The organism is Niastella soli (assembly GCF_017742245.1).
Classification (GTDB): Bacteria; Bacteroidota; Bacteroidia; order Chitinophagales; family Chitinophagaceae; genus Niastella; species Niastella soli.
In genome coordinates, this window is record NZ_JAGHKO010000004.1 from 115343 (window position 1) to 173013 (window position 57671).

General features: G+C 44.4%; 47 protein-coding genes (2 of these 47 running past the window's edge). 31 read left to right on the forward strand and 16 right to left on the reverse strand.

Features of this window, described 5'->3' with window-relative positions; genetic code table 11:
• The 7 genes from hutH to J7I42_RS15300 all read left to right on the forward strand — a co-directional run.
• A protein-coding gene (gene hutH / locus J7I42_RS15270) for a histidine ammonia-lyase (RefSeq protein WP_209139694.1) crosses the window boundary here: on the forward strand, positions 1–668 show its end. Its footprint begins 895 nt before the window's first position; only the last 668 of its 1563 coding nucleotides appear in the window; its start codon lies off the left edge, out of view; the stop codon is at positions 666–668.
• A gap of 65 nt (positions 669–733) precedes the next feature.
• Entirely contained in the window at positions 734–2416 is a 1683-nt protein-coding gene (gene hutU / locus J7I42_RS15275; protein WP_209139695.1) for a urocanate hydratase, read from the forward strand.
• Positions 2417–2551: 135 nt separating this feature from the next.
• Positions 2552–3130 carry a hypothetical protein gene (locus J7I42_RS15280; RefSeq protein WP_209139696.1) on the forward strand — a complete coding sequence of 193 codons (579 nt, stop codon included), beginning with the start codon at positions 2552–2554 and terminating at the stop codon, positions 3128–3130.
• 413 nt (positions 3131–3543) lie between these two features.
• On the forward strand, positions 3544–5808 hold the full coding sequence (locus tag J7I42_RS15285; protein ID WP_209139697.1) for a bifunctional alpha,alpha-trehalose-phosphate synthase (UDP-forming)/trehalose-phosphatase: 2265 nt from the start codon (positions 3544–3546) through the stop codon (positions 5806–5808).
• A 142-nt stretch (positions 5809–5950) separates the two neighbouring features.
• On the forward strand, positions 5951–7195 hold the full coding sequence (gene hutI / locus J7I42_RS15290) for an imidazolonepropionase (RefSeq protein WP_209139698.1): 1245 nt from the start codon (positions 5951–5953) through the stop codon (positions 7193–7195).
• Positions 7196–7400: 205 nt separating this feature from the next.
• On the forward strand, positions 7401–9437 hold the full coding sequence (locus tag J7I42_RS15295; RefSeq protein WP_209139699.1) for a site-specific recombinase: 2037 nt from the start codon (positions 7401–7403) through the stop codon (positions 9435–9437).
• Positions 9438–9457: 20 nt separating this feature from the next.
• Complete coding sequence (locus tag J7I42_RS15300) at positions 9458–10528, forward strand: formimidoylglutamase (RefSeq protein ID WP_209139700.1); 1071 nt, start codon at positions 9458–9460, stop codon at positions 10526–10528.
• Between the two features lie 10 nt (positions 10529–10538).
• On the opposite strand, the gene J7I42_RS15305 is transcribed toward J7I42_RS15300, so the two are convergent.
• From J7I42_RS15305 to J7I42_RS15315, 3 genes are all read right to left on the reverse strand, one after another.
• Positions 10539–12791, reverse strand: coding sequence for a patatin-like phospholipase family protein (locus tag J7I42_RS15305; protein ID WP_209139701.1), 2253 nt, complete (start codon positions 12789–12791; stop codon positions 10539–10541).
• 69 nt (positions 12792–12860) lie between these two features.
• Positions 12861–13307 (reverse strand): GNAT family N-acetyltransferase, encoded by a 447-nt coding sequence (locus J7I42_RS15310; protein WP_209139702.1) that lies wholly within the window; start codon positions 13305–13307, stop codon positions 12861–12863.
• A gap of 7 nt (positions 13308–13314) precedes the next feature.
• Entirely contained in the window at positions 13315–15327 is a 2013-nt protein-coding gene (locus tag J7I42_RS15315; protein ID WP_209139703.1) for an ABC-F family ATP-binding cassette domain-containing protein, read from the reverse strand.
• Positions 15328–15581: 254 nt separating this feature from the next.
• Between J7I42_RS15315 and J7I42_RS15320 the strand changes: the two genes are divergently transcribed.
• A complete protein-coding gene (locus tag J7I42_RS15320; RefSeq protein WP_209139704.1) occupies positions 15582–16193 on the forward strand; it encodes a DUF3347 domain-containing protein in 612 nt (203 codons plus the stop codon).
• Between the two features lie 51 nt (positions 16194–16244).
• On the forward strand, positions 16245–18596 hold the full coding sequence (locus J7I42_RS15325; RefSeq protein WP_209139705.1) for a TonB-dependent receptor: 2352 nt from the start codon (positions 16245–16247) through the stop codon (positions 18594–18596).
• Here J7I42_RS15325 and J7I42_RS15330 read toward each other — a convergent pair whose 3' ends face one another.
• The 4 genes from J7I42_RS15330 to J7I42_RS15345 all read right to left on the reverse strand — a co-directional run bounded on the left by J7I42_RS15330 (position 18597) and on the right by J7I42_RS15345 (position 21892).
• A complete protein-coding gene (locus J7I42_RS15330) occupies positions 18597–19526 on the reverse strand; it encodes a phytanoyl-CoA dioxygenase family protein (RefSeq protein WP_209139706.1) in 930 nt (309 codons plus the stop codon).
• A complete protein-coding gene (locus tag J7I42_RS15335) occupies positions 19507–19707 on the reverse strand; it encodes a hypothetical protein (protein WP_209139707.1) in 201 nt (66 codons plus the stop codon). Before J7I42_RS15335 ends, J7I42_RS15330 begins: the two co-directional genes overlap by 20 nt.
• A gap of 24 nt (positions 19708–19731) precedes the next feature.
• Positions 19732–20580, reverse strand: coding sequence for a hypothetical protein (locus J7I42_RS15340; protein ID WP_209139708.1), 849 nt, complete (start codon positions 20578–20580; stop codon positions 19732–19734).
• A gap of 172 nt (positions 20581–20752) precedes the next feature.
• A complete protein-coding gene (locus J7I42_RS15345; protein WP_209139709.1) occupies positions 20753–21892 on the reverse strand; it encodes a hypothetical protein in 1140 nt (379 codons plus the stop codon).
• 253 nt (positions 21893–22145) lie between these two features.
• Between J7I42_RS15345 and thrS the strand changes: the two genes are divergently transcribed.
• The 6 genes from thrS to J7I42_RS15375 all read left to right on the forward strand — a co-directional run bounded on the left by thrS (position 22146) and on the right by J7I42_RS15375 (position 28294).
• Positions 22146–24086 carry a threonine--tRNA ligase gene (gene thrS / locus J7I42_RS15350; protein WP_209139710.1) on the forward strand — a complete coding sequence of 647 codons (1941 nt, stop codon included), beginning with the start codon at positions 22146–22148 and terminating at the stop codon, positions 24084–24086.
• Between the two features lie 151 nt (positions 24087–24237).
• The gene (gene infC / locus J7I42_RS15355; protein ID WP_209139711.1) at positions 24238–24825 is read left to right on the forward strand and encodes a translation initiation factor IF-3; all 588 of its coding nucleotides are present in this window, start codon (positions 24238–24240) and stop codon (positions 24823–24825) included.
• 545 nt (positions 24826–25370) lie between these two features.
• Positions 25371–25568, forward strand: a complete 198-nt coding sequence (gene rpmI, locus J7I42_RS15360; protein ID WP_081204013.1) for a 50S ribosomal protein L35 — start codon at positions 25371–25373, stop codon at positions 25566–25568.
• A 44-nt stretch (positions 25569–25612) separates the two neighbouring features.
• Positions 25613–25957: a 50S ribosomal protein L20 gene (gene rplT / locus J7I42_RS15365; protein ID WP_209139712.1), complete on the forward strand. Its 345-nt coding sequence runs from the start codon at positions 25613–25615 to the stop codon at positions 25955–25957.
• Between the two features lie 463 nt (positions 25958–26420).
• The gene (locus J7I42_RS15370) at positions 26421–27815 is read left to right on the forward strand and encodes a type III PLP-dependent enzyme domain-containing protein (RefSeq protein ID WP_209139713.1); all 1395 of its coding nucleotides are present in this window, start codon (positions 26421–26423) and stop codon (positions 27813–27815) included.
• Between the two features lie 11 nt (positions 27816–27826).
• Positions 27827–28294 (forward strand): nuclear transport factor 2 family protein, encoded by a 468-nt coding sequence (locus J7I42_RS15375; protein ID WP_209139714.1) that lies wholly within the window; start codon positions 27827–27829, stop codon positions 28292–28294.
• A 92-nt stretch (positions 28295–28386) separates the two neighbouring features.
• On the opposite strand, the gene J7I42_RS15380 is transcribed toward J7I42_RS15375, so the two are convergent.
• Positions 28387–29694, reverse strand: a complete 1308-nt coding sequence (locus J7I42_RS15380; protein ID WP_209139715.1) for a hypothetical protein — start codon at positions 29692–29694, stop codon at positions 28387–28389.
• A gap of 115 nt (positions 29695–29809) precedes the next feature.
• Complete coding sequence (locus tag J7I42_RS15385; protein WP_209139716.1) at positions 29810–30241, reverse strand: Hsp20/alpha crystallin family protein; 432 nt, start codon at positions 30239–30241, stop codon at positions 29810–29812.
• 222 nt (positions 30242–30463) lie between these two features.
• On the opposite strand from J7I42_RS15385, the gene J7I42_RS15390 reads away from it, so the two are divergent.
• Entirely contained in the window at positions 30464–30877 is a 414-nt protein-coding gene (locus J7I42_RS15390; RefSeq protein ID WP_209139717.1) for a BrxA/BrxB family bacilliredoxin, read from the forward strand.
• A 212-nt stretch (positions 30878–31089) separates the two neighbouring features.
• Entirely contained in the window at positions 31090–32394 is a 1305-nt protein-coding gene (locus tag J7I42_RS15395; protein ID WP_209139718.1) for a prolipoprotein diacylglyceryl transferase, read from the forward strand.
• Positions 32395–32478: 84 nt separating this feature from the next.
• Here J7I42_RS15395 and J7I42_RS15400 read toward each other — a convergent pair whose 3' ends face one another.
• Positions 32479–32988 (reverse strand): hypothetical protein, encoded by a 510-nt coding sequence (locus J7I42_RS15400; RefSeq protein WP_209139719.1) that lies wholly within the window; start codon positions 32986–32988, stop codon positions 32479–32481.
• Between the two features lie 400 nt (positions 32989–33388).
• Between J7I42_RS15400 and J7I42_RS15405 the strand changes: the two genes are divergently transcribed.
• The 7 genes from J7I42_RS15405 to J7I42_RS15435 all read left to right on the forward strand — a co-directional run bounded on the left by J7I42_RS15405 (position 33389) and on the right by J7I42_RS15435 (position 43537).
• The gene (locus J7I42_RS15405) at positions 33389–35848 is read left to right on the forward strand and encodes a TonB-dependent receptor (RefSeq protein ID WP_209139720.1); all 2460 of its coding nucleotides are present in this window, start codon (positions 33389–33391) and stop codon (positions 35846–35848) included.
• Between the two features lie 734 nt (positions 35849–36582).
• Complete coding sequence (locus tag J7I42_RS15410) at positions 36583–39072, forward strand: outer membrane beta-barrel family protein (RefSeq protein ID WP_209139721.1); 2490 nt, start codon at positions 36583–36585, stop codon at positions 39070–39072.
• Positions 39073–39267: 195 nt separating this feature from the next.
• On the forward strand, positions 39268–39759 hold the full coding sequence (locus tag J7I42_RS15415) for a YajQ family cyclic di-GMP-binding protein (RefSeq protein ID WP_209139722.1): 492 nt from the start codon (positions 39268–39270) through the stop codon (positions 39757–39759).
• Between the two features lie 515 nt (positions 39760–40274).
• Positions 40275–40526 carry a type B 50S ribosomal protein L31 gene (locus J7I42_RS15420; RefSeq protein WP_209139723.1) on the forward strand — a complete coding sequence of 84 codons (252 nt, stop codon included), beginning with the start codon at positions 40275–40277 and terminating at the stop codon, positions 40524–40526.
• Between the two features lie 483 nt (positions 40527–41009).
• A complete protein-coding gene (locus J7I42_RS15425) occupies positions 41010–42071 on the forward strand; it encodes a putative sugar nucleotidyl transferase (RefSeq protein WP_209139724.1) in 1062 nt (353 codons plus the stop codon).
• A 31-nt stretch (positions 42072–42102) separates the two neighbouring features.
• Positions 42103–42864, forward strand: coding sequence for a triose-phosphate isomerase (gene tpiA / locus J7I42_RS15430; RefSeq protein WP_209139725.1), 762 nt, complete (start codon positions 42103–42105; stop codon positions 42862–42864).
• Positions 42865–43102: 238 nt separating this feature from the next.
• Positions 43103–43537 carry a hemerythrin domain-containing protein gene (locus J7I42_RS15435; RefSeq protein WP_209139726.1) on the forward strand — a complete coding sequence of 145 codons (435 nt, stop codon included), beginning with the start codon at positions 43103–43105 and terminating at the stop codon, positions 43535–43537.
• A gap of 109 nt (positions 43538–43646) precedes the next feature.
• Here J7I42_RS15435 and J7I42_RS15440 read toward each other — a convergent pair whose 3' ends face one another.
• Complete coding sequence (locus tag J7I42_RS15440; protein WP_209139727.1) at positions 43647–44777, reverse strand: glycosyltransferase family protein; 1131 nt, start codon at positions 44775–44777, stop codon at positions 43647–43649.
• Between the two features lie 99 nt (positions 44778–44876).
• Between J7I42_RS15440 and J7I42_RS15445 the strand changes: the two genes are divergently transcribed.
• Together J7I42_RS15445 and J7I42_RS15450 are read left to right on the forward strand one after the other, a co-directional pair.
• On the forward strand, positions 44877–46331 hold the full coding sequence (locus J7I42_RS15445) for a flippase (RefSeq protein WP_209139728.1): 1455 nt from the start codon (positions 44877–44879) through the stop codon (positions 46329–46331).
• An 8-nt stretch (positions 46332–46339) separates the two neighbouring features.
• Positions 46340–47356, forward strand: a complete 1017-nt coding sequence (locus J7I42_RS15450; protein WP_209139729.1) for a hypothetical protein — start codon at positions 46340–46342, stop codon at positions 47354–47356.
• Positions 47357–47461: 105 nt separating this feature from the next.
• On the opposite strand, the gene J7I42_RS15455 is transcribed toward J7I42_RS15450, so the two are convergent.
• The gene (locus J7I42_RS15455; protein WP_209139730.1) at positions 47462–47716 is read right to left on the reverse strand and encodes an acyl-CoA-binding protein; all 255 of its coding nucleotides are present in this window, start codon (positions 47714–47716) and stop codon (positions 47462–47464) included.
• 249 nt (positions 47717–47965) lie between these two features.
• Here J7I42_RS15455 and J7I42_RS15460 point away from each other — a divergent pair, with 249 nt between their 5' ends.
• Positions 47966–48424 (forward strand): CBS domain-containing protein, encoded by a 459-nt coding sequence (locus tag J7I42_RS15460; RefSeq protein WP_209139731.1) that lies wholly within the window; start codon positions 47966–47968, stop codon positions 48422–48424.
• Positions 48425–48491: 67 nt separating this feature from the next.
• On the opposite strand, the gene J7I42_RS15465 is transcribed toward J7I42_RS15460, so the two are convergent.
• A complete protein-coding gene (locus tag J7I42_RS15465; RefSeq protein ID WP_209139732.1) occupies positions 48492–49883 on the reverse strand; it encodes a sialate O-acetylesterase in 1392 nt (463 codons plus the stop codon).
• 176 nt (positions 49884–50059) lie between these two features.
• Complete coding sequence (locus J7I42_RS15470) at positions 50060–50485, reverse strand: OsmC family protein (RefSeq protein WP_209139733.1); 426 nt, start codon at positions 50483–50485, stop codon at positions 50060–50062.
• 49 nt (positions 50486–50534) lie between these two features.
• Between J7I42_RS15470 and J7I42_RS15475 the strand changes: the two genes are divergently transcribed.
• The 3 genes from J7I42_RS15475 (at position 50535) to J7I42_RS15485 (ending at position 53785) form a co-directional block, all read left to right on the forward strand.
• Positions 50535–51335: a hypothetical protein gene (locus tag J7I42_RS15475; protein WP_209139734.1), complete on the forward strand. Its 801-nt coding sequence runs from the start codon at positions 50535–50537 to the stop codon at positions 51333–51335.
• Positions 51336–51758: 423 nt separating this feature from the next.
• Complete coding sequence (gene lipA, locus J7I42_RS15480) at positions 51759–52694, forward strand: lipoyl synthase (RefSeq protein WP_209139735.1); 936 nt, start codon at positions 51759–51761, stop codon at positions 52692–52694.
• A gap of 167 nt (positions 52695–52861) precedes the next feature.
• Entirely contained in the window at positions 52862–53785 is a 924-nt protein-coding gene (locus J7I42_RS15485) for a phosphodiester glycosidase family protein (RefSeq protein ID WP_209139736.1), read from the forward strand.
• A 225-nt stretch (positions 53786–54010) separates the two neighbouring features.
• Here the strand turns inward: J7I42_RS15485 and J7I42_RS15490 are convergent, their stop codons facing one another.
• Both J7I42_RS15490 and J7I42_RS15495 read right to left on the reverse strand, forming a co-directional pair.
• Complete coding sequence (locus J7I42_RS15490; protein WP_209139737.1) at positions 54011–54991, reverse strand: ROK family protein; 981 nt, start codon at positions 54989–54991, stop codon at positions 54011–54013.
• Between the two features lie 80 nt (positions 54992–55071).
• The gene (locus J7I42_RS15495) at positions 55072–56571 is read right to left on the reverse strand and encodes an MFS transporter (protein ID WP_209139738.1); all 1500 of its coding nucleotides are present in this window, start codon (positions 56569–56571) and stop codon (positions 55072–55074) included.
• 309 nt (positions 56572–56880) lie between these two features.
• Between J7I42_RS15495 and J7I42_RS15500 the strand changes: the two genes are divergently transcribed.
• Positions 56881–57671, forward strand: the 5' portion of a protein-coding gene (locus tag J7I42_RS15500; RefSeq protein ID WP_209139739.1) for a glycogen synthase. It continues 628 nt past the right edge of the window; 791 of the gene's 1419 nt are visible here — the first part of the coding sequence; the start codon lies at positions 56881–56883; its stop codon lies off the right edge, out of view.

The window sequence follows — 57671 nt, forward strand, 5'->3', positions numbered from 1 at the left end:
ACCTGAAACAATTGACCGAAGTTGAATTGAATTCAGTAACAGACAATCCCATAATACTAAGTGCCGATGATACCATCAGTGGCGGTAATTTTCACGGGCAGCCATTGGCAATGCCACTTGACTACGCCTGTATAGCCGCTGCTGAAGCTGGTAATATCTCTGACCGCCGTTGTTACCTGTTACTGGAAGGAAAATGGGGATTACCCATGCTGTTGATGAAAAATGTGGGGTTGAACAGTGGGTTTATGATCCCGCAGTATACTACTGCCGCCCTGGTAACTGAAAATAAAACCATGTGCTTTCCGGCCAGTGCCGACAGTATACCTACTTCGTTAGGGCAGGAAGACCATGTAAGCATGGGCAGCATCAGTGGCCGTAAATTGAACCAGGTATTAGATAACCTGGAATTCATTTTAGCCATTGAGTTATTAAGTGCCTGTCAGGCCATTGAGTTCAGACGGCCCCTGAAAAGCAGCGGGATCCTGGAATCGGCCCATGACTATGTGCGGCAATTTGTAAGCTTTGCCGAGGAAGACAGGATCTTCGCCGATGACATTGACCAAATAAAACAACTCATTAGTAATTTTTCGTTTGTGGAACATTGTAATGAATTCGCCGGATTGAAAAAGATCGATCTAAATGAAGGATTTGGAGCGTTTGGCGTGTAACAACAGGAATTGGTAACTTTAAAGACGCTTCACAAAAACTACAAATTGTAACAAAACTGCTCAAAATGATTACACCTGCAACAAAACACTACGATCCTATTAAATACAAAACCCCAACGGGTTCACAGCTTACCTGCAAAGGCTGGATACAGGAAGCAGCACTGCGTATGTTGTTAAATAACCTTGATCCCGCAGTGGCAGAACGCCCCGATGACCTGATCGTTTATGGCGGAAGGGGAAAAGCAGCCCGTAATTTTGAAGCGCTCGACCTGATCATTCAGTCGTTAAAAAGCCTGAATAACAACGAGACCCTGCTGATACAAAGCGGTAAACCGGTGGGTATTTTGCAAACACATGAAAATGCGCCCCGGGTACTGATCTCCAATTCACAATTGGTGCCTAAATGGGCCACCTGGCAGCATTTTGATGAACTGGAAAGAAAAGGCCTGATGATGTATGGACAAATGACCGCTGGTTCGTGGATCTACATCGGCAGTCAGGGTATTGTGCAGGGAACGTATGAAACGTATGCGGCAGCAGCCAATAAACATTTTGGCGGCACCTTAAAAGGTACATTGAACATTACAGCCGGTTTAGGGGGTATGGGTGGCGCGCAGCCGTTGGCCATTACCATGAATGAAGGCGTGGCATTGATCGCAGAAGTAGAGGAGTGGCGAATTGATAAACGCATTGAAACAAAGTACCTCGACGTCAAAATGACAAGTATTGATGCGGCAATTGACAGAGCGGTGGAGGCAAAAGAAAAAGGAGAAACACTTTCAATTGGGGTGTTATGCAATGCAGTGGAGTTATTAGAACGCCTGGTTGAAAGAAATATTGTGCCCGATACCTTAACCGATCAAACATCAGCACATGACCCGTTAATTGGTTATTGGCCACATGAAATTTCCCATGAACAGGCGAAGATCTTACGAGCCGAAAATCCCGATCAATATATTAATTATGCCTACAACAGCATGTATCGTCACGTGCAATTGATGCTGGCCCTGCAACAAAAAGGTGCCATCACTTTTGATTATGGCAACAACATTCGCGCCCGGGCGCAGGAAAAAGGACTGGTCAATGCCTTTGATTTTCCGGGTTTTGTACCAGCCTATATACGTCCATTGTTTTGCGAAGGAAAAGGGCCCTTCCGCTGGGCGGCATTGAGCGGCGACCCAAACGACATTTCCGTCACAGATGAAGTGATAGGAAATTTGTTCCCGGAAAACAAATCACTGCAACGCTGGCTGAAACTGGCAAAAGAAAAAATTGCTTTCCAGGGTTTACCTGCACGAATTTGCTGGCTGGGCCAGGGGGAAAGAGAGAAAGCGGGACTGGCTTTTAATGAACTGGTTAGGACCGGAAAAGTAAAAGCACCCATTGTTATTGGCCGCGATCACCTGGATACCGGTTCGGTAGCATCCCCCAATCGGGAAACAGAATCGATGCTCGACGGTAGTGATGCCGTAGCAGACTGGCCGATCTTAAATGCCCTGGTGAATACGGCAGGGGGCGCCAGTTGGGTAAGTTTGCATCATGGAGGTGGAGTAGGGATGGGCTACAGTATTCATGCTGGAATGGTGATCGTTGCAGATGGCACAGCCGATGCTGAACAACGACTAGCAAGGGTTTTAAGAAACGATCCGGGTATGGGAGTTATACGACATGCCGATGCCGGATATGACATTGCAAAAGAAACTTCAAATAAATTTGATCTTGATTTGAAAAAACGCTTTCATAGATAATAATTATTTTCTATTTTGCTGACGATACCACCGACCCCGACCGGAAAAACTGGTATTTATACTATGACAAAATATCTTGCGTAATCTGTACGTTGTAGCAGTTATGAAGATTAATATGCATGAAAAATCCGCAATATGAAAACAACCATTTCCTTGTTCTTTTTTGCCCTGGTGACCAGCAGCGTGTTTTCTCAAGCTAAAGTTAGCCTGAAGATCATTCAAAACGGCGCAGCTGTTGCACCCGTTAATGGCGAGTATGAGTTAAAGAAAGCCCCCTTTTCAGTAGAGTTCACATTTGACGTTAACACCGTTGATGGTGTTTTTGTTAATGCCGATTTCACCGATGCGGTTTACAAAATCGGTGACAAAGCCCCTTTAGCCGACCTACAAGACATTCCGTTCAAAATTGTTAAAGAAGACAACTTTAACCCCAACAAACAAATTGCGATCAACTCTGACAACTGGTCGTTCTGGTTTTACAACAAAGGTACCAATGAGTACCGGTGGGACAGAGATATCAAAACGGTAGATGCCAATACAGTGACAGCTACCCGTACAATTGAACAGGTATTTTTCCCTGTAAAAGAAAAAGCCCTTAAAATGGCTGAAGTAACTGAACCCCTCTATTTATTCTTCCTGGTTACCAACCCCTACAACCAGCGTGGTGTAGTTAGAGAGTTTTACCGTCAGCGCATGAAGTTGAATTTTAAATAAGGAAAAAGGAATATACAACATTGAAAGAGATGAAGATGAAAGTCTTTGTCTCTTTTCATTTTTAGCGCTTTCCGGAAAATAATTTTTGAAGCAGGAGATAAGAAGTATGAAGTACGATCCGGCTTTTCTTACTCTTACTTCGAATGGCGCAAGCGTCCGCTTGTGCCAAACAACACTATCCTGGTGCTGTCAACCTGTTAAGTGGACAACTTCCTACATCCTACCTCTTACTTCCTGGCTCTGAACTTAAATTCGTATTAAAATCAAACTACAAGGCCTTTAACTCAGGCAGTTAATCGTACTCCACCTCGCTATTGGCACCATAATTTCATTGATAATAAACCATGTAACAAGGCCTGGCACATTTGTACGTGGCAGAAGCCTTTATTTTTAATTGGTTTACTGTTTATTTTATGGGACGATTGATTATTATATCTAACAGGTTACCTTTTTCTATTGATCATGAAGGAGATCAGCTTACACTTCGGCAAAGCTCAGGTGGATTAGTATCGGCAATTAAAAGTTATTTTGAAAGTGATAGTTCTAAAAACAGAGGGTTTACAGAGAAGTTTTGGCTAGGTGTGGCAGATTTTCCCCAAAATGAATGGAGCGTGGTCAAGGAAAAACTATCTGGCCGTGACATTCAAATTATTCCGCTCTTTCTGAATAAGCTGCTGTACAAGGACTATTATAATGGTTTTTCCAATTCGGTGTTGTGGCCATTATTCCATTACTTTCCTAATCTGGTTGAATCGAATGTACATTACTTTGAGGCTTATGTAAAAGTGAACAGGGCATTTGCCGACAAGTTAATTCCACTTTTACAACCGGATGATACCATTTGGATACACGATTATCAGCTGTTGTTACTACCGGAAATGATCAGGGCAGAAAAGCCAGCTGCCACTATCGGATTCTTTTTACATATCCCTTTCCCGTCATACGAATTGTTCAGGACACTACCTGCTGAATGGAAAACTTCTTTATTGCGGGGTGTACTGGGCAGTGATCTGATCGGCTTTCATACACACGATTACGCACAACACTTTTTGCAATCGGCTAAAATGATCCTGGGCGTTGACAGCTCTTTTCACTCGATGCAGTACCAGGACCGGTTAATAAAAGCCGATCTGTTCCCGATCAGCATTGATTACAAAAAATTCAACAAGGCCTGTAACGATCCGGAAACAAAACAACACTATAAAGACATCAGGAAGAACTTTGAAGGAAAGAAGATCATTTTCTCGGTAGACAGACTAGATTACACAAAAGGATTGATGGACCGGCTGAATGCATATGATCATTTTCTGGAACAGTATCCTGAATGGCGGGAGAAAGTGGTGTTCATTTTAAATATTGTTCCCTCGCGTGACGACATTCAGGCCTACACGGAACGTAAACAACAGATAGAACAAAAAACAGGCACCATTAATGGCAAAATATCAACCATTACCTGGCAGCCTATTATATACCGGTACACCCATCTTCCGTTCAATGAACTGGCCGCCCTTTACAAAGCAGCCGATGTGGCGCTGATAACACCCTTGCGCGATGGGATGAACCTCGTTGCCAAAGAATATGTTGCCAGCTGTTCGGGACGGAAAGGCGTTTTGATCCTGAGTGAACTGGCCGGCGCTGCCAACGAACTGAATGAAGCCCTGTTGGTAAATCCCACCGACACTATTGAAGTTGCCAGCGCTATCAACCGGGCATTGACCATGCCAGAGGAAGAACAGGAACACCGCATGTTTTTAATGCAGCAGCGGTTGTCTGACTACGATGTTATAAAATGGGTAAGTGATTTTCTGGATCAACTGGCGAATGTAAAACAGGAACAACTGAAACAACAGGTCAAAGTGCTCGATGACCGCGTGATTGCCCAAATTCATTTGCATTATCAAATGGCCGGTAGCCGTTGCCTTTTATTGGATTATGACGGTACGCTGGTGCCTTATGCCCGCATTCCGTCAGAAGCAAAACCCAATGAAGAGTTGCGGTCTGTCTTAAACGGTTTATCAGCAGACCCAAAGAATAATGTAGTGATCATAAGCGGCCGCGAAGCCTACACCCTGGAAAAATGGTTAGGCGATCTGCCCATGATGCTGGTAGCTGAACATGGGGCCAGCTTTAAACCAAAGAACGATCAATGGCAACAGGCGGTCTCTATTCCCGATCAATGGAAGAACGAGATCAGGCCCATTATGCAACTGTTCGTTACCCATTGCGTTGGTTCATTCATTGAAGAAAAAACCAATACACTGGCCTGGCACTATCGTAATACACATCCCGAACTGGGTTTTACCCGGTCGAGGGAGTTGATCAATAACCTGACACAGTTGTTACAAAATACCATGCTGCAGGTGGTGGATGGCAATAAGGTAGTGGAAGTACGGATGTCGGGTTTTGATAAAGGCATTATGGCCCTGAAAATAGTGAACGACCTGCAACCTGATTTTGTGTTATGTATTGGTGATGATACTACCGATGAGGATATGTTCAAAACACTGGGTGAACGGGCATATAGTATAAAGGTAAGCAATGGATCAACCGCGGCGCAATACACCGTTTTTTCTCAAAATAAAGTGCTGCAGCTGTTAAAAAAACTCATGTTACCGATCGTAAATAAACAATACGCATCCTTCGACTCAGCGCAGGACTCAACTCACCGCCAGCGTTGAGGATATAAAAGAATGTCCAACGGAAAGTCCGTCAGTAGTGACACCACCCGGTGCCTGCTGACGGACTTTTTTATTCGCAATCTTGTTCCGATTTATCGGGGTTTCGAATTCGTAAATTGGGCAATTAGCCTATCTTCACTAAATGGCCACATCACTCATCACCAATATCAAACAACTCGTAAATGTACGGGAACAATGGCCTGTACTGCGGGGAAAAGAACTGGCAGATCTTCCATGTATACACAACGCATTTTTATTGATCGAAGACGATACCATAGTTTCCTATGGTACCATGGAAGAACTGGCAAAAACAAACCGCGCACTGCCAGCTGAAACTATTGACGCTACGGGAAAAATGGTATTGCCCACCTGGTGCGACAGCCATACCCATTTGGTTTTTGCAGCCAGCAGGGAAAGTGAATTCATTGACAAATTAAAAGGGCTCAGCTATGCTGAAATTGCAGCAAGAGGTGGGGGCATTTTAAATTCAGCCCGTAAATTAAATGAGGCCACGGAAGAGGAACTCTTTAACCTGGCCTGGGGCCGTCTGGAAGAACTGATCCAATTGGGCACTGGTGCTATTGAAATAAAAAGCGGTTATGGGCTCACCGTTGAGGGGGAGTTGAAAATGTTGCGGGTGATAAAAAAATTGCGCGGGCGGTCAACCGTTACCATCAAAGCCACCTTCCTGGGCGCGCATACATATCCCATGGAGTATAAAGAGGACCATTCCGGATATATTGATCTTATTATTCAGCAAATGCTGCCCGTTATTGCAAGGGAGCAACTGGCCGATTATATTGATGTGTTTTGTGAAACAGGTTTCTTTTCACCAGAAGAAACAGCGCTGATCTGCAAGGCAGGTATGCAATATGGATTAAAACCAAAGATCCATGCCAACCAGCTTAATTTATCGGGCGGCGTGCAAACCGGTATTGCCCTGGGCGCTGTTAGTGTCGATCACCTGGAAACCATGGATGAACCGGCTATAAACGCCCTGGCAGGATCTTCCACTATCGGCACACTGTTACCAACTGCAGCCTTCTTTTTAAGAATGCCGTTTCAACCGGCCCGGGCCCTGATAGACGCAGGCTGTGCCATTGCACTGGCCTCAGATTTCAATCCCGGTTCTTCACCCAGTGGTAATATGAACGGGGTGGTAAACATGAGTTGCATTCAAATGAAAATGTTGCCAGAGGAAGCGATAAATGCCGCTACCCTGAATGGCGCCTGGGCCATGGAGTGTGCCGATAAACTGGGCAGTATCTCTGTTGGGAAAAAAGCCAGTCTCATCCTTACCAAACCAGTACCCTCCCTGGCGTATATACCTTATTCTTTCGGCTCTAATTTAATTGAGAAGGTGATGATAGGAGGGCAGTGGCAGTAGAAAAAGGCAATGGGCAATGGGCAATAGCGCAAGGTTTTGGCGGGCGAAGCAAAAGGCAAAAAAAAATTCGGTGGCGAAAGGTCGTACATTAATCTCAAAGCTCGCGAACTGTTTGCCGTCTGCCGTCTGCCGTTTGCCGTTTGCCGTCTGCCGTCTGCCGTTTGCCGTCTGCCGTTTGCCGATTCACCACTCACAACTCATAACCATGTTTAGAAAAAGGAAAAAAGTCAACCTGGTAAAGGAGTTGCTTCAGCAAGACCGGTCCATTTCTATCAGGGACCGGTCAGCCGCGCTTGATTACCTGGTGGCTTTTGTGGACATGATGCGTCCGCGCCTGTCGGAGTTTGAGAACGTACAAAAGAAGTTTGCAGAAACAATACAATTTGTTCACCAGTATCCTTCTGTATTGAACAACCTGCGCACCGCTATAATGGCGCAATTGATCAACAGCAACCTGGTGCCCATGTTTACGGAAAGCGGCATCACCATTTCACGTGGTGCAGGCCGTGAATTGTTTGCCCGTTTAAAACATAAGTTTTTACCTGCGGCCCGCGACCCTAACGATTTCCTATACCTGCTTAACCGCATCTTTTTTAAACAAACCGATTATGAATGGGTTGAAAAAATAGGCCGGGATAAATGGATGCGCTTCTTTGATGGCATCGGTCTCTCTTTTTCAGGCAGCGACCCGGTTATTATAAAACAAGCGGTGCTTTCTTTACAGATCTTAAGCGCCCGCGTAGCCCAGCTGGGTTGGGAGAAGGAAATAACCCATAATACGCCGGAGCAATGGCAACCACCCAACAATCCTTTTGCGGTACAACAACACCTGGTATACCAGATAAAAGAACGCATCCTGCGTGAGCACCAGGGCCCTGAATCTATACAGGACCTGGCCCGGCAATTGAGTGGGGTACTGGCAGAATGCGAAGAACTGGTTCAGTTAATTCGCGATGAAACAGAAGAAAAAGGCACCAGTTTATCTCAAACGTTCACCCTGTTCCAACTGGAACAGAAACTGAACCGGATGACCTTGCTGTTGGATATTGCCGAAGCGGAAGAAAAGATCAACCTGACCCGTTTCGCTCAAATGTTCATTACGGTGGTCCGCTATGAGAACCGGAAAAACAGTATCAGGGAGTTTCTATCCCAAACTACCGGCTACCTGGCCTATCAGATTGCCGAACACAAAGGCAAAAAGGGAAGTAAATACATTACGGCTTCGCCACTGGAGTATTTTCAAATGATCGGCAGCGCCATGTGGGGTGGATTGATCATTTGTTTTGTGGCCATTTTTAAAAACCTGTTGGGCATGCTGCACATGGCTCCCTTTTGGCATGGCTTTGTATACAGCGTTAATTACAGTCTGGGGTTTGTTGCCATTGAAGAAACCGGGGCCACGCTGGCCACCAAACAACCGGCTTTTACCGCCAGCGCCGTGGCCAGTTCGTTAGATGCCCGTAAAACGGATGATCCCCCTAACTTATACAACCTGGCAGTAACGGTCTCAAAAGTAAGCCGAAGCCAGATCGCTTCTTTTATCGGCAACCTTATTGTAGTGTTTCCCGGTACCTACCTGCTGGCCTGGTTATACGATCTGGCAATAGGTCACCCACTGGTTCAGGGCGAAAAGGCGGCGCATTTGCTCCAGGACCAGCATCCCTGGCAAAGTCTTTCTTTATTGTATGCCTGCAATACGGGGTTCTTTCTTTTTTTGAGCGGCATTATTGCGGGGTATGTTGAAAACAAGATAAATTACGGCCGCATAGATAAACGCCTTACCGAACACCCGGTTTTACGGGTGTCATTACCGCCAAGCCGGCTCCAAAAACTGGCGGCCTACCTGAATTCGCACGGGGGCAGTTTGGCTGGTAACATTTCTTTAGGTTTTTTTCTTGGCATGGCAGGCATCGTGGGTAAGATATTTGGTATACCTTTCGATATCAGACACATTACCATTTCAGCGGCCAACACCTCCCTGGGCGCCTATGGGGTAGGATGGGAGCATATGAATTACCGGTATTTAGCCAATGTAGTAATGGGTGTTTTAGGTATTGGTTTCCTGAACTTCCTGGTTAGCTTTTCCCTTGCTTTTTTTGTAGCGGTCCGGTCAAGGGATATTCATTTGAAAGATTATCCTGGTTTTTTAAAGATACTTTGGAAATACTTCCGAAGTCATCCGCTTGATTTTATCAGGCCACGCAAACGCAGATCAGAAACGGAGAAAACAGAAACAGCATAATATCACCAATTATCAGCTATATGATAAAACATTTCAAATTCTACAGCAAGCACGATGTACTGAATCTTACCAGGATACGTAAATATGAAACCAAACTGGGTGAAACTGTGGAGGTACTACCCGAAAAAACTGATAAAAACAACTGGGAAACGGCGCTGCAGCAATCAACGGCAAAGTATGTGGTATTTGGAATTCCCGAAGATATTGGCATCCGGGCCAATCATGGTACCGGGGGCGCCGATTCGGTATGGGTGCCCTTTTTGTCGGCCTTTCTAAACCTGCAAAGCAATGATTTTTTGAATGGGGAAGAGCTGATCTTACTGGGCCAGTTTAATTTCAGTGACCTCGGTGAACTGATAGAACAGAATGCCTATGGGTATGAAGAAAAGATAGATGCTTACCGGCATGCCGTGATCACCATTGATGAAGAAGTGGAAGAACTGGCCAAGATCATCACTACCTATAATAAGATCCCGATCGCCATTGGCGGTGGCCACAACAATGCCTATCCGTTGATAAAAGGTGCGGCCAAAGGGTTGCATAAATCGGGCGTTTTACCGCTGGCACAGATCAATTGCATCAACCTCGATGCACATTCCGATTTCCGGCCTTCAGAGGGCCGTCACAGCGGCAATGGCTTCCGCTATGCCGAGGAAGATGGCTACTTACAGAAATATTGTATAGTTGGTTTACATGAAAACTACCTGCCGCAAAATGTTTGGCTCGACATTGTAAACAATCCCTTTCTTGACTTTATTACGTACGAAGATATTTTCATTCTGGAGAAAAGGAATTTTATTCAGGCCATAGCTCACGCTACCAATTTCACCGAAGATAATTATACCGGTATTGAACTGGATATGGATTGCATTGAGAATGCCTTGTCAAGCGCCATCACCCCCTCGGGCATATCAGCCTTGCACGCACGTCAGTATATAACGCTGGCGGCCCGTGAAAGCCAGGTTGCCTATTTGCATATTTGCGAAGGCGCTATCAGACTGGCCGATGGCCGCAGCAATGAAACCACCGGTAAAATGATCAGTTACCTCGTGAGCGATTTTATAAAAGCGCACGAAGAAATGGAGGCGTAAATAACCCGCATCAAAAAGGAATGCCCAGGTTGATATACCATTGCAGCTTCTTCGTTTGATCGCAGTACATAGTGCTGATCTCAAGCGGGCCCAATGCAAAGTTGTATGAATAGGTTAGCGAATACCCCGACAAAAAATTGGGATTATTCGAGAAGAAATCGCTTCGGCTGATAAAATTGTTGAATAAGATGTTGGCCTTGCCGGTGATGTAGTTATTGGTCCATAAATTTACCCGAACACCACCCTGTAACATGGCAACAGCCGGTGTGTACAGGGTGCCTTCCTGCAAACCGGCAAAGGTGATCTGGTTGCGGAATAGTTTTGTTAGCCCACCAATGGCAAATTCATTGAGCACATTGCGTTTATAGTTGAAGTTAACGCCGCCCTGTCCATTTAACAACAAGGTGGTACGTTGACTAAAGGGAATATAACTTTCCACATCGAGCGTGGTACGAAAATAGGGCTCCGTGCTGAGGTTAGTGGGATTGGGCAGGGGTTCGCCATTTGTCAGAAAATCGAGTTGGGGATGTTGTTCCAAAACCCGGCCTGCTTCACCATACAGTTTTACACCTTTGCGGGAAAAGATAGCCTTGTCGAGTGAATTATAGCCTACAAAGCCATACAATGTATTATAACTATTGCTGCCCCTGAGATCGAGTCCCTTCGTGATCTTAGGTGTGTAATGCACCCATTCGAACCGGTGGCCGGCACCTATGGTAAAACTGCGGGAAGGGGAGTACTGGAACTTTTCACCTATTTTAAAAAAGGTTTGTTTATATAACCCATCCTGTTTGTACTGGTCATAGGAGTTCACATCAAGGCGGTCGAACTGGGTTTCTGCGACAAATGCAAAGTTTTTCAGCCGGCCCAGGTACTGCAGGTGTTCCCCCCTGATCCGAAAGCTTTCTCCAATATTTACGGTGACCAGGCTGCGCGAATTGGTGACGAAAAAATTTCTGGCCGTTAAATTGGCAATGATGCCAATTCCTGTAAACCGGTTATAGTGTATGCCCAATTTGGCAAAGGTGAACGGGTTCTCCGTTACGTCAAAGATGACCTTGCAGGTGCCATTGGGTTGCGGTTGCAGGGAATAAGTAATACGGCTGTAATAGCGGGTGCCATAGGCCTGACGCACCATGTTCGACAGTTGGTGCGCGGTGTATGATCTATTCAGTTGAAGGTTCATGGTATGCACAAAGAACTCCGAAGAGGTCCTTTCCACGCCATGCACTTCGTAGGAAGAAATAGTGGCTGTATTCACCATTGGCAACCGGTTACTAACCATTTCAACCGGGCCATAAATAGTATTCAGTGAATCGGAGAGCTGTTTAAACCGGGGATATAATTTATGTCCTTCAATAATACCGGAGTCGAGGATGGCACTGCCATCGCCAAAGCTGCCCATGGTATATTTCTGTAATTTGAAGGGTATATAAATATCACATTGGGGCACTTCGGTCTTTGCGTCTTCTGCTTCGCGGAAGAAAGCGATCTGTAGCAGGATCTGTAAGGCATTGCGCACTTTTTCAGAAGGCAATAATCCACTGGCTACATTGCTGCCAATTACAATATTGGCACCCATATCTTTTACATCACGCACCGGAAAATTGCGAACAATACCGCCATCGACCATACGTTTTCCTTTAAAATCAATGGCTGTAAATACCGAAGGTATGGCCATGCTGCTACGGATAGCCGAAATGATCTCACCATCCTTCATCACAATGGCTTCACCGTTACCCACATCGGTACCTATACAACGAAAGGGGATACTGAATTGGGAAAAATCTTTTTGCTGGTATACCGGAAAGTAAAGTTCAGAGAATTTCAGCCATAGTTCCTGCCCCTGTAACAAACCACTGGGCAGACGGAAATTGCTGTTTTGCCAGGGCAATTCAACAACGTATTTCGAATACTCGTCTTTTTCTTCCATGAAAATGCTGCGGAGGGAAACCGAGTTACTAAGCAGCAGGTCCCAATCGATCTTACGGGTAATTTTTTCAATACTGTCGGCCGTGTAACCAATGGCGTACAAACTGCCGATGATACTGCCCATGCTGGTGCCGGTTACATAGTCAACTTTTAAACCGGCACTATCAATTGCTTTCAGTATACCGATATGGGCCAGACCTTTGGCGCCGCCCCCACTTAAGGTTACCCCTATTTTAGGACGGGGAGCGGGCATTTGGGCCGAAGCGGATTGGGACACCAGGAAGAATAATAACCAGGTGAACCCAGGTTTGTAGCTTTTGAATTTAACCATTTGTTACCCCCACAATTAATTTCGGGTGATATATTGGTGGGTCCCCAAAATGTGGTGGTTTGGGGAAACCTAATGACGTAATTCAAAGTGGCAGTTCATTTCTACATCGTCTATCTGGGCGCCCATTTTCCGGTAAAAGGCAATGGCGGGTTTATTCCAGTTGGAAACCTGCCAGCGTACTTTTACACAATTGGTTGCCCTTGCGTGGTCTATAACTGTTTGCAACAGCCGGGTCCCAATGGCCTGTCCTCGCGCTGAATCCACTACATACAGGTCATCGAGATAAAGCGCTTTACCGGTCCAGGAGAAATAGGCATAAAACCAGGCTGCGTAACCAATGATCCTGTTCTTGTCATCTACAGCAACAAAACATTGGAACAAATTGTTGTCAGCTTTCATTTGTTCCACCGAATTAGTTACACTTTCTGGTGATTTTTGAAAAAGTGCAAATTGGTGAATAAGTTCAATAATAGCCGGGTAGTCGACCTCGGTGCCTTTCCGAATGGTTATATTCATGGGATGGTTATTTCGCTTCCAGCTCCATAATCTTCTCAAACACCTCTTCGTACTGCTGATTCATTCGCTGCAATTCATCACTTACTTTTTTATAATCTGTTTCTGTTTGCACGAATTTGTTCCTGTCTGCATAAGTGTCCGGCGCTGTCATCTGCGCCTCCAGCGCAATTTTTTGTTGATTCAGCTGTGCTATTTTTTCTTCCAGTTGCTGAAACAGTTTTTGCTGTTTCTGCAATTCCTTTTTCAATTCTTTATTGATCGGTCCTTTAACGTCGGCAGGCTGCGGTTTGTTATCTGCAACCGGCTCTGGTTTTGGAGCTATCACTTCCTGTTTTGGTGCAGCCGGCTCTGCTTTCTGACTACCGGCTTCCGACTTTTTTCCCGTTGGTTCTCCTTTTGCTTTTTGTCGTTCTTTCCATTCACCCCATTCTTCGTAGCCGCCAGGGAATGATTTTATTTTCTTATTATCGATCTCCCAAATGGTATTGGCCACTTTGGAAACAAAATAACGGTCGTGGCTTACCAGTATCAGGCTGCCTTCATATTTTTTCAGGGCCTCTATCAATAACTCTACGGAATGTATGTCCAGGTGGTTGGTAGGCTCATCGAGCATCAGGAAATTGGCCTTGCTGATGATGGTTTTTGCCAGGGCTACGCGGGCTTTTTCGCCACCGCTCAGCACCTTGATCTTTTTATCTACATCGTCGCCGCCAAATAAAAAGCAACCCAATAGTGTACGCAGCTCCTGTTCTGTTTTCTGGCTACCGGCCCCTTTCAATTCATCGAGCAGGGTATTATTTACATCCAGGCTTTCCAGCTGGTGCTGGGCGTAAAAGCTTTCATCCACATTATGGCCCCATTTGCGTTCGCCATTGTACGTTTCGGCACCCGCAATGATGCGCAACAGGGTTGATTTCCCTTTACCGTTGGCGCCAATAAGGGCGATCTTGTCGCCGCGATTTATTTCAGCGCTGGCGTCATGAACGATCTCATTATCCCCGAATTTTTTTGTAATATGTTTTAATTCGCACAGCACTTTACCGGGCACTTTGTCAACCTGAAAGTTGATCTTGATGTTGGGCCTTTCAATAGCCACATCCTCGATGCGGTCGAGCTTATCGAGGCGTTTCATGGCGCTTTGCGCAGCCGCTGCTTTACTGGCTTTGGCTTTAAAACGCTCAATAAAACGCTCCTGTTGGCGAATATAATCCTGTTGATTTTCAAACGCGCGTTGTTGTAATTCTACGCGCTGTACTTTTTCTGTTTCGTAATAGGTATAATTACCATTATAAACATGCAATTGCCGCTGGTAAACCTCTACAATTTTGGTTACCATTCGGTCGAGAAAATACTTATCGTGGCTCACGATCACCACAGAACCCTGGTAATGTACCAGGTATTTTTCCAGCCATTCAATAGAGGGCAGGTCAAGGTGGTTGGTAGGTTCGTCCATCAGCAACAGATCGGGCTGTTGCAGGATCATTTTCGCCAACAGCACCCGCATGCGCCAGCCCCCGCTGAATTCTTTATAGGGGCGTTGCAGATCGGCATTGGAAAAACCAAGGCCCTGCAATACTTCCTCTGTTTTATGGTGAATGTTGTACCCGTCGAGGGTATCCATTTCATGTAACCGGTCGGAATATTTGTGCAACAGGGCATCTTCCTGCGCCGGAGTCCTTCCGCTGGAGGTGTTTTCCAGTTCTTTACCCAGTTCTTCAAGTTCCTTTTCCAGTTGCAAAACACGCTCAAAAGCGCCTAAGGCAACCCCCAATATAGAATCGTTCGTATCAAAACTTAACAGGTCCTGGTGCAAATAGCCGATGGAAGTGTTGCGACTGCGTTCCACCGTACCTGCCGAAGCCTGGTATTGCCCTACCAATAGCTTTAATAAAGTTGATTTACCAGTACCATTATAGCCAATTAAGCCTATACGTTCGTTGGGTTGGATATGCCAGGTTGCATCTTCTACAATTGCCCGGGCCCCAAATTCAAAAGTTACGTTCGTTAATCCTGCCAGCATAGTTTATTTCAAAATGAGTTGCAAAAGTATAACAAATCGGGCCGTTTGGAAAGTGTTCCCCAAAAGATGGCAGGAAGAAAAAAACAGGCCGGTATTTTAAACGAAATCACTTGTGTATGAGGCAGTAATGTAAGGTTATTCTTCTATCTTTGGAATGTAAAGAGCACGTTAAATGTGGCGACCTTAAAACCGGCAGGATTATTTCGGTACAAAACTGCCACTCCCCGGAATCCGAAACGCATAAACTTATAAGGATGAAAAAAACGTTAATCGTAGTAATTGTACTTGCCATTTTTGTGTTAATTGCCCGGCCTTTTTTTTGTAACAGTAAGAAAAATGATAAATCGGCCGGTGAAACTGCCGAAACTAAACAACAACCCGTGTCGATCTCCGACAATTCAGATGCTTTTAACCAGTCGTATACCCAATTACTGAATGCATACAATGAATTGAAAAATGCCCTGGTAGCCAGTGATGCTGCAAAGGCGTCTGCCGCCGCGCAACAAGTGCGTACAACTGCCGACAGCCTGAAGGTAAATGAAATAAAAGGCGATAGCACCGGGCTGATAAAAGAAACTGCCCAAACTTATACCAGTACTATTACCGGTTCGGCCCAGGCTTTGATAGCAGAAAAAGACATTGAAGGAAAACGTAAGGAATTTGTAAATATAGCCGATGCCATCTGGAGCCTTACCCGTACCGTTCGGTACAATGGCAAAAAGTTATACTGGGAATACTGCCCTATGGCTTTTGACAATAAAGGCGCCTACTGGATCAGCTATGAAAGGGATATTAAAAACCCTTACTTCGGTAGTAAAATGCTCACTTGCGGCAGCGTGGAAGATTCGCTGGACTACTCAAAATAACCAGGCTATCTACCGCGGCTTTGGTTTTAAGATAAAGGAAAACTTTAGTTAATGACCAGACTGGTTGCTATAGTATTTGGTGTATGTAGTGTTCTATTTGCCACAGCACAGGAAAAATTTACATTGAGTGGATATGTGCGCGATTCGCTGTCGGGTGAAACACTTATCGGTGCCACGGTTGCCGTGAATGGCCATGGTAAAAGCATTGTTAGTAACCAGTTTGGGTTTTACTCTATAACATTACCCAGGGGCACCTACCCCGTGCTTATTACTTTTACCGGCTATCAACAGGTACAGCAGGTAATTGCCCTCGACAGGAACATTGAACAGAGTTTTTATCTTCCCATAAAACCTGTTTTACAGGAAGTAATTGTTTCGGCCCGCCGGCGAGATGAGAATGTAACGAATGCACAAATGGGCAAGATCGATCTGTCGATCACCCAGGTGAAATCGGTACCCGTGTTACTGGGTGAAACCGATCTGTTAAAAACCCTGCAACTGCTGCCTGGCGTGCGCAATGCCGGGGAAGGCAATACCGGTTTATATGTAAGGGGCGGTGGGCCCGACCAGAACCTGATATTACTCGACGACGCCACGGTTTACAACACAGGCCACCTGTTTGGTTTTTTCTCCATATTTAATTCAGATGCCATCAAAAATATCTCCCTGGTAAAAGGCGGGATGTCGGCACAATATGGCGGTCGGTTGTCATCGGTGCTGGATGTGGCCATGAAGGAGGGGAATTTGAACAAATTTGAAGTAGAGGGTGGGATAGGGGCCATTGCCTCCCGGCTATCCGTACAAGGGCCTATTAAAAAAAATAAATCTTCCTTTATCATATCGGGCCGGCGCACGTACCTCGATCTGCTGGTGAAACCTTTTATTTCTGAAAAAAGCGATTTCTACGGCTCCGGTTATTATTTCTACGATTTCAATGCCAAGGTGAATTATATTTTCTCAGAAAAGGACCGCCTGTACCTGAGTGGTTATTTTGGAAGGGATGTGTTTACTTATCGTAACTCGCGCCGTGTATTCAAGGCCGATATTCCCTGGGGCAATTCAACCGCCTCGCTGCGCTGGAACCATGTATTTAACCGGAAACTGTTTGCCAATACCACGCTGGTGTATAATGATTATGCGTTCTCCTTTGGCGCCGCCCAGAACGATTTCAAAATAAAACTATCATCGGGTATTAACGATTATAGTGCTAAGACCGATTTTGATTTTTACCCATCCACCCAGCACAAGATCCGCTTTGGAGGTATTTTTACCTACCATACTTTTACACCCAATGTCCTAAGCGGCAACCAGGGCGATAACCAGTTTTATCCTGATAACACCATGAAAAAATATGCGGGTGAAACAGGCATTTACGCGCAGGACGAGTGGGATGTAAGTGATCGCATAAAAATAAACGCCGGTTTGCGTTACAGCCGTTTTGTACAGGCCGGCCCTTACAAAATATTTTCTACTGATATAAATGGCAACAAGTCGGACAGTATTTCCTATAGCAAGAATAAACCCGTAAAAACCTACGGCGGGTTTGAGCCGCGGGTCACCCTCCGCTATGCTATCAATGACGAAACATCTTTAAAAGCAGCTGTTACCCGTAATTACCAATACATACACCTCGTAAGCAATGCCGGTTCTACCTTGCCAACCGATTTGTGGGTACCCAGTACATATCGGGTAAAACCCCAGGAAAGCTGGCAGTATGCCGCCGGTTTTTTCAAAAACTTCAGCAACAATATGCTGGAAACATCGGTGGAAGTGTATTATAAAAAAATGAACAACCAGATAGAATACCGCGAAGGATATACGCCCTCGTTAAAAGACCCTGAAGAGGATTTTGTTTTTGGCAAGGGCTGGAGTTATGGCACAGAACTGTTCATTAATAAAACAAAAGGTAAACTCACCGGCTGGATCGGTTACACCCTTTCCTGGACCTGGCGCCAGTTCGATACGCTGAATGAAGGTAAAAAATATCCATCCAAATACGATCGGCGTCACGATCTGTCGGTGGTGGCTACTTACCAGTTGAATAAAAAATGGAAGCTGTCGGGTGTATTTGTATATGGAAGCGGTAACGCTGTTTCATTGCCTGAGCGTTTTTATGTAGTGGGGGGCGTACTTACCCAGGAGTACAGCAGGATCAATCAATACCGGCTGGCCCCTTATCATCGTATGGATATTTCGGCTATTTATACCCCCCGAACAAGTCCCAATGCACGATTTAAAACAAACTGGGTGTTCAGCATTTATAATGTATACAGCAGGTTGAACCCCTACTTTATTTACTTCAGCCAGGAGGGCAGTCCTTATGATGGTTCTTTAAAGATCTCAAGCGAGCAGGTTTCCCTTTTCCCGATCATACCTTCCGTTACCTGGAACTTTAAGTTCTGATCACATCAACGAAGGCCGTTCGGTTATTTCATGGTATTTGATCACATCGCTGGCATAATAATGCACTACCATACTTTTACGGGTAAGCGCCGGGTTGCGAATGGGCGCTCCACCATGAACCAGGTTGGCATGCCAGATCAACACATCGCCTTTTTTGGCAAGCAGTTCCTGCCGCGAAAACCGGTGTTTTTCTATCAGTTCTTCCACCATGTCTTCATAATCGGGATAATCATGTTTGCCCAACGACAAAAAAGAGCTGCCGGCGTTCCAGTCATTGTTAAGCAGGTAAGGTAATTTATGGCTTCCGGGGTAATAGAAGAGGGGGCCGCTATCGGGATGCACATCTTCCAACGCCACCCAAATGGCAATCAGATAACCCAGTGGATATGTGGTCATATGTACACTGTCGGAATGCGCTCTTTGTCCGCTGCCATTGATAAAATTGATGGTTTGAAAAGGCACCATTTCTTTATCCAGCAAAAAATTGAGTAGCCGGCTGATCACCGGGTCTTTTGTTGCCTGGCGAATAATGGCCGATCTTTTATTGGCGAACATCAGCTTGTTGCCCCATTTAAATTGCAGCGTACCATTTTTCATCAGGCTGTCAATCTCATTATTGATGGCATCACACGCCGCTGGTGAAAAATAATTCTCCAGGATCATATATCCTTTGCTACTCCAATCCCTGATCTGTTGTTGTATCGCTGCCGGAAATTGTTGAAAGCCTTCTTTTTGTTCAGCCAGTACAGCGGAGTCGCCGGTATCGAGCCAGGCGCGGGATTCTTTATCGGGAAAATCTTTGCTGCTTACTGATGCGATGAGTGATTTTTGCAGGTTGTATTTCCTATACGCCTTTTTATTATGGAGCAATTGTTTATAATGAAGCAGGTTATACAACCAGTGAACGGGCTTAAAATGCTTTAAACTCATAATAAATATTGGCGTTAGGCGAAATATACGAATAAAGATAGTTATTTATTGTCTGCCGTCTGCCGTTTGCCGTTTGCCGTTTGCCGTTTGCCGTCTGCCGTTTGCCGTCTGCCGTCTGCCGTTTGCCGTTTGCCTCAGAAGTGTATTGCCTGATGTTTGCGGCCTGAAGCTGTCTTCCCATTGCCCATTCCCCATTGCCTATTTCCTATTGCCTCTCATATTTAAATCGTACGGTGGCGCTTTTTTGTTCGCTGGATGACAGGTGCAACTGGTAACGTTTCCGGCCGGCTGTTATAACCATCAGGGCGGTGTTAGGCGGAATGCGGCCCAGGTTTTCGGCATACATCACCAGTTCATATGCTGTATTGGGAAAGGCCGTTATATTTAGTACAAGCGGCTGTCCGGTAAGGCGTTTTTTGTACAACAACAAGGTATTGTTCAGGAAAATTGAAATGGTATCATCATCTATTTCGGCATTGTCGTACAATTCAATTTTTATATTGGGAGTATCTATGGCCAGTGTTTGCACCAGGTCTTTTTCCCGGCTTTGCAATTTCATGTTCTTTTGTAACCGGGCCAGGGTATCGTTCTGGTATACATCAACGGGGAAGATAGATTTGGCTAACCGGGAGAGGGAGATCTTGCCGGGCTGGCAATTGTTATTATTACCCATTTCATGCCCCCGCCATTCGCCCTGCAACAATTCATGGCCTTCGCCATTTTTTGTGAGGACCAGGTCATAGGTCTTTATACAGGGCACACAACTATCGGGAACGTTATACTGTAATACCGCATTTTCGATGATCACCATGCGTTTGGTAAGCGGGTTGTATTTGCCGGAAAAGTTTATTTTGGTATAACGCTCATTATCGTAACTATATACATTGCCTATAAACGAATTGTTTTGCATATAAATAATATGCAGCTCTGTTGAATAGGAGGGGAAACAACCGCCAGCATTTTGAGTTCTTATTCCGCCCCAAACTCCCGTTAATAGCTGGGCCCGGCCAACTACAGTAAGCCCAAGTAACAGGAGCAACAGCAAAAAACGCATGACTTAATTTTATTGGAATATAGCAACAAAAGTCACAACGAAGGGTACCGTTTATATAATCCAATTCTGATTTTTAGATTTTGGGATCCCGGAATTTGAGATTTGAAACATGCAGGGATTCCGCGATGAAAGAAATCACGAAATCTCTAAATCCCGAAATCAGCAATCAAAATCATTTCTCGTACTTAAATACTACCACCGCATTCTTCTGTTCAGTAGAAGTGATCCTTACTTCGTATCGTTTAGTGCCCGCTTTTACCACCATGAGTGAAGTATTTGGGGGAATTTCGCCCAGGTTTTCTGCCACCATCACCAATTCGTGATAATTCACCGTATCATCAAGGGTTATAGTGAGCGGAATGGCCTTATCGGTTAGCCGTTTCTTTGAAAGCACCAGTTTTTTATCAACGTATACCGAAATGGTGTCGTTATCAATGGTGCCGTTGTCGTAAATATTTATCTCCACCTGATTGGAATTGGTGGTGATGGTTTTTACCAGTGTATTTTCCCGGCTGGCCAGTACTTTGGGCACCGTAATGTTAGTGGGAGGCGGTGTTTTTACAACCACTTTCGCCGCTGTATCTACCTCTACTATTTTTACATTGGGCTTTGTTTCGGTGGGCGTTTTTACAATGGCCTTATTAGTTGGTTTGGTATTTACAGTGGCTTTATTAGTAGATTTGGTAACAACCGGCTTTGTGGTGGTATGCGGATTGTTTTTTGGCGTTGTTTTTACTATAGCAGGTTTGTTAGCAATGGTATCCACCTTTTTTACAGCAGGCTTTTGCTCGGCCGGTTTTGGCTTCTCTTTTTCCTTTTTTGCCAGGAAGGGTTCTTCGTAAAAATCGGAGGTGGTCACTTTACGCAGAAAAACGGTGCCACGCCCGCAGCTGGTAGAATCTCTTGTACTCGTGCTGAAGTAGGTACCTTCCAAGAATTCTTCCCCATTTTCTTTGGAATATTTCAGGAATAGCGTCATTATACAGGGAGCGCCACCCGCCATGCGGACCTCCACAATTTTCATTTCTGACAGCAAAACCTGGTGAGTGGCCGGGTTTATGGTTCCCTCGCAGGTTGCTTTTCCATAAAACACGGTGGTAAGGTAGGAATAGGTAACACCCGTGAATTTTTTATCATTCTGATCTAACTGTACTTCAAACTTATAACGATCATCAACACTCAATAGATCCATATGTCCGCCCTGAGGGGCCGAGGGGCCATTTCTGAAATTTCCCCGCCAGATGCCTGATAGCTGTTGGGCCTGCCCAAAAAAGCTGATACCCAAAAACAAAAAAAGTAGAACTGATTTCATCTGAAATTGTTATTTACTTTGGCCAGCTAAACCTACGTTTTGTGCGTATTGACTGACTTTTTTCTGGTTTTAGCGCAGTTTACCACCGGCCGCCCTTACTGTCACCCGGCAAATTACTTAATAATTAGTTTTTTACGATACACATCGTAAATGGTGGTCTGCAAATTGTTCGTTAAATTTGCCGTTCTTCCGGAAATACGATACCCACGGAAATGGGATTGTATAACCGGTCACAAAAAAAGGAAGTGATAAAATGATAAAAATTACTTTCCCGGATGGAAATGTACGGGAGTACAAAGAAGGGACCACAGGGTTGGAAATAGCGAAGTCGATCAGTGAAGGATTGGCTCGTAAAGTATTGGCCGCAAAAATAAATGGTGAGGTGTGGGATGCCACGCGCCCCATTTATACGGATGCTACCCTTAGTTTATTGACCTGGGACGACAAGGATGGTAAAAAAACCTTCTGGCACTCTTCTGCCCACCTAATGGCAGAGGCAGTGGAAAGTTTATTCCCCGGTGTAAAATTCTGGGTTGGTCCGGCACTTGACAGCCAGGCCGGGTTTTATTACGATATGGACCTGGGCGATCGCAAGCTTACAGAAGAAGACCTGCTGAAGCTGGAAAAGAAAATGAACGAACTGGCCAAACAGAACAACAGCTATGTTCGTAAAGAAATGCCCAAGGCAGAAGCTGTTCAGTATTTCACCGAAAAAGGCGACGAATATAAACTGGACCTGCTGAGCAACCTCGCCGACGGGGAGATCACCTTTTACACCCAGGGTGGTTTTACCGATCTGTGCCGTGGCCCGCATATTCCATCTACCGCACCTATCAAAGCCATTAAGCTCACCAGCATTGCCGGTGCTTACTGGAAAGGAGATAGCAACAATAAACAGCTTACCCGCGTATACGGGGTTACCTTCCCTGCGCAAAAAGAACTGGATGAGTACCTGACCATGCTGGAGGAGGCAAAGAAGAGAGACCACCGCAAACTTGGTAAGGAACTGGGAATTTTTACCATGGATGATGATGTGGGCCCTGGTATGCCTTTATGGATGCCTAATGGTACCATCATTATTGAAGAATTGGAAAAACTGGCCAAGGAAACCGAGCAGCGTGCCGGCTATAAAAGGGTTGTTACCCCGCATATTGCCAAAGAGAACATGTATATCACCAGCGGTCACCTGCCGTATTACCAGGACAGCATGTTCCCGCCCATGGAGCTGGATGGTACAAAATATTACCTGAAATCCATGAACTGCCCGCACCACCATAAAATATTCGGGGCGGAACCCAGAAGCTATAAGGATTTACCATTGCGACTGGCCGAATATGGTACCTGTTACCGGTATGAGCAAAGCGGTGAGCTGTTCGGACTGATGCGTGTACGTTGTTTACACATGAACGACGCTCATATCTATTGCACCCGTGAACAGTTTGCGGCCGAGTTCAAGGCAGTGAATGATATGTACCAGAAATATTTCAAAATATTTGGCATAGATAAGTATGTGATGCGTTTGTCATTGCACGAACCTACCAAACTGGGACAGAAATATATTGACGAACCTGAATTGTGGAAGGAAACTGAGGAAATGGTTCGCCAGGTATTGATAGAGTCAAATATTCCATATGTAGAGATCCCGGATGAGGCTGCTTTTTATGGCCCCAAGATTGATGTACAGATCTGGAGCGTAATAGGCCGCGAGTTTACCCTGGCTACCAACCAGGTTGACTTTGCACAGGGCCGCCGGTTCAAGCTGGAATATACCAATAAGGACAACTCAGCAGATACCCCATTGATCATTCACCGGGCACCATTAGGTACCCATGAGCGGTTCATCGGCTTTTTGCTGGAACACTATGCCGGTAAATTCCCGCTGTGGCTGTCACCGGTTCAGGTAAAGATTTTGCCTATTAGTGACAAGTTCCTGCCGTACGCAAATAGTGTTTTGGAATCGCTGAAAAATGCAGATATTCGTGCTGAAGTGGATGACCGGAACGAGAAAATTGGTAAGAAGATCCGCGATACCGAGCTGATGAAAGTGCCATATATGCTGGTGGTTGGTGAAAAAGAGATGAATGAGAACCAGGTGGCCATTCGCCGGCAGGGTAAAGGTGATCTGGGGTCAAAAGGCATCGAGGAGTTCATAAATGAGGCCAAAGCCGAGATCAAAGAACGCCGTGGCGAATAATATTGTGTTTGAAGATTCTATGGATTTCATAACTTAGAAGCTAGAACATTGGGTCCGTAACAACATTCGAAAACAAAATCACAATCAAAAAACGGTAATTCAGTAATTGCGCTGGTTACCAAGAACAAAAATTCTTAACTAAAAGATTTAAATGGCATTTCCACCGCGACAACCGAGAGGTAATTTCAATCCCCGATTTAAGAAGGAACAACAGCAGGAACATCGCACCAATAACATGATACGCGTACCGCAGGTACGGTTGGTTGGCGATAATGTAGAGGTAGGAGTATATTCTATTCAGGAGGCGCTTAAAATGGCGCAAGAGCAACAGCTTGACCTTGTTGAAATTTCACCACAGGCTGACCCGCCCGTTTGTAAAATCATCGATTATAATAAATTTCTGTACGAGAAGAAGAAGAAGGAAAAGGAGATGAAGGCCAAAAGTAAAACGGCCGAGGTAAAAGAGATCCGTTTTACGCCTGGTACCGATGATCATGACTTTGACTTTAAAGCGCGCCATGCCGAAAGCTTCTTAAAAGAAGGTAATAAAGTAAAGGCATACGTGCAGTTCAAAGGCCGCGCCATCATGTTTAAAGAACGGGGTGAGCTGGTATTGTTGAAATTTGCAGAGCGCCTGGCAGAAGTAGGGCAGCCCGAAGGCTTACCCAAACTGGAAGGTAAACGCATGCTGATGATCATTTCGCCTAAGACCAGTAAAAAGAAGAAAGAAGGGGCTTAGGTTTCTTATACAATCGAGCTTTAAAAGCATTCTTCCGAAAGGAGGGGTGCTTTTTTTATGGGCAAAGGGGAGAAGGCAGAGATGAAAGGCAATGGGCAATGGCCAATAGGCAATGGGAAAAGCAACGGGCAGAGAGAAGTTTACAGGTTCAAGGGAAAGCCAGGTTTCACGTTAAAGCGAGTCTCAATATCGCGAGCCCTTTCACGTCTCCCGTTTCGCGACTGCAGTACAAGCTTCAAATGTCGCGAACCCATTGCCGATTGCCGATTCAGGATTGCCGTAACGCAGCTCAAATATCGCGAGTCCTTTCACGTTTCGCGTTTGACGTTTCACGCTTAGCAACTTAACTTCGTGAGAATAAACACCTTACTCCCCAAGCCTTTTTTAAAAAACCTTTGGCACTTATAAATATAACCCCTACCTTTGCGCTCCATTTTACGTTTTATTGGTGATGAACCATAAGACAAACATTGCCCACATGGCCCAAAAAGTTTCCCGTCAGTTCGGGAGCGCCAGCAGGGTATCACCGCAAAAGGTATTTAACTATGCCAAAGGTTAAGACAAACTCCAGCGCCAAAAAAAGATTTAAAATCACCGGCACTGGCAAGATCACGCATCAGAAATCCTTCAAACGTCACATTCTTACTAAAAAGTCTAAACGCCGCAAACGCAACCTGAACAAAGATGGTGTTGTGCACAAATCAAATGTAGATTTTGTTAAGCGCTTGCTGAGACTGAAGTAAACTGTTCCGTTAACCAATTTTCGAATTTTCAAATTATTTAAGATATGCCTCGTTCAGTAAATGCCGTTGCATCCCGTGCACGTCGCAAAAGGATTCTGAAAGCTGCCAAGGGTTACTATGGCAAACGTAAAAATGTATATACCGTTGCGAAAAACGTAATGGAAAAAGGTCTGCAATATAAATATGTAGGCCGTAAACTGAAGAAAAGAGAATACCGCGCGCTGTGGATCGCCCGTATTAATGCGGCTGTTCGCGCAGAAGGCTTAACCTATTCTGAGTTCATCCACAAACTGAACCTGAAAGGTGTTGGTTTGGATCGTAAGATCCTGGCTGACCTGGCTATGAATGAGCCAGAAACCTTCAAAAACCTGGTAGCTTCTGTAAAATAAGCTTACTTAGCTTCAACATATCGAGCCCCGTCTCGGCTTAGCCGAGACGGGGCTCTTTTTTTAGGGTAACAAAAAGATAACACCCGGCAATCGGCAGACGGCAATCGGCAAACGTGACTCGCGACTTTTGAGACTTATAACTACCTTGCACCGCCAAAAATCTTCTGCCTTCTGCCTTCTGCCTTCTGCCTTCTGCCTTCTGCCTTCTGCCTTCTGCCTTCTGCCTTCTGCCTTCTGCCTTCTGCCTTCTGCCTTCTGCCTTCTGCCATCTGCCTTCTGCCGTCTGCCATTTGCCGTTTATTGGCATTCAGAAATCAACATAATACTGACAATTTTAATCCAGGCATTTTTTTTATTTGAAAAATTCATCAAACTATTACTTTTGTGCAATAATTTTTTTTTGTTTGGGTACACCTTTTTCTGACAATTAAAATTCACTACCATCAGCAACCTGAACTCGTTCATGAACAACTCGTACACCGACCTGGTGAACCAAACCTTTAACTTTCCCCAGGAAGGGTTCGATGTAAAAGACAGCTATCTGCATTTTAACGGGCTCGACCTGAAAGCGCTTATCGCCAAGTACGGAACCCCCATGAAACTTACCTATCTACCCAAGATCGGTATGCAGATCAAAAAGGCAAAGAAGATGTTCGCCAATGCCATTAAAAAGCATAAGTATGAGGGTGAATACAACTACTGTTATTGTACAAAAAGCTCTCACTTCTCTTTTATAGTGGAAGAGGCCTTGAAGAACGACATTCACCTGGAAACATCATACGCCTACGATATCGAGATCATCAAAAAGCTGTATGATCGTAAAAAGATCACCAAGGACACTTTTATCATTTGTAACGGGTACAAGCAAAAAACCTATACCAGCCGGATAGCCAACCTGCTGAATACCGGTTTCAAAAATGTAATTCCCATCCTCGATAACAGGGAAGAATTACAGCATTATAAAAAAACGGTAAAAGGCCCGTTTAAACTCGGTATCCGGGTGGCAGCGGAAGAAGAACCTACGTTCCCTTTCTATACCTCACGCCTGGGTTTCAGAGCAAGAGACGTGCTGGAATTCTACGTTGACAAAATAGAAGGTAATGAAGAGCGCTTCCAGTTAAAGATGCTCCATATATTCCTGAACAAGGGTATCAAGGACGACATCTACTACTGGTCTGAGCTCAACAAGGTAATTAACCTGTATTGCCAGCTGAAGAAGATCTGTCCTGAGCTGGATTCTATAAACATTGGCGGCGGCTTCCCCATTAAGCACTCATTGGGCTTCGAGTACGACTACCAGTTCATGATCAATGAGATCGTAGGCAATATCAAAAAAGCCTGTAAAAAGAACAATGTGCCCATGCCGCACATCTTTACCGAATTTGGTAGCTATACCGTAGGGGAGAGCATGGCGCATATTTACAGCGTTATTGGCCAAAAAGTACAGAACGACCGCGAGATCTGGTACATGATCGATTCTTCTTTCATCACTACGTTACCCGATACGTGGGGCATTGGAGAAAAATTCCTGATGCTGCCGGTAAACAAATGGGACCAGGAGTACCAACGCGTGGTGCTGGGCGGTATCACCTGCGACAGTCACGACTATTACGACTCGGAAGAACACATCAATGAGGTGTTCCTGCCCAAGATCACTAACGGCGAACCGTTGTATGTAGGGTTTTTCCATACCGGCGCCTACCAGGACCAGATCAGTGGTTATGGCGGCATCAAACACTGCCTTATCCCATCCCCCAAACACATCATTGTTGGGCACGATAAAAATGGTAAACTGGTTGACTGGGTATACGCCAAAGAACAATCAGCCCAAAGTATGTTGAAGATATTAGGGTATTAGAAAAGTACTACATGAAACGATTTGCGATATTATTTACTGTAGCGTTGGCGATAACGGCAACCACACAAGCCCAAACAACCGAAGATTCGGTGAAAACCACCATCAACCGGTTGTTTGAAGGCATGAAGAATGCCGATACGGTGTTGTTGAAATCGGCCTTTGCCGATGATCCCATACTACAAACCGTAGCCACCAATAAAAAGAAGCAGGTCTACATCAAAAGCGATAAATTTAAAGACTTCGTAAAATTCATTGGCGACCAAAAAGTCGGAGAGGCCGATGAACGGATTGAATTCGAAAGTATCCGCATTGATGGAGCCCTTGCTATGGTATGGGCCCCCTATCAGTTCTATTACAAAGGCAAATTCCACCACTGTGGGGTAAATTCCTTTCAACTGGTGAAACTTGATAATAACTGGAAGATCCAGTATTTGATAGATACAAGGAGAAAGGATTGTGGTATTAGCAAGAAAGACTAATTAGAGCAGTTGAAAGGCTGACAAGTTAAAATATAAAAGGTGGTCCTCTTTTTGAAAGGAGGACCACCTTTTTTTTGTATACGTTTCGAAAATTACTTCTTCAGCCGGTACTTCTTTATAACCTTGGAGCTGTTAAAATACTCGTTCAGTTCCTTTTCGCTCATTCCGCTGGAAAGCTCAATGGGAACATCAACCAGCTGAACCTGGGATTGTTTTAATTCCTCTTTCAGTTTGGCCGTTTTCTTGGCAATTTCAGGGTCACGTTCGCCCACGAGCGAATTGTCGCTTACCATATACTCCAGCCTTTTAACAGTTGACCGGATCTGAGAGGCCTGATTTTGTTCCGTTACTTTTTGCGGCGCTACGGCTTCTTTTACTGGCACCAATGAAACGCCCACACTTGGCATCACCTTGCCCACATCGCTGTTGGGCTGGGAGGTAGCCAGCACACTGCCTGTTAAGGCGGTGGCCGAACCGGTGATATCAAACGTGGTGCGGGTACCTTTTGTCTTTTTTACACCTTTATCCAGCTGCAGGAAGGTGTATTTTAACCGCAAAACATAACTGTTGATCACGTTTACAGTAAGTTTAAAATCCTCTACTGACAACGGATAATTCAAGGCGTCCTTTACTATGATCTTAACCTGGGCCGTATCGCGGATGCCAAATTTATTGGCTCCTACAAAGCTCAGGATAACCGTCCTTTCCTTACCAGGGTCCGATTCCTTTACAAAATCAAAAGTTGGCGACCAGATAAAATCATCATCACATTTTTTCACCAGGGTAACGCCCCGTAAAGGCATGTTGGCAAAAAAAGTAATGGTCTCAATGGGAAAGTTGCCATTCTCACACTGAATTTTGAAAGCTACCGTATCACCCTCATCGATGGTCAGGGTTGATGAAACGGTAGGTTTTACCTTCGACGGAATGATATCCGTATTATAGAAGGTAATGTAAAATGCGGTGTCTACGTGATCGCTGGGCACTTCCAGGTTTTGAACGCCCACATTCACCCGGTACTGAAAGTCATATTTCAGTTTTCCGGAAAGGAAATAGGATTTTTCGGCTTTGAAGGTCAATAAGCCGTTATCCTTGTTGATACGTAGACCCACGGGCGGGTTACGCAGGAACCAGTAATATTTCGACTGGTCCTTGTTGATCTCCAGCTTATACGAAAGCGAAGAATCCACATGAACATTAAATGACGGATTGAGGTTCTTGATCCGCAGAGCTACCTCGGCGGAATCAATAACAAAAGGTAACGTGTCAACATGTTTACGACCATGATATGCACTATCTACCGGCGGCCTTTCCTGAGCAGAAGTAATCCCTACGCCTGAAAATATACATAGCACGATCAATACCAACGTCTTTCGGATACAGAAGGTAAGTGCTCTCATGGGGGCCGAAGTTAGTGCAAAACACAAAAAAAACCATCCACCAAAAGGTGGATGGCCTTTTAAACCAAAACCAACTGCTTATGAAACCAAAACTTTAATATTTCTTTTACTTTATTTACTGTACAACTACCTGTTTAGGCGTTTCTTTTACCTGTTCTTTTTTAGGCAGGAACAGCTTCAGAATACCATTTTCGTATTTAGCACCTATAGCATCGGCATTTACTTGCTCGGCTATGGTAAAGCTGCGTTTAAAGCTTTTACGACTGAATTCGCGGCGAATGGATTTCTGACTATCCGATTTGTTCTCGTCCTTCTTATCGTAGCTGATCGTTAATAATCCCTTATCTACGTTCACCTTAATATCCTCTTTACTAATACCAGGCACGCTTACTTCCAGTTGAAAACCGTCAGCAGTTTCATCAATGTTTACCGGCGCCAGGTTAATGCCGCTGTATCCTTCATTCCATAAACCGGGAATTGAATTAAAGAAATCATCAACTACAGAATCGAATGATTTTCTAGCGGGATGGTGCAGTCTTACTGTCATAATTATAATTTTTATCGTTTTTTAAATTTTGAATTACGTGTATGTACTTTTCAAACAGTGTACCATTGCCGAAAATGGCCAAAAAACCGACAGGATTGACAGAAAACAGGAAAAGCAAACAGACACAATTGCAGTATATTTCATTTTAGACTGACATAAATTCCGATCCCGGGTATAAATGAACTTTTTACGTAGTTTTGCGTTTCAATTAAAAAATACTACATGTATCCACAAGAAATAGTACTTCCCATGAAAGAGGAGTTAACAGACAACGGTTTTCAGGAGCTGTTAACATCCGAAGATGTTGATAATCAACTTAAATCAACAGGCACAACGCTGGTTATGATCAATTCGGTGTGTGGTTGTTCGGCAGGTTCGGCCCGTCCGGGTGTATTAATGGCCGTAACCAACTCAGCAAAAAAGCCAGATCATTTAACCACCAGCTTTGCCGGTTACGATATTGATGCTGTAAAGAAATTGCGTGAGCATTTATTGCCTTATCCGCCATCTTCTCCGGCTATTGCCCTGTTTAAAGATGGCCAGCTGGTGCATTTTATTGAAAGACATATGATCGAAGGTCGTCCGGCTCAGCTGATCGCGCACAACCTGATCGCAGCATTTGAAGAATATTGTTAAAAATTTCTTAGCTGATTAATTCAGCTTTGTTCATAGTGATGAACCCTCTCATTCCTGAGAGGGTTTTTTATTGCATTTTAGGCGTAACCAGGCTGTTATATTTCTAAATATCCGGGCGAATCCGGGCAATCCGTTTCCAGATTCTTCGTTTGTTTTCTTATCATTGCACCTTTAATTTAATTTATTGGTAGATTAAAATCTATTCCTGATACATGTATCCAAACCTATATTACGCTTTTAAGGACCTTTTTGGAAAAGCACCGAGCGGACTTCGATTTATAAATTCGTTCGGATTTTTCGTTGCCCTGTCGTTTTTGGCGGCGGCCTATATCTTGACAATTGAACTGAAACGGAAAGAAAGGGCAGGGTTGTTAACGGGTCAGGATGTAAAAATGGTGGTTGGCAAACAGGCCAGTATAGGAGAGTTGTTGCTGAATTTTTTCCTGGGCTTCTTATTAGGATATAAGATCATTGGTTTATTTATATCAGGTAACGCCACCGGCGACCCGCAACAATTTATCTTTTCATCTGAAGGCAATTTGCCCATTGGCTTAACGCTGGGTATTTTGTTTGCCGGTTTAAAATGGTGGGAAAAGCATAAACAAAAACTGGACAAACCCGAAGAGCGCACCATACGCATTTGGCCACACGACCGCGTAGGCGATCTGGTGATCTATGCCGCGTTGTTTGGTTTTCTGGGCGCCAAAATTTTCCACAACCTCGAAAACTGGCAGGATTTCAAAGAAAATCCGGTTGAAGCATTATTATCATTCAGCGGATTGACCTTTTATGGCGGTCTTATTTGTGCTGCCGTGGCCATCTGGTTCTACGCCCGTAAACATAAGATCAACTTTACACTTTTGTGCGATGCCATTGCACCCGCGCTGATTCTGGCTTATTCTATTGGCCGTATTGGCTGCCAGGTAGCTGGTGATGGCGACTGGGGCATTTTGAACAGCGCTTATGTAACGGAGCCAGGTCCCAATTCAAAAGTGGTACTGGCCGATAGCACCCGTTTTCAAAATACCCTGCAGGCACATGGCAATTTTTATTTAAGGAATTTTCAGGTTAATAATATTTCAGAAATTCCTCATGCCAGTGTAAAGGCGCCCGGCTGGCTGCCCAACTGGTTGTTTGCCTACACCTATCCGCACAACGTAGTGAACGAAGGCGCCCGCATTCCGGGTTGTACCGAGGACCAATACTGTAATCAATTGCCTGTTCCGGTATTTCCAACACCTTTTTATGAAACGGTGTGTGCCTTTTTACTTTTCCTGTTGCTTTGGTCGTTACGGAAAAAGCTAAAAGCGCCAGGCACCTTGTTTGGGGTATACCTTATGGTAAATGGCATTGAACGCTTTTTTGTAGAACAGATCCGGGTCAACACCAAGTACTCCATTTTTGGTTTTCACCCCACGCAGGCTGAGATCATTGCCGTACTGCTGGTGTTGGGCGGCGGCACCCTGTACTTCGTTATGAAGAAGAAACATGAAAAGACGCTTGCACAAAAAGCTTAAAATAACTAAAGCATAAAACAAAAGGCCCCCCGATACATCGAGGGGCCTTTTTCATTACGTTAAGGGGGTAAATTTCAATCATTTCTAATCACTAAAACTGTACAGATCACCTTGCTTATTCCTGCATTCAACAAACATCTGTTTGGGTAAACCATCTTCAAAACTAACCCGGTTTACAACAGTTGGATCACAAAGCCCGCCTGTTTCCTTATGGTCGAAAACCAGCTCATTGTTCACAATTTTGCGAGGCAGATTGAAATCAGCACCAAATGCATAGTTGCCTACATATTGGTTTTTGCTGTTAAACACCACTATTTTGTTGGTAGCTGCCGGTGAATTTCCATAGAAAACCGTGGAAGTCACCACCTTAAAAATGCGGCCATCATTCGTTTTGATCTTTCCCAGGTAAGTCAGCTCAGTTTGATTGTACTGTCCTTTTTTGGAACGGTCAAAAACGTACTTCTTTCCAACCTTGTTGCGGGTTAATACTGTCTGCCAGTCTTTGTGGGGAGCTTTGTTGGGGTCTCTGTGCGCTGCTAATGCAGAAAAAGTAAGGCTCATACAAAGAGCCATGATTAATAAACGATTGGTCATAGGGATACTCAATTTTAAAAAGGGGTACGTGAAAAATGTAACTGACTGCAAGTTAAAACCGAAATCGGTCAAAACGCACCAGGATTCGATGTTCGGAAGCCAATAATCGATGTGTTTAACCTTTTTATCTATAATTCTTTATTTCATAACACACATTTTCACCCCCATTTCACCATTTTTCCATTCGGGGTATCCATTCAAACTGCCTGACTGCCACTCATCCCAAAAAGTCCGCCCATTGTAACGCCGGTCAGGCTTAAGCGTCCTACCTACATGTCAATTATTTCCGGACATCAGCATTTCCAGCCACTGGACACAAAAGCAGGTACTTTACATAACATAGTACCTACTTTTGAACTGTAATCTATTAAGCAAAGTATTCAATCAACCAAAAAGAGTCATGAGAACGCCAACCAACCTGTTTATAATCATACTGTTAACAGTCTCATTCATAAGCAGGGCACAAACCAACACCCCAGCCAAGCTTAAAGGGAAAGTATCAGCCACCAACCAATCGACCCTGTCTGCCGCCACTATAACCTTATTAAAGGCGAAAGATTCCAGTGTAGTAAAAATGTCCGTGACCGACCAGGAAGGTCAGTATTCGTTCGATAATCCGCCCAAAGGAAAGTACCTGGTAGCCGCTTCAGCGGTAGGATATGAAAAACAATATTCAGCCCCTTTTACCATTTCAGCCGAAACCCCTGTACTCGAATTAACCACTATAGTTCTTAATCCACGGTCAAATGATCTGAAATCGGTGACGATAAGCGCCCGTAAACCCATGGTTGAACAAAAGATCGACCGCACGGTAGTGAATGTGGACGCCTTTATCAGCAATACAGGCGCCAATGCGCTGGAAGCCCTGGAAAAATCACCGGGCGTTCAGGTAGATAAAGACGGGAATATCAGCCTGAAAGGCAAACAGAGCGTAATTGTATTGATCGATGGCCGTCCTTCATACATCAGTGGCGCCGACCTGGCCAATATGTTAAAGGGCATGCAGGCCTCGCAACTGGAACAAATTGAGATCATGACCAACCCACCGGCCCGGTACGACGCATCAGGCAATGCCGGTATCATTAACATCAAAACCAAGAAGAACAAGACAAAAGGCTTTAACGGCAATATAAGCGCCGGTGTAGGGCAGGGGGTATACTTCAAAACGAATGAAAGCCTCAGTTTGAATTACCGGAACGGAAAAGTGAATCTTTTCAGCAACTACAGTTTTGGCCAGAATAACAATTTTCAGCAACTGGAGATCTTCCGTCGATATAAGAATGACGATGAGACCACCAACGCCATTTTTGAACAGGTAGCCTACATGAAACGCCGCAACACCAGCAACAACCTGAAACTGGGCATGGATTATAGTGTAACTGATAAAACCACCATAGGTTTTGTATTGAGCGGTGTATACAATCCGGAAAGCAGCGTTAACAACAATACCAGCTACCTCGAAAACCCTGATTACCGGATTGATTCCATAGCCACTGCCAGCTCATCCATTCACGGCATTTGGAAAAACGCCAGTGTGAACCTGAATATGCGCCACCAGTTCGATACTACCGGTCGCGAGTTGACCACCGACCTGGATTATATCGTATATGACAATGGGAACGATCAGCATTTCATTAATACCACGTATGAACCCAACTGGTTAAAACGCTATGAAGAACAATTACTGGGCGTGTTGCCAGTAACAGTGAACATTTATTCGGCTAAAATGGATTACACCCATCCATTGAAAAACAACGCCAAAATAGAAGCTGGTTGGAAAACCAGTTTTGTAGAGACCGTAAACAAAGCCAATTACTCTTTGTTAGAGGGCGATGAGTGGGTTACCGACTATGGTAAAACAAATTATTTCGATTATAACGAAAACATCAACGCAGCATATGTAAGCTTCAACAAACAACTTACCAAAAAATGGGGCTTACAATCGGGTTTGCGCTATGAGAATACCAACTACAAAGGTCACCAGTATGGCAACCCCGTAAAAGGCGATTCTTCTTTTCAACGCTCTTACAACAACCTGTTCCCGACTGTATATCTTAGTTATGGCGCCGATAAGAACAACCAGTTCGGCCTATCGTTTGGCCGCCGTATCGACCGGCCCGGTTATGCCAGTTTAAACCCTTTCATGTTCTTCATTGACAAATACACTTACGAAGCAGGTAATCCTTATTTAAAACCACAGTATTCTAATAACGTTGAACTTACCCATATTTTTAAAGGCAAGCTCACCACCACTTTGAACTATAGTATAACAAGGAACCTGTTCAGTGAAACATTCGATCAGTCGGGCTATGCCACTATCGTGAAAAGGAACAATATCGGAAAGCGGGAAAATTACGGTGTTTCCGTAAACGCCCAGATCCCCGTTGCCAAATGGTTTACCAGTATGATCTATACCAACTATCGCTATACCCGTTATTCTGGCAAGTTGTACAACGAAGACCTGAATGTGGGAGCCGGTACCATTTACTTCAACATCAACAACCAGTTTAACTTTAACAAAGGATGGGGGGCCGAAGTAAGCGGTTGGTACTTGAGCAAAGGTGTGGAAGGACAGATACAGCTGGAAGCAATGGGCCAACTGGCTGCCGGAATTTCAAAACAGGTACTGAAAAATCAGGGTTCTATAAAATTAAATGTGCGCGATATCCTGTACACCCAGATACCTCATGGCGATATCAACTTCAAAGAAACCGAAGCCCGTTTCAGGAACACCCGCGATACCCGGGTGGTAAACGTAACCTTTAGCTACCGGTTTGGAAAACCAATTAAAAGCAACAATAACCAACGTAAAAAAGGCGGCGCCAGCGACGAACAAAACCGCGTTAATATGGGAAATTAACCAACACATCTATAGAAACAGTTAGCTCGTATATGATAACAGGTGGTTAACAATTTACAGCTGTACTTTTGTTAAACCATCACGAACAGAACGAGTCCCAATAACAGCCCGGGCTTTGAAGAAAAAAGAGGATTAAAAAAGGATTTTAAGAGTACAATAGCTTAGCGTGGCACAGTTTCTGAATAAGGTATAATAGCTGTTTGAAAAGAAGAAATGATCAAAAAGAGTATTTAGTTTTTTTTAACAGTGGACAACGAAACCTTTTTTACCGTTTAAGCGTCTTATATATAAAGCGGCAATAAAAAACAGAATGGACAATGAGAAAGATAATACTAATAGCAATAGCCCTTGTTTACCTGGTAGGATGTGGAATTTCTTATATGTAAAGAACAAATAATTAAGTAAATAAATTTCTTCATAAATAGCAGTCATACAGTTTTTCTCATAAGCAGTTAGTTTTGGTTAACGAGGCCCCATTTCTATGGGGCCTTTACTTTTTTCAGGAAGTTTTGGTTTGTTGATCCAACTGTAGATGAACCTCCACACCCTTCATCCTTCAACTTTCTCTCCACCCACCTTTCTTCCCTCATTTTTTCCGCTGGTGTATTGATACGGAATATACTCCCCTTGTACAGGTATAAATACGGATTATCATTAACCGTTTTTTAATATCGTAAATAGATTGCACCTTACAGTTGAGATTCCACCGTTAGAAACCTTCAACTGACCTGCACATGAAAAACAGTTTTACCTGGTTATGGGGCATATTGTATTTCCTCTCCATTGAAGTTATTGGGCAAAATAAAACGGGTAAGATCAGCGGCGTTATCACCGATGATAATGCCCAGGCAGTAGAATCGGCCTCCGCATCCCTGCAACGGGCCAAAGATTCTTCACTTGTGAAAGTGGCGGTTTCTGACAGGTACGGATTGTTCGAATTCGAGAATCTGCCCGAAGGCGATTATTTTGTGACCGTTACAGCAGTAGGGTTTGCAAAAGCCAGCAGTAAACGATTTATCCTTTCATCATCATCAGTTTATAAAGTCCCATCCTTTCAACTAAAAAGATCCGAAGCCAAATCACTGGGCTCCGTAACAGTTACCGGAAAAAGACCCCTGATCGAAAACAAGATCGATCGTATGGTGGTGAATGTTGAAGCTGCGCCTTCCAATGCCGGTGCTTCGGCCCTGGAAGTACTGGAAAAATCGCCCGGCGTAACCGTTAGTAATGAAGGCGAGATCAGTTTAAAAGGAAAACAGGGGGTGCGCATTCTACTCGATGGCAAACCCACTTATTTATCGGCAGCCGACCTGGCCAATGTACTGAAGAATCTGCCTGCCTCCGCCCTTGACCAGATAGAGATCATGACCAACCCACCGGCCCGGTACGAAGCCAGTGGCAATTCAGGCATCATTAACATAAAAACAAAGAAAAGCCTGAACGAAGGGCTGAATGGCAGTGTAACCCTGGGGGGGACCGTTAGTTTTTTTAAACGGAATGATGAATGGCTATACCCGGTGAAAACAACCACCAGCATCAATCTAAATTACCGAAAAGGGAAATGGAACCTGTTTGGGAACTATAATTATAACTATCGCGAAGGAAATGGTACGCTTGACCTTACCCGCCGCTTTTTTGAAAAAGACGGCACCCTGAACTCAAGTTCCTATACTCATACCGATTTTAATTTCCGGAATAACAACCAAACCCTGAAACTGGGTTTTGATTACTATCTCGATAAAAAGAATGTCCTTGGGATAGTGGTGAATGGGTTTGGCTTTTTTGGCCGGCCAACCCCCGTCAGCAACCAGGTCATCAGCAAGCCCGATGGCAGCACAGAGTCAGTACTGGCCTCGAATAACATCAATAAGAACGATTTCTTTAATTATTCTACCAACCTCAATTACAAACATACGTTCGATTCAGCCGGCCGGGAGCTTACGGTAGACCTTGATTATATGGGCTACTCCAACAGCGCCCAAAACACTTTGTACACCTCCATTTATGATAATTGGGGCAACAGCCTGGGTAACCTGACCTTATATGGCGACATTCCCGGTCTGATAAACATCTATTCAATCAAAAGCGATTATGTACATCCGCTCAAAAACAACCTGCGCCTCGATGCCGGGATAAAACTGAGCGATGTAAAGAACGACAATGAAGTAAAATACCAACGCAATGACAATGGCACCTGGCAACCAGATAACCGAAGCAATCATTTTATATACAGGGAAAACATCAATGCCGGGTATGTAAGTCTGAATAAAAAATGGAAGAAATGGAGCGCCCAGGTTGGTTTTCGTATTGAAAATACCATTGCCAAAGGAAACCAGGTCACAACCGACTCCAGCTTTACCCGTAACTATACCAACCTTTTCCCAACGGGTTACATTAATTACGAGGTCAATAAAAAGCATGCATTCACCCTTTCGTACGGCAGACGCATTGAGCGGCCCAATTACCAGGACCTGAACCCGTTTATCTGGTTCCTTGATTCATTGCAATACCGCCAGGGCAACCCGTACCTGTTACCCCAATATGCCAATAACATTGAATTAAGACATACACTTAATGGCAAGTTCACTACTACCATCAATTACACGGTGACAGACGATGTAATATCGCAGCTGTTAAAACAGAATACCGAAAAAAGGATCACTTACCTTACAACAGACAATGTGGCCCGGCTCAAAAATATCGGACTGGCAATAAATGCGCCTTTTTCACCCCTAAAAGGCTGGAACGTAAACCTGTTTGTGAACGTGTTCAACAACCGGTATGAAGGGATCTATTATAACTCCTATACCGGCAATAACGATCCTATAGACCTAAGCTATACTTCGGCATCGGTGAACGTTAGTAATAATTTTAGTTTTAAAAAAGGCTGGAGTGCTGAAGTGAGCGGGTGGTACCGGGGTAAGACCATTGAACAACTGACCATTGCCGAACCCATGTATTTTATGAACCTGGCCGGCCAAAAGCTGGTAATGAAAGGGAAGGGCACGGTGCGACTGAATATCCGGGACCCATTCCACTGGCAGGTATATAAAGGAAATACCCAGTACAGCGATATTGATGTGAAAATATATAACCGATGGGACAACCGGAACGTTACTGTCACCTTTAGTTACCGGTTTGGTAAAACCTCTATAGCCCAGGCCCGCCGCCGCAGTAGCGGGGTTACCGATGAACAGAACAGGGCAGGAGGGCAGGGACAGTAATGTTTACCACTCGCCGGCACCCGCTAAACAGGTAACTGGCAACCGGTAACCAGTTTTTTCCTACTTTCGTACTTCGTTCCGTTAGTACGGCAACGCCCCTTTTGTTGTGATTTGCTTTCAAATTATGCTTTAGAATCACACTCATTCTGCCAGGCAGAATGCTTTCTGAGCTAATTAAAAATTTAAATTTACGCTATGCCTTCGTTTGACATTGTTAGCAAGGTGGATGCACAGGCACTGGATAATGCAGTGAATGTTACCACCAAGGAAATCACCAATCGTTTCGACTTTAAAGGTTCGCACGTGGAGATCAAACTCGATAAAAAAGAGTTCAAGATCAATATTGAAACGGAAGACGATATGAAAATGCGCCAGTTGATCGATGTATTGATCAACCGGGCCCACAAACAAAACATTGCTCCCGAGGCGTTCGACCTCAGCAAAGAATCCTATCAAAGTGGCAAACTGACAAAACAGGAAGTATCAGTTCGCAACGGCTTGAAACAGGAAGATGCCAAAAAAGTGGTGAAACTCATCAAAGACTCCGGTTTAAAGGTACAGGCGGCCATTATGGATGATATGGTACGCGTTACCGGCAAAAAGATCGACGACCTGCAGGAAGTGATAAAACTCTGCCGGGGCGCCGAATTGGGCCTTCCGCTGCAATATGAGAATATGAGAAGCTAGCCCGGCAATCCGCAATCGTGAATAGCCCCGAATTTCTAAACTCACGAATTAATTGCAAGACTCAAGGCTTGGTAACCCATTGCCGACTGCCGATTGCGGATTTCCAGTGTGGATAATATAGTGCAGAACAGGTGCAAAAACAGACCCGCCAAAATTTGGATCAGGCATAATTTTAGAAGTATCTTAGATACAGAAAATCGCAGTAGGCTAGTAAAATGGTTCAATGCGATTAGTGGAAAGCATTGGGTATACAGGTTATACGTGCTCGTAGCAGGTATAAAATGGATCCGGTGCTTTCTTTTTTATTTCTTGCCTGAAAAAATTTATTTTTACCTGCCGGTTTATTAATTTTCCTTTTTTCTTTAATTAATTATTAAAAAAGTCAGGAATAAAATTTAATTTGGCGGAGTTACACTGGAGGGCTAATTTTGCGGCTTTGCTGATAAAACCAGTATAACAAATACAATAACAGGGTATACCGCAAAATCGGTGTACAATTTAAAAATCAAAGAGTTATGAAAAAGGGACTTCATCCCGAGAACTATCGGTTCGTTGTTTTTAAAGATATGAGTAACGGTCACCAGTTCCTGAGCCGTTCTACTTCTCCTTCTAAAGAAACCGTGAAATGGGAAGATGGCAACGAATATCCATTGATCAAATTAGAAATTTCTAATACGTCTCACCCCTTCTTCACTGGTCAGAACGTACTGGTAGATACAGCGGGTAGAATTGATAAATTCAAGAAACGTTACGAAAAGAAAAAATAAAAAGCGTAATTTCAATACAAACATTTTTGTTTTTCATGGCTATACTTTCCCTTTCCTTGTCTAAGGAAGGGGATTTTTGTTTTAGATCATGGCTGTAAATGGAAAGTGAAGCTACCTATAAGATGCACCAGCCAATAAACTCCATAAATAATTTCAAATAAGCTGCACAAAGTTTTTCTCTCTTAATACTTAGTATAGGTATTCAGTACCTAAATGGTAGCATAATGGTGGCTAAAGTGTAGTGTAATGGTAGTCTACTGGCCTGGGTATTGTCTCAGGGTGCTCAGGAGATGCTCTGGAAACACTAGTCCTATGAGACCATTCCCTGACCACTATCAGACAACTCCCTGACCACTATTAGACAACTCCCAGCGCATTCCCCTACAATGGCGCAAGCATCCGCTTGTGCCGAATCTTGGTTTCCAATAGCCAAACCACCCAAAGAACAAAAAATGGCTTAAGTTTGGATCAGAACCAAGAAATATGAACAAACGGGTCTTTTTGTCCGACAAAGAAGTATCAGATCATTTATATCCCTTTACCCAAACCCGCGCCGTAGCCGATATCCGCATCGGTATTCTCACCATCCGTGAAAAATGGGAAAGGTTGTTGCAACAACCCGTATATGTGCTGAAGAAGGAGGAACAACCACCGGCCGATGCTATTGTGTTTGCCGCCAACATTGTTCCCTCAGCAGCATTCATTGAATCGATATTTGATGACAATGGCGAACCTACTCGGGAGCCCGATTACAACCTGGTAAAGATCATTCAATATCCCTGGCATATTTTTCAGTTTAATGACTGGGCATTGCGGGAAGACTTCGCTTTACTTACAAACAATCGTATTTCTGCCCCCATTCCTGAATTAGTACAAACTGTTAATCCCAACAACATCTTTATTGAACCGGGCGCCATATTGAACCATTGCCTGTTGAATGCGTCCACCGGCCCCATATATATTGGTAAGAACGCCGAGGTAATGGATGGCGCCATCATCAGAGGACCTTTTTCGCTGGGCGAAAGTGCCGTAATAAAAATGGGCGCTAAAATATACGGCGCTACCACCATTGGTCCTTATTGTATTGCAGGTGGCGAGATCAAAAATGCGGTGCTGTTTGCCTATTCCAACAAAGCACATGACGGTTACCTGGGCGATTCGGTAATAGGCGAGTGGTGCAACCTGGGCGCCGGTACCTCCAACTCCAATATCAAGAATACAGCCAGCGAAGTGAATGTATGGCATTACCATAGCCGCGAATACCTGAAAGCCGGACTGAAATGCGGGTTGCTGATGGGTGATTATTCACGGGCTGCTATCAATACTTCGTTCAATACGGGCACGGTAGTAGGCGTTTGCGCCAACATTTTTGGCGAAGGCATGCCGCCAAAATTCATCCCCGATTTTACCTGGGGCAACAAGGGACTTAGCCTGTATGAATTTGAAAAAGCACTGTCAGACATCAGCAATTGGAAAAAATTAAAAAATCAGGCGCTTACAGAAGCTGAAATAACTCAATTGAAACATATTTTTGGGCAATCATAAAAGGCCTTCACTAATAAAAAGACGATTACATATGCGCAAACAAATTGCTGCGGCTAACTGGAAGATGAATTGTACCTACCAACAGGGTGAACAGTTACTCGACGAGATCCTTTCTGCCAACATTGAATTACAGGCACACCAGCAAACCATTTTTGCTGTTCCTTTCCCATACCTCATTATGGCAAAAAGCGAAACCGAAGATGAAAACAATTATTTTGTAGCTGCCCAGAATTGTTATAATAAAAAATCCGGCGCTTATACCGGTGAAGTATCAGTTGAAATGCTGCAATCGATCGGTATTCAATTTTGCGTGCTGGGCCATAGCGAGCGCCGTGAATATTTTCAGGAATCAAATAAAATGCTGGCCGAGAAACTGGACCTGTGCCTGCAATACAATATCACGCCCATATTTTGTTGTGGCGAGCCGCTGAACATTCGGGAAGCAGGCACCCAGAACAGTTTTGTGGAAACCCAATTAAAAGAATCACTGTTCCATTTGTCAGATGCAGACATCAAACGTGTGGTGATTGCTTATGAACCCATTTGGGCCATCGGCACTGGTAAAACAGCCACTTCAGAACAGGCTCAGGAAATACATGCGTATTTGCGCAGTGTACTGGCCAAACAATACGGCGCAGCAACCGCTGATGCCATTTCAATTTTATATGGTGGCAGCGTAAAAGCTAATAACGCCAAAGAATTGTTTAGCTGTCCGGATGTTGATGGCGGACTGGTTGGCGGTGCTTCATTAAATGCGAGCGAGTTCATTACTATTATAAATAGCTTAAAATAGTAGCCTATTCGAATATAGGTTTAAGAGGTAGGAGGTAATAATTAACTTCCTACCTCTTATTTCATACTTCCCAATTTAGCGCTTTATTTCCCCAATCATTCTCACTTCTCTACAGGCTTTGACCAACTATCAATCGCCCAAAAATTCTAATGCAAATTCACTGTTAAAATGAGTTAACTTATCCCCATTGTCCCTGAATGGAGTGATCTTTGTTTAAGCAAAACGGGAGGATCTGTTTATGGAACATTCAAGGGCATTACAGGTATTATCCTGGCAGCACAAAGAAGATCGGCTTAAGTGCCGCGAATTTTTACGAGACATCCAGCAGCAACTCGATAAATCAAGCATCCGGCAACGGATCGTTCAATTCTGGAAAAATGAGCTGCAAAAGCATGTGGATGCAGAAGAGGCGATATTATTTCCTTTTTTGCAGAAACATCATTTCAATTTCAACTTCCTGAACATCTTAAAACGCGAACACGATACTATTCGTCTGCTGGCCGAAAGGCTGAATCGCCACGATGAAGACTATTATTTATATAAGGCCTTTATTAAGCTGGTTGACCAACACAGTCATTTTGAAGATGAGTTCATTTTCAAAAAAATGGAAGAAGATATTTCCCCACAGGAATTGAGCCAGCTCAATGTATCAATGGCCGCAGTAAGCAGATAACGGACTGCTGAACGCGTACCATTCCACGTAAAATCCACTATCACAAGGGTATCTCTGGTAACGGGATCAGCAATTGATCTCCAGTAGGCTTTTTTGCAACACCACATAATCAACTGGCCGCAAAAAGTGTAGGATTTTTTGCCCGTACGTTGGCAATGGTATATTCCTTTGAATTGGCCAGCGCCCGCTGCTGCCAGGCTTGATAGCTTTCTTTATTCTGCATACAATCCTGTAAAAATTGCAACAAATGTCCGATGGACGTATAGCGAAAACAGCTGCTCTCGAGCGTAGTCGAAATACGCAATGACTGGGGGCTAATAAACGGCCGGGCATGTTTGATCACATCAAACATATTGCCAGATGATTTGGTAAGGCCGTAAGTTTCGGGAATGGAAAAACAAATAGCAGTATTGATAACCGATGGAATGAAAATGAAATGTGCCGCATTCAGCTGTTTATCGAATTCATCCTGGTGCACTACCTTTTCATCATAATACCGGATGCGGGTATAGGTCGTTTTAAACGCAGCAGCCTGTTGTATGATGGCTTTACCATACTCATCTGAATGGCCGCCCAGTAAGGTAATATGCAAAGGCAGCTGGCTCGCTTCGGCCGCCTTTAACAGTTCAAACACCTGCTTATAATCCCGGCGTTTTTTATCCAGCGTACCCGACACCACCAGGTGAATAGCGTTGTCTATGGTCAATGAGGCCTGTTTATTGTCAAAAACAGCGCCCGGTACATTATGGACCTGCATGCTGCCACCGGTGACTTCCTTCAGATAACCCACCATGGTATCGGAGATCACATTATACTCCTGTACCCGTTTAATAAGCGCTTTTTTCCCGATATGATGGATCAGTTGCCGCAGTTGAAGCGAGGGGTGCGATCTGAACAAACAATTGAGGTCGTGTACCGTGACCACCACCCGGGCAATGCGTAATAACCCGATCACCCAGGCATACAACAGGTGGTTATTACTGATGGTGTTCAGGTAAAAAATATCCAGATTATGCTTTTTAGCGGCTTTATACAATTGACTGAAAAAACGCCATTTGCCACCGGTGCGGTCCAGTATTTCCCATTGATACCGGGCTGTATCCTCTTTAAACAGGTCCTGTAAGCGTTGATAGGTTGCTGCGTCGGTAAAGATCACCAGCTGATTGGCAGGCATATCAAACAGTTGAGCGACGGTATACGCCACTTCAAAATGCTCCATGTCAAATATGCCGGTTTTCATATTGCCATATTTTACAGAAAAACTAAATTTGCCCGTATTTTACTTATTTCTTTGAACCCGGGTAACTCAATTAAAAGTAATTTATTGTTATAATTCAGCTTGGCAAACTTAAAAAAAAATTTAGTCTATAATTTTTTACTATCCTGCAGCCAGGTATTACTGCCACTTATTTCAATACCCTATATTTCAAGGATATTAGACCCCGAAGGTATTGGCCGGGTAAGTTTCATTGATTCATTAAGCTACTGTTTTGTTACCATTGCTGAATTCGGCATAGTAGTGTATGGCATTCGCGAAATAACCCAGGTTAAACACGATAAAGAAAAGTTGCGCAAACTGGTGTCGGAGCTGATCGTGTTGCATTGCCTGACATCGGGTATTTCATTGCTTGCTTATGGCATTACCGTTTTTATACTCTGGAACAAGATCCACGACGTACGGCTGCTCTTTTTCTCCCTTTCTTTTTTACTGGTGAATTGCTTTTCCTGTGAATGGTATTTCTGGGGGTTGGAAAAATTCCGGTATATCGCCATCAGGTCGTTTATCAGCAGACTGCTGGGATTGATAGCCCTGTTCATTTTTGTAAAGGCGCCGGCAGACTACTACCTGTATTATGGCATCATTACCACTGCGGCCATCATTAACCTGCTTACCAACATCATAAATGTATTCAGGGAATTGCAAATAACCTTGAAAAACATCCAATGGAAACGGCACCTGAAACATACCTTCACCACCTATTTTATCAGCATCGTGTACACCATAATGGTGTGGCTCGATAATGTATTGCTGGGCATCGTGAGCACGGCAGCCATTGTGGGCATCTACGCCATGTCTATGAAAATGATCAGGGTAGCGGTCACGCTGTTTACAGATATGTTTTTGGTCCTATACCCACGCACAACTACTTTATTACACCAGGAAAAGGAAAAAGAATTACAGCAAACCATTTTACATTCTGTTCAACTTATATTTATCATTACCATTCCGGCTTCGGTTGGTATTTTTTTGTTGGCGGGACCGTTGGTACAAACCATTTTATCAGGCAATTTTTCCCGGGTAACCGTGAATATTTCCATACTGGCCATGCTACCGCTTATAAAAGCCTATAGTATGTTCCTGAATAAACAAATACTGGTAGCGCATGGAAAAGAAAAGCTGCAATTATATGGACTTATAATCGGCAGCAGCGTGTATGTCCTGTTAATGCTGGGCCTGTCCTATTACCTGCACGACAGGGGCGCCTGTTGCGCCATGCTCCTGGGTGAAACAATAGTATTGGTGTTGGGGTACTGGTACGTAAAAAAATATTTCCCAGCCATGCAAATATTCGATCGGGTTACTTTTTTGCAATCGATCGCCGCATCTTTATTATTTATTCCGGTTATCTGGTTGTTGAAAATGTATCTCACGTCCCCAATCATCATCATTCTGATTGCAGTCATCATTTGTGTACCGGGATATTTTATCCTGCAATTGCTGGTAATGAAAAATAAACTGGTAAACCATTTATATACAACCGCCATCAACGCCCTGCGAAAAAATACCCATTAATATTCATCATGCCAATTGCTAAAAAATATTTTATTCAGGAGTTTTTACATCATGAATTTGTTCATGGCGGCATTGGTAATGTTGATGGAGAAAAAATTTTTGTCTCCCGGGGATACAGGCCTATTGATTTCCCGGGCAGGATGGATTTCTCCATACAATCGAAACTGAAAAGATTTCTTTATTTGATCAGGCTGTTTTTCAGCCTCAGTTCCCGCGATCTGGTCGTATTTCAATTTCCGTTATATGCAAAGATCCACCAGCTGTTAATTACCCTTTTAAGCATAAAAGGAGCACAAATTATTTGTGTGATCCAGGATATGGAGGGGTGGCGTGATGATAACAGGCAACTTTTTGAAAAGGAGAAAAAAGCCCTGCGGCGGATCAGGCTGTTTGTTGCCCACAATGAACGCATGCAGCAGTGGTTACAAACGCTGGTTCCCAAAGCTACCATCGAATGCTTTCAGTTTCACGATTTCCTGACCACGCCCGTATGTAAAAACCGGTCAAAACAAAACCACATAGTTATAGCCGGCGATCTGGCTAAAACCACCTTTATAGAAAAGCTTGGACAACTACCCCGGCTTTCATTTTCAGTGTACGGCGAAGGTTATCCCGTAAAAAATACCGTTCCTGACAATGTCACTTTTAAAGGAGTATATCCCCCGTACGAATTGGTGCATCATGTACAGGGATCATTCGGGTTGGTATGGTATGGGGAGGCAATAGACAGTTTTGACGGCATTTACAGCAGTTATTTAACGGTTATAACCCCACATAAACTGTCGTTATATATACTGGCAGGCATACCCGTTATTGTACCGGCAACATCGGCCAGCGCCATACTGGTAAAACAATATGGAATAGGTTATTCCATTGAAAAATTATCAGAGATGGAAGAAATGATCAGGAATACCAGCGATCAGGAATACCAGGCCATGGTGGAGAACATGCGTCCATTGGCTATGCAAATAAGCCAGGGTCATTTTTTGACAAAAGCACTGGATCAGCTTGAGCAGGCGCTATAAAAATCGACAAGCATAAGGTTCAGCATAAAAGGCGATTACAGATTGCGCCGACGGGTCGGGGCAACCTGTAAAACGCCTACAATCACATTATCTAACACATAACAACTATTTCAGTTTTGAGATCAGCTCAACATACTCCTGCATAGCAGCCTCTTTCGACTTACCTTTAATGCTTTCCCAGGCATTGAATTTGGCTTTGCCAACAAAATCAAAGGCATTGGCTGGTGGTTCTACGTTCACGTCGCCCTCGGTAGCCTGTTTGTAAAGGGCATATAATTGTAAAAGAACGTCGTTGCCTGGCTTTTCGGTTAGGGTCTTACTGCGGGCAACGGCCTGGTCAAAAGTTTCCTGAATATTCATATGACATGTAATTTTTGAGGCACGAAAATAGGCGTTTTTTGCCCACGCGTCTCCATTACACACAACATGCCAATGAATCGGGACAGATTTCATCCCAATTCATCGGGATACCATCCTGCGGATTTCAGGACAGTTCATGAAAGCTCAATCCAATTATGTAATAAATTTATCGCCAATATGTAGTACGATAGATGATTAATATCATGATCGTATAAAATAAAATACGAACTTTAAACAAATGTTCATTTCATGAGAACGGTAGACGATCTTATCGCCAGTAAACCGCGCCCGGAGAATATCATTAAGCCCGATGCTTTAGTGATTGATGCCTTGCACCTGCTTGAAGAGGTAAACCTGAGTTACCTGATAGTAATGGACGGGGACGCGTACAAAGGCGTTTTTTCTGAAAAGGATTACAGTCGAAATGTAGTTTTAAAGGGCCGCAGCAGTAAAGAGGCCCATGTACAGGAAGTGATGACCACCGATCTACCCGTAGTAGGTCCCGAAGAAACGGTGGAACATTGCATGATCCTGATGATAAGAAGTAAAGCCCGCTATCTGGTAGCGATCGATGAGAAAAAGTTTATGGGGATAATCACTATTCACGATATTCTCAGAGAAGTATTGGCTAACAAGGCTGAAGTGTTTGATGATACCCTTGCCGAAGAATTGATCAAAACGGCTGAGGGAAGAGGAAGGATCTATTAATTATTAAGTTATTGAGTTCGTGAGTTAACTAAATAACTTACGAACTCAATAACTAACAAACTATAAGTTACCAGCTATCAGTTCTGAACGGATTGACCGGCAATCCTTCTTTTCCAAATAAATTACCTACCGCCGTATTGGTGAAACCATAGCGAACGGCCACCGGTTCCTTCACCAGTTTATTCCACACCACCAGTTGGTTGTTCTCGATCTTCGCCTCGGCAGGGTAGAACTGCTGATCGGCACCAGCCACATATATTTCAGTGATCGTTTTTCCGGTTGACAGTAAGCCAGCAGGCGCATTATCAAAGCTGATATACGCTTTGCCCTTCTTTATTTCCATGCCTTTGTACATAGGGCTTTTATAGGCAAAACCTTCTTTTTTATAGGTATCGTGCAGGGCCCAGTTAGCCAGGCGGGCACCCACATCGTGTTTATTGGTAGGGTGAATATTAGTGGTATCGGCTACCAGGTCGGTAATAACCACCATGCCTGTTTGCGGATGGGCCATCACCTTTGTCTGTTGTTCGCGCAACAGGGAACCGATCAGTGGGCTGCCATATTTAAAAGGGGCGATCTGTACATAATAAAAAGGGAATTCTTTACCCCAGGCCTTGCGCCAGCTGTCGATCATGGTGGTGAACAGTTTACCATACGAAGCGGCGGTTTCTGTATTGCTTTCACCCTGGTACCAGATAGAACCTGCAATGTTATAATTGATGATCGGATTGATCATGGCATTATAGGTATAACCGGGCGTAATAGGCCAGCCGCCATTAGCCTTTAATTTGGTTGCGGCGTTTTTCAGCTCTGCATCATTGTTCACCAGGGCGTCGGGCGTCCATACTTCGGCCGGTGTACCGCCCCAGCTGGAATTGATCAAGCCAATGGGCACATTCAGGTCTTTGTTCAGCTTTTTCCCAAAGAAATACCCTACCGCACTGAAGAATTTCAACGTGTTACTATCACACACAGTCCATTTGGCGGCGCAATCATCCTGTGGGTTGGTAGCGGTAGTTTTAGGAATATGAAAAAAACGGATGTTATTATTATAACAGGCAGGCAGCTCTTCCTTAATATCAGCCAGCTTGTTATAGTAGTTCCATTCCATATTCGACTGACCCGAGCAAACCCATACCTCACCGATCATTACATTTTCCAACACAATGGGGGTGGGGGTATTGCTGCCCCAGATAGTAATAGTATAAGGGCCACCGGCAGCAGGTGTTTGAACGGTTGTTTGCCAGTTGGCATTGTTAGTGGCCTTCAGGGTATCAGCCTTGTTATTCCAGCTGGTGGTAATAACAACTTTTTCAAACGGAGCACTCCAACCCCACAGTTTAACGGTTGATTGTTGTTGTAATACCATGTTGCTGCTAATAACCGCCGGCAGGCGAATGGCGGCATGAGAAGCGATCACAAGCGAACAAAAGAACAGGAGCGATGACCATTTTTTCATACTAAATAGCAATTTGTGCGATTAAATGTATTGTTGAAACCGAAACCAACAAAAATTATATTTATAATGAGATGACAGATAGAAGCATTTCGGGGGCCAAAGGTTGTTTTATATAATAAAAAAACCGTCCCGGTTTGTCCGGAACGGTCTTATATTATTTTATTTCCCAATAGTAATTATCCTATGATCATTTCGGGTTTCCAGTTGAAGGTCACATTCACTTCAATATCGGGGTGAATGCTGTACATAACCGGACAGGTGTTGGCGGCTCTTTCCAGAATGGTCTTTTGTTTTTCATCAACCTGCAGTGAATCAGGGAAATGAAATGTTAAATTTATGCCGCCAATACGGCGGGGATCGGCCTTCATGATCTTTTCCACATCGATCTTAATGCCTTTTATATCGAGGTTCATATCGCGTGCTTTTATACCCATGATCGTTAGCATGCAGGTGCCCAGGGCTGTTGCCACCATGTCTGTCGGTGAAAAACGCTCGCCCAAACCCTGGTTATCTGGCGGCGCATCGGTTTCAATAATGGACCCGGATTTTTCGTGTGTACAAACCGTTCGCAGATTTCCTTCGTAAACTACAGTTGAGGTCATTATGTATATTTTTGCCTTAAATTTACGTCTAATAATCAAATCAAAGCCAGTGAAGAAAATTGTTTTGTTCCTTTTGGCTGGTACTCTTGCCTCCACAACATGGGCGCAGGATAACCCAACACCCAAATCGCCAACAGCAAAAAAAGACAAACAGGCCGCAAGAAAGGAGAGGATCAATAACCTGATAAAATTGGAAGAGGAAGGAGAAATTATTTTTAACAAACAAAACGTTTTCGGCATTAAGCTTAATACCGATGGCTATGGGCTTTCCTATGAAGTAGGACGGTTCAAAAGCGCCCGGGTGGCCAACATCTTCCAGTTGGAGATCAACGAAAAAAAGCACAAGAAAGAAAGACGCACCTCGTTGCAGAATGGGTTCAACTTCAACAGCGTGATCTACGGCAAGCTTAATAACTTTTACCAGGTAAAACTGAGTGCCGGCCAGCAACGCATTATTGGCGGCAAAGGAAATAAGAATGGGGTAGGCGTAATGGCCGTTTATACCGGTGGCTTAAGCGTTGGTTTGCAAAAACCGTATTATGTTGATGTAGTAGACCAGTCAGACCAACGTTATCGTAAAACATACCCAACCATTTCCGACAGTAATTATCTGGAACTGGGTGCTTCCGGGTTTACCGTTGGCTGGAGCGAAGTGAAGCCTAAATTTGGCTTAACTGCCAAGGGGGCCCTCCGGTTTGATTATGGGCGGTTTAACGAAACCGTTTCAGCCATTGAAGTGGGCCTGAATGCAGAGTATTATGTACAGAAAGTAGCCCAAATGGCGTATAACCCCGAAAAGAACTTTTTCTTCAACGCCTATATTACCCTGTTATTAGGAAGGCGTAAGTAGGAAAGGCACAAGATATTTAAGTGGGTCTTTTTTTTAAGGAGGCTCACTTTTTTGTTTTACAGGCATTCCCTTAAGTTCGTAGGTTATTGAGTTATTAGTTCGGAGTTCCGGGTTGCCAGCGAATAAATTCCGGGAGCCGGAAACGGCGACCGACAATCATGAACTTACAACATAATAACCTAATAACTAAATAACCTAATAACTCGGAACTCTGAACTGCCGATTGCCTATTGATTTATACACTGTTACGGGATAACTAAACGCCCCTGATTACCAGTTTTATGTTATTTTTGTTGATAAATAGTCAACCCAGTGATTAATAGTTGACTAGCTATCAATTTGTTACAGAAAACCTTTTGGGTTCTGGTGTGTTAATATACCTGATATGGAAACACCCTAAGGTTTAATCAGAATACTAAGCATATGCAGGAATTACCCGTTATCAGTAGTGTAAATGAATCGAACTCCGTTGTAAAAAAGCCCAACTGGCTGCGTGTAAAATTACCTACCGGCGAAAACTACCGGCATGTACGCAACCTGGTTGATACCCATAAACTGCACACCATTTGCGAAAGTGGAAATTGTCCAAACATGGGCGAATGCTGGGGCGAAGGTACCGCCACCTTTATGATCCTGGGCAATGTATGCACCCGCAGCTGCGGTTTTTGCGCGGTAGCCACCGGCCGTCCCGATGCAGTGGACTGGGACGAACCACAACGCGTGGCAGAAGCCATTCACCTGATGAAAGTGAAACACGCCGTGTTGACCTCGGTTGACCGCGATGAACTGAAAGATGGTGGCAGCATCATCTGGCACAATACCATTAAAGCAGTAAAAGCATTAAATCCCGATACTACACTCGAAACGCTGATCCCCGACTTCAAAGGAAAGGCTGAGGACGTTCAACGCATAATTGAGGCCCATCCAGAAGTAGTATCACACAATATTGAAACTGTGGAACGCCTCACCCGCCAGGTGCGTATTCAGGCTAAATACCGCCGCAGCATGGAAGTGTTGAAGATCCTGAAAGAAGGTGGTATGCGTACAAAAAGCGGTATCATGTGTGGGCTGGGTGAAACAAAGGAAGAAGTATTACAAACCATGCAGGACCTGCGTAACAGCGGTGTTGATGTAATAACCCTGGGCCAGTACCTGCAACCTACCAAAAAGCATTTACCAGTTCTCCGGTTTGTGCACCCCGACGAATTTGCCGAATTTCGTGAGTTTGGTTATAACATTGGCTTCGACTATGTAGAAAGCGGTCCCCTGGTCCGTTCTTCCTATCACAGCGAAAAGCACGTTATACCAGGTTACGGCAAAGAACAGTGGCTGAAGCAGAAAGAGATGATGATATCTTAATAAAGCACTTGTAGATAAAAAGTATTGAACGTTTGTAAATACAGAAGTAAGAAGTAGGAGGTAAGAAATACAGATTTTCACGCTTCATACCTCTTACTTCGTACTTCAAACTTCTTACTTCTCCAACATTGCGAATTGCACAATCAATATTACTAGCAATCTGCCTTTTGCCAGCAGTTGGCCATTCCCAACTCCATTGGAAAAAGGCCAATAATGAATTTGACAGTCTCCCCGGTGCCATTCGCGTTTTTAAAACCGCCGACTCCCTGAACGGCCGCCCCTTTAAGGCGTATTGCGTTGAAATAAAGCTGAAAGACAAACACATTGACTTTACCACCCAAACAGGCGAAGGTAACAGTTATACCCCTTCGCAATATTATAAGCGGGAACAGCAACCTTACATTGTCGTAAATGGCGGGTATTTCTCTTTTCAAACCCACCAGAACCTGAATGTGATCATACGCGAGGGAAAAATGGTAGCCTACAATATTCCCGCACTGAAAAGCCTGTTCAACGATTCTTTTTATTACGCCACCCGTAGTGCGCTTGGTATCACCAAAAAAAGACTGGCCGATGTAGCCTGGCTGTTCACAGATACGGCCAAACGATGGCCATACGGGTTTCAAACCCAGCCCATTATTGCCAAGGGCAGCAAGCCAGATCCCTCATTTTCCGATCTACATACCATTGAACAATGGAACTGGTGGAAGATGCATACCGCTATTGGCGGTGGTCCGGTACTGGTACAGGAAGGCGCTGTATTTATTACCAATAAAGAAGAGCAGCTGTATGCGTTTGAACGGGATGATCGCCACCCGCGTACTGCTATTGGGTATACCCATAATCACCGGTTGATTATCCTGGTTATACAGGGTCGCAGTCCCGGAGTTGCCGAAGGCGCCACGCTCGATGAAACGGCGCGGATCTTAGTAGAACTGGGTTGTGAAGAAGCCATTAACCTCGATGGTGGCGGCAGCAGTTGTATGCTCATCAATGGAAAGGAAACCATTCAGCCGGCGGACAAAGAAGGCCAACGACCGGTGGCTAGTGTGTTTATTGTGAAAAAGAAGGAGCCTAAGAGAAAGAAATGAGTTGACCAGTTGATCAGTTAACCAGTGATACAGAGCCAGGAAGAATTATCTCGAAAAAACCATTTTTTAGGTATGAAAATGCAGAAGTAAGAAGTTTTGATATATGAAAAGGGCCCAGGCGGTTTTAAAACTACCTGGGCCCTTAGTATTTTGTATTCCTTGTCAACCTCGTCAACCCGATCAACCTTTAACCTGGTCAACTGATCAACGGGTCAACTAGTCAAACTAAACTACTTTATCCGTCTTCACCTCCCACACCAGCGCACTAGCGCCAAGGATCGCCGCATCTGCTTCCTTCAATTCAGAGAACAACAGCTTTACTTTGTTCTGGAAAATGGGCAGCAGGTTCTTTTCCATATGTTCGCGGGTTGGCTTTAGGATCAGGTCGCCGGCCTTGGTCATACCGCCAAATAAAATGATGGCTTCAGGTGAAGAGAACATCACGAAATTGGACAGCGCCAGCCCCAGCACCTCACCAGTAAATTGATATACCTCCTGGGCGATCGCATCGCCCTGCATGGCGCAATCATATACAATGCGGGAATCAATTTCTTCCTTGGCATAATTGCGCAACAGGCTGTCGCGTTTGTGGTCGCGATCAAGGAATTCAATAGCGGTCAATGCCACACCGGTAGCCGAAGCATACGCTTCCAGCGAACCCCGCAAGCCAGTGCCCTTATGTAAACGGCCACCAGGAATGGTAGTAGTATGGCCCAGTTCGCCGGCAAAACCGTCGTGACCATAGATCAGCTGACCGTTGGCCACAATTCCGCTGCCCACACCGGTACCCAGCGTGATCATGATGAAATCGCGCATGCCACGGGCTACGCCATACATCATTTCACCCACGGCGGCTGCATTTGCATCGTTGGTGAGGGAACAGGGAACGCCAAATTTATCGTTCATAAGCTGAACCAGCGGCACCAGCCCCTTCCAGGGTAAATTGGGCGCATATTCAATAGTACCTTTGTAATAATTTCCATTGGGAGCGCCAATACCAATACCACGAATGGAATTAATGCCACCCACCTGTTCAATAGCCGGACTCAGGGCTATGGCCAGTTCATCAATATAATCTGAAATATTATTATGCTTACGGGTCGAAATGGCTCCCCGGTACGAGATCTCACCCCGGTGATCTACAATTCCAAAAACCGTGTTGGTACCGCCAATATCAATTCCTATAGCATACTCTTGTTGTCTCATTGCAAATTCAGTTTCTATGTTCAGTCATAAAAAGCCCCTGCGGACCATTTTTCGGCATGAAGATAACATCAATTTATCTATTAATGGCCTCCAGCGCTGTCAAGTTTGTCATAATCAATGCCCTGTGCTTTCAAAATAGCCTTGGCACGAATGGCATAGAATGCCAGGTAGGCAAAACAGAAAACGCCTACTACGAAAGAGGCCTGAATGCCCAGTGCATGTTCATCAGCCAGCAAACCTTGTATCACAGGGATGAATGCACCACCACAGATCATCATGATCAGGAAGCTGGCGCCTTCGTTGGTATGACGGCCTAAACCGGCAATAGCCAGCGTGAAGATACAAGGCCACAGGGTTGAGCAGAATAAACCTACACTGATAAAGGCATATACGCTAACCATACCGTCAGCCATCATGCCAATGATCAGGGCTGTAATTCCGCAAAGTGAAAAGATCAGCAACTGGCGGGCAGGATTACCCTTGCTCAGCAGGTCACCAATGATCAGGGCAACAATTACCCCTGCATATACATAAAAAGGAGTGATATCGTGACTTGCGATCTTGTTGATCAGCAGGAAAACGCCAAATGCCAGGTATGGCATAATAAAGCGTAAAACCGACTTAACCGACGCACTGATATTGAACGCACCTACAGAGGAGGTCCAGCGGCCCATCATTAAACTGGCCCAGTACAACGATACAAACGGAGCAATATGTTCAGTTGGGAAAGCTCCTCCATTTGGACCAGTAAGGTGTTTTTTCATAAACATCGGCAGATTACTGGCCGTAGCCACTTCCACACCCACATAGATAAAAATGCCGATCATCCCCAGCCAAAGCTGAGAATAGCTCAGCGGACTTCTTTTTGAAGCAGAAGCAAGTGAACCCATGGGTTTGGCAGTTACTTCAGAGCCTTTATCAAAATCCAATTCAACTTCCTCATCATGTTTGATCTGATTGGGAATAGGGGAGAATTTAAAGATGATACCTACCAGAATAAAAGCGGCCCCCAGGATCAGATAAGGCACTTTTACCGCGCCAATATCGGCAACTTTAGCACCGCCGGTAACAGAACCAAAAATGGCCAGACTTACCACTACAGGGCCGAGCGTAGTACCCAGGTTGTTGATGCCGCCTGCCATGCTTAAACGCTGTGACCCGGTTTTGGGATCGCCCATTACAATGGCCAACGGGTTGGCGGCCGTTTGCTGCAGGGAAAAACCCAGTCCAACAATAAACAGACCGCTGATCATAATAAAGAATGATTCAGTTTGGGCTGCGGGATAAAACAACAAGGTACCGAGGGCGGAGATCACCAGCCCCAATGCAATACCGTTCTTATAACCAATTTTATTTAAGATATCACCACCGGCTATTTTACTAACCAGGAAGTAAATAACAGAGCCTACAGTATATGCTGCATAAAAAGCAAACGCGATCATTTGCGATTGCCAGGGCTTCAGGTGCAGCTTTTCCTGGAATACGGGAATCAGAATGTCGTTACTGGCAGCCACAAAGCCCCAGAAAAAAAAGACGGAAACGAGTACGGCAAATTGCGACCATTTGGTTTGTTGACTCATTTAAAGGTTGGTTTTTAGTCAAAAGATGTTTTAAAAATAACAAGTTTTTGCCACAGCCTGCCCCAATTCTCCAGGGAGGGCCGTACAAATTCAATTACCTTTTTAAGCGTTTTTCAAAAGCAATCGCCAAGATACCGCTTTAGCTGCATCGGGCATGAAAATTTCTGTGCCCCGAACCAATAACAGTCTATAAAACCTATCATATAAGAGATGTTTTGTAATCATTTTTTATGGATCTGCATCATTCAATCAAAATCCTTCCTATATTGAACACACATTTCCTTTTTACTTTTAACCCGACTTTTTAGAATGGATATATTACATGTTAGCGCGGAATGTTACCCTGTAGCTAAGGCAGGAGGTTTGGGAGATGTGGTAGGGGCCTTACCAAAATATATGAATGAACTGGGGCACACCACCCGGGTGGTTATGCCCATGTACCGGACCAAATTTTTATATGCCAATGAGTGGGAAGTGGTGCACAAAGCCAACACCAACATGGGCAACTGGTGGTTTGAGTTTACCATCATAAAGGAAAAGACCAACAAACTGGGTTTTGAATTATACCTGGTTGATGTGAACGGGTTGCTCGACCGCGAAAAAGTATACGGCTACAACGACGACAACGAACGCTTTACCGCTTTTCAGATCTGTGTACTCGACTGGCTGAATGCCTGGGCCAAAAAGCCTGATATACTGCATGTGCATGATCACCATACCGGCCTGATCCCTTTTATGGTAAAAAATTGTCAGAAGTACCGGGGGCTTGCCTCCATAAAAACGGTACTGACCATTCACAATGCCCAGTACCAGGGTTGGATGCCCTGGAACCGCAGCATACTCATTCCTCAATGGGATATGTGGAAATGGGGCATGCTCGACTGGAACAATACCATCAACCCGCTGGCCAGTGCCATCAAATGTGCAGATAAAATAACCACCGTAAGCCCCAGTTATCTGCAGGAGCTGAAATGGATGAGCAATGGCCTGGAAGCCCTGTTCGAATATGAAAAAGGAAAATGTGTGGGCATCCTGAACGGCATCGACGCCAAAGTATGGAACCCCGAAACAGATACATACTTACAGCACCATTTCTCCGA

Excerpts from the sequence above, each read along its gene's own strand:
- hutU (WP_209139695.1), top strand. The coding sequence starts at position 734 with ATGATTACACCTGCAACAAAACACTACGATCCTATTAAATACAAAACC.
- J7I42_RS15280 (WP_209139696.1), top strand. The coding sequence starts at position 2,552 with ATGAAAACAACCATTTCCTTGTTCTTTTTTGCCCTGGTGACCAGCAGC.
- J7I42_RS15285 (WP_209139697.1), top strand. The coding sequence starts at position 3,544 with ATGGGACGATTGATTATTATATCTAACAGGTTACCTTTTTCTATTGAT.
- hutI (WP_209139698.1), top strand. The coding sequence starts at position 5,951 with ATGGCCACATCACTCATCACCAATATCAAACAACTCGTAAATGTACGG.
- J7I42_RS15295 (WP_209139699.1), top strand. The coding sequence starts at position 7,401 with ATGTTTAGAAAAAGGAAAAAAGTCAACCTGGTAAAGGAGTTGCTTCAG.
- J7I42_RS15300 (WP_209139700.1), top strand. The coding sequence starts at position 9,458 with ATGATAAAACATTTCAAATTCTACAGCAAGCACGATGTACTGAATCTT.
- J7I42_RS15305 (WP_209139701.1), bottom strand. The coding sequence starts at position 12,791 with ATGGTTAAATTCAAAAGCTACAAACCTGGGTTCACCTGGTTATTATTC.
- J7I42_RS15310 (WP_209139702.1), bottom strand. The coding sequence starts at position 13,307 with ATGAATATAACCATTCGGAAAGGCACCGAGGTCGACTACCCGGCTATT.
- J7I42_RS15315 (WP_209139703.1), bottom strand. The coding sequence starts at position 15,327 with ATGCTGGCAGGATTAACGAACGTAACTTTTGAATTTGGGGCCCGGGCA.
- J7I42_RS15320 (WP_209139704.1), top strand. The coding sequence starts at position 15,582 with ATGAAAAAAACGTTAATCGTAGTAATTGTACTTGCCATTTTTGTGTTA.
- J7I42_RS15325 (WP_209139705.1), top strand. The coding sequence starts at position 16,245 with ATGACCAGACTGGTTGCTATAGTATTTGGTGTATGTAGTGTTCTATTT.
- J7I42_RS15330 (WP_209139706.1), bottom strand. The coding sequence starts at position 19,526 with ATGAGTTTAAAGCATTTTAAGCCCGTTCACTGGTTGTATAACCTGCTT.
- J7I42_RS15335 (WP_209139707.1), bottom strand. The coding sequence starts at position 19,707 with ATGGGAAGACAGCTTCAGGCCGCAAACATCAGGCAATACACTTCTGAG.
- J7I42_RS15340 (WP_209139708.1), bottom strand. The coding sequence starts at position 20,580 with ATGCGTTTTTTGCTGTTGCTCCTGTTACTTGGGCTTACTGTAGTTGGC.
- J7I42_RS15345 (WP_209139709.1), bottom strand. The coding sequence starts at position 21,892 with ATGAAATCAGTTCTACTTTTTTTGTTTTTGGGTATCAGCTTTTTTGGG.
- thrS (WP_209139710.1), top strand. The coding sequence starts at position 22,146 with ATGATAAAAATTACTTTCCCGGATGGAAATGTACGGGAGTACAAAGAA.
- infC (WP_209139711.1), top strand. The coding sequence starts at position 24,238 with ATGGCATTTCCACCGCGACAACCGAGAGGTAATTTCAATCCCCGATTT.
- rpmI (WP_081204013.1), top strand. The coding sequence starts at position 25,371 with ATGCCAAAGGTTAAGACAAACTCCAGCGCCAAAAAAAGATTTAAAATC.
- rplT (WP_209139712.1), top strand. The coding sequence starts at position 25,613 with ATGCCTCGTTCAGTAAATGCCGTTGCATCCCGTGCACGTCGCAAAAGG.
- J7I42_RS15370 (WP_209139713.1), top strand. The coding sequence starts at position 26,421 with ATGAACAACTCGTACACCGACCTGGTGAACCAAACCTTTAACTTTCCC.
- J7I42_RS15375 (WP_209139714.1), top strand. The coding sequence starts at position 27,827 with ATGAAACGATTTGCGATATTATTTACTGTAGCGTTGGCGATAACGGCA.
- J7I42_RS15380 (WP_209139715.1), bottom strand. The coding sequence starts at position 29,694 with ATGAGAGCACTTACCTTCTGTATCCGAAAGACGTTGGTATTGATCGTG.
- J7I42_RS15385 (WP_209139716.1), bottom strand. The coding sequence starts at position 30,241 with ATGACAGTAAGACTGCACCATCCCGCTAGAAAATCATTCGATTCTGTA.
- J7I42_RS15390 (WP_209139717.1), top strand. The coding sequence starts at position 30,464 with ATGTATCCACAAGAAATAGTACTTCCCATGAAAGAGGAGTTAACAGAC.
- J7I42_RS15395 (WP_209139718.1), top strand. The coding sequence starts at position 31,090 with ATGTATCCAAACCTATATTACGCTTTTAAGGACCTTTTTGGAAAAGCA.
- J7I42_RS15400 (WP_209139719.1), bottom strand. The coding sequence starts at position 32,988 with ATGACCAATCGTTTATTAATCATGGCTCTTTGTATGAGCCTTACTTTT.
- J7I42_RS15405 (WP_209139720.1), top strand. The coding sequence starts at position 33,389 with ATGAGAACGCCAACCAACCTGTTTATAATCATACTGTTAACAGTCTCA.
- J7I42_RS15410 (WP_209139721.1), top strand. The coding sequence starts at position 36,583 with ATGAAAAACAGTTTTACCTGGTTATGGGGCATATTGTATTTCCTCTCC.
- J7I42_RS15415 (WP_209139722.1), top strand. The coding sequence starts at position 39,268 with ATGCCTTCGTTTGACATTGTTAGCAAGGTGGATGCACAGGCACTGGAT.
- J7I42_RS15420 (WP_209139723.1), top strand. The coding sequence starts at position 40,275 with ATGAAAAAGGGACTTCATCCCGAGAACTATCGGTTCGTTGTTTTTAAA.
- J7I42_RS15425 (WP_209139724.1), top strand. The coding sequence starts at position 41,010 with ATGAACAAACGGGTCTTTTTGTCCGACAAAGAAGTATCAGATCATTTA.
- tpiA (WP_209139725.1), top strand. The coding sequence starts at position 42,103 with ATGCGCAAACAAATTGCTGCGGCTAACTGGAAGATGAATTGTACCTAC.
- J7I42_RS15435 (WP_209139726.1), top strand. The coding sequence starts at position 43,103 with ATGGAACATTCAAGGGCATTACAGGTATTATCCTGGCAGCACAAAGAA.
- J7I42_RS15440 (WP_209139727.1), bottom strand. The coding sequence starts at position 44,777 with ATGAAAACCGGCATATTTGACATGGAGCATTTTGAAGTGGCGTATACC.
- J7I42_RS15450 (WP_209139729.1), top strand. The coding sequence starts at position 46,340 with ATGCCAATTGCTAAAAAATATTTTATTCAGGAGTTTTTACATCATGAA.
- J7I42_RS15455 (WP_209139730.1), bottom strand. The coding sequence starts at position 47,716 with ATGAATATTCAGGAAACTTTTGACCAGGCCGTTGCCCGCAGTAAGACC.
- J7I42_RS15460 (WP_209139731.1), top strand. The coding sequence starts at position 47,966 with ATGAGAACGGTAGACGATCTTATCGCCAGTAAACCGCGCCCGGAGAAT.
- J7I42_RS15465 (WP_209139732.1), bottom strand. The coding sequence starts at position 49,883 with ATGAAAAAATGGTCATCGCTCCTGTTCTTTTGTTCGCTTGTGATCGCT.
- J7I42_RS15470 (WP_209139733.1), bottom strand. The coding sequence starts at position 50,485 with ATGACCTCAACTGTAGTTTACGAAGGAAATCTGCGAACGGTTTGTACA.
- lipA (WP_209139735.1), top strand. The coding sequence starts at position 51,759 with ATGCAGGAATTACCCGTTATCAGTAGTGTAAATGAATCGAACTCCGTT.
- J7I42_RS15490 (WP_209139737.1), bottom strand. The coding sequence starts at position 54,991 with ATGAGACAACAAGAGTATGCTATAGGAATTGATATTGGCGGTACCAAC.
- J7I42_RS15495 (WP_209139738.1), bottom strand. The coding sequence starts at position 56,571 with ATGAGTCAACAAACCAAATGGTCGCAATTTGCCGTACTCGTTTCCGTC.